This is a genomic window from Actinocorallia aurea (assembly GCF_054783995.1).
Genome location: NZ_BAAGPQ010000028.1, coordinates 230,687 through 286,009, shown reverse-complemented (window position 1 = coordinate 286,009; position 55,323 = coordinate 230,687). Strand labels below are relative to the sequence as shown.

Annotated in this window: 52 protein-coding genes (1 of these 52 running past the window's edge); 27 read left to right on the top strand and 25 right to left on the bottom strand. The window is 72.2% G+C overall.

The genetic code is table 11. The features are described from left to right. Positions 1-642 precede the first annotated feature (642 nt). On the top strand, positions 643-2,538 hold the full coding sequence (locus ACYVOM_RS32185; protein ID WP_460307319.1) for a sulfatase-like hydrolase/transferase: 1,896 nt from the start codon (positions 643-645) through the stop codon (positions 2,536-2,538). A 74-nt stretch (positions 2,539-2,612) separates the two neighbouring features. Here the strand turns inward: ACYVOM_RS32185 and ACYVOM_RS32180 are convergent, their stop codons facing one another. Then, positions 2,613-3,701, bottom strand: a complete 1,089-nt coding sequence (locus ACYVOM_RS32180; protein WP_460307318.1) for a zinc-binding dehydrogenase — start codon at positions 3,699-3,701, stop codon at positions 2,613-2,615. A 270-nt stretch (positions 3,702-3,971) separates the two neighbouring features. On the opposite strand from ACYVOM_RS32180, the gene ACYVOM_RS32175 reads away from it, so the two are divergent. Further along, on the top strand, positions 3,972-4,637 hold the full coding sequence (locus tag ACYVOM_RS32175) for a TetR/AcrR family transcriptional regulator (protein ID WP_460307317.1): 666 nt from the start codon (positions 3,972-3,974) through the stop codon (positions 4,635-4,637). Between the two features lie 129 nt (positions 4,638-4,766). On the opposite strand, the gene ACYVOM_RS32170 is transcribed toward ACYVOM_RS32175, so the two are convergent. From ACYVOM_RS32170 to ACYVOM_RS32140, 7 genes are read right to left on the bottom strand one after another with little or no spacing between them, the layout of a single operon-like run. Further along, positions 4,767-5,684: an ABC transporter substrate-binding protein gene (locus tag ACYVOM_RS32170; RefSeq protein ID WP_460307316.1), complete on the bottom strand. Its 918-nt coding sequence runs from the start codon at positions 5,682-5,684 to the stop codon at positions 4,767-4,769. Then, the gene (locus ACYVOM_RS32165; RefSeq protein ID WP_460307315.1) at positions 5,681-6,784 is read right to left on the bottom strand and encodes an LLM class flavin-dependent oxidoreductase; all 1,104 of its coding nucleotides are present in this window, start codon (positions 6,782-6,784) and stop codon (positions 5,681-5,683) included. The genes ACYVOM_RS32170 and ACYVOM_RS32165 overlap by 4 nt, the downstream gene beginning before the upstream one ends. Further along, positions 6,777-7,655, bottom strand: a complete 879-nt coding sequence (locus ACYVOM_RS32160) for an LLM class flavin-dependent oxidoreductase (protein ID WP_460307314.1) — start codon at positions 7,653-7,655, stop codon at positions 6,777-6,779. Before ACYVOM_RS32160 ends, ACYVOM_RS32165 begins: the two co-directional genes overlap by 8 nt. Then, positions 7,652-8,356: an ABC transporter ATP-binding protein gene (locus tag ACYVOM_RS32155; protein ID WP_460307313.1), complete on the bottom strand. Its 705-nt coding sequence runs from the start codon at positions 8,354-8,356 to the stop codon at positions 7,652-7,654. The genes ACYVOM_RS32160 and ACYVOM_RS32155 overlap by 4 nt, the downstream gene beginning before the upstream one ends. Continuing rightward, positions 8,353-9,174 carry an ABC transporter permease gene (locus tag ACYVOM_RS32150; protein ID WP_460307312.1) on the bottom strand — a complete coding sequence of 274 codons (822 nt, stop codon included), beginning with the start codon at positions 9,172-9,174 and terminating at the stop codon, positions 8,353-8,355. Before ACYVOM_RS32150 ends, ACYVOM_RS32155 begins: the two co-directional genes overlap by 4 nt. After that, positions 9,171-10,151, bottom strand: a complete 981-nt coding sequence (locus ACYVOM_RS32145) for an ABC transporter substrate-binding protein (RefSeq protein WP_460307311.1) — start codon at positions 10,149-10,151, stop codon at positions 9,171-9,173. Before ACYVOM_RS32145 ends, ACYVOM_RS32150 begins: the two co-directional genes overlap by 4 nt. After that, on the bottom strand, positions 10,148-11,164 hold the full coding sequence (locus ACYVOM_RS32140) for an ABC transporter substrate-binding protein (protein ID WP_460307310.1): 1,017 nt from the start codon (positions 11,162-11,164) through the stop codon (positions 10,148-10,150). Before ACYVOM_RS32140 ends, ACYVOM_RS32145 begins: the two co-directional genes overlap by 4 nt. 66 nt (positions 11,165-11,230) lie before the next feature. Between ACYVOM_RS32140 and ACYVOM_RS32135 the strand changes: the two genes are divergently transcribed. Both ACYVOM_RS32135 and ACYVOM_RS32130 read left to right on the top strand, forming a co-directional pair. Then, positions 11,231-11,992 carry an IclR family transcriptional regulator gene (locus ACYVOM_RS32135; protein WP_460307309.1) on the top strand — a complete coding sequence of 254 codons (762 nt, stop codon included), beginning with the start codon at positions 11,231-11,233 and terminating at the stop codon, positions 11,990-11,992. A gap of 137 nt (positions 11,993-12,129) precedes the next feature. Further along, entirely contained in the window at positions 12,130-12,474 is a 345-nt protein-coding gene (locus ACYVOM_RS32130; protein ID WP_460307308.1) for an SCO0607 family lipoprotein, read from the top strand. A gap of 26 nt (positions 12,475-12,500) precedes the next feature. Here the strand turns inward: ACYVOM_RS32130 and ACYVOM_RS32125 are convergent, their stop codons facing one another. Continuing rightward, the gene (locus ACYVOM_RS32125; protein ID WP_460307307.1) at positions 12,501-13,394 is read right to left on the bottom strand and encodes a LysR family transcriptional regulator; all 894 of its coding nucleotides are present in this window, start codon (positions 13,392-13,394) and stop codon (positions 12,501-12,503) included. A gap of 98 nt (positions 13,395-13,492) precedes the next feature. On the opposite strand from ACYVOM_RS32125, the gene ACYVOM_RS32120 reads away from it, so the two are divergent. The 3 genes from ACYVOM_RS32120 (at position 13,493) to katG (ending at position 17,302) form a co-directional block, all read left to right on the top strand. Next, a complete protein-coding gene (locus tag ACYVOM_RS32120; protein ID WP_460307306.1) occupies positions 13,493-14,218 on the top strand; it encodes an SDR family oxidoreductase in 726 nt (241 codons plus the stop codon). Between the two features lie 95 nt (positions 14,219-14,313). Continuing rightward, positions 14,314-14,940, top strand: coding sequence for an IMPACT family protein (locus tag ACYVOM_RS32115; protein ID WP_460307305.1), 627 nt, complete (start codon positions 14,314-14,316; stop codon positions 14,938-14,940). A gap of 40 nt (positions 14,941-14,980) precedes the next feature. Beyond that, positions 14,981-17,302 (top strand): catalase/peroxidase HPI, encoded by a 2,322-nt coding sequence (gene katG / locus ACYVOM_RS32110; protein ID WP_460307304.1) that lies wholly within the window; start codon positions 14,981-14,983, stop codon positions 17,300-17,302. Between the two features lie 274 nt (positions 17,303-17,576). Here the strand turns inward: katG and ACYVOM_RS32105 are convergent, their stop codons facing one another. Further along, on the bottom strand, positions 17,577-18,668 hold the full coding sequence (locus tag ACYVOM_RS32105; RefSeq protein WP_460307303.1) for a hypothetical protein: 1,092 nt from the start codon (positions 18,666-18,668) through the stop codon (positions 17,577-17,579). A gap of 118 nt (positions 18,669-18,786) precedes the next feature. Between ACYVOM_RS32105 and ACYVOM_RS32100 the strand changes: the two genes are divergently transcribed. From ACYVOM_RS32100 to ACYVOM_RS32075, 6 genes are read left to right on the top strand one after another with little or no spacing between them, the layout of a single operon-like run. Next, entirely contained in the window at positions 18,787-19,704 is a 918-nt protein-coding gene (locus ACYVOM_RS32100; protein WP_460307302.1) for a hypothetical protein, read from the top strand. A 5-nt stretch (positions 19,705-19,709) separates the two neighbouring features. After that, a complete protein-coding gene (locus ACYVOM_RS32095; protein WP_460307301.1) occupies positions 19,710-20,966 on the top strand; it encodes a PP2C family protein-serine/threonine phosphatase in 1,257 nt (418 codons plus the stop codon). A 15-nt stretch (positions 20,967-20,981) separates the two neighbouring features. Continuing rightward, positions 20,982-22,376 carry a vWA domain-containing protein gene (locus tag ACYVOM_RS32090; RefSeq protein ID WP_460307300.1) on the top strand — a complete coding sequence of 465 codons (1,395 nt, stop codon included), beginning with the start codon at positions 20,982-20,984 and terminating at the stop codon, positions 22,374-22,376. Beyond that, positions 22,373-23,380 (top strand): FHA domain-containing protein, encoded by a 1,008-nt coding sequence (locus ACYVOM_RS32085; RefSeq protein WP_460307299.1) that lies wholly within the window; start codon positions 22,373-22,375, stop codon positions 23,378-23,380. Before ACYVOM_RS32090 ends, ACYVOM_RS32085 begins: the two co-directional genes overlap by 4 nt. After that, the gene (locus ACYVOM_RS32080; protein WP_460307298.1) at positions 23,380-24,402 is read left to right on the top strand and encodes a protein kinase domain-containing protein; all 1,023 of its coding nucleotides are present in this window, start codon (positions 23,380-23,382) and stop codon (positions 24,400-24,402) included. Before ACYVOM_RS32085 ends, ACYVOM_RS32080 begins: the two co-directional genes overlap by 1 nt. Then, a complete protein-coding gene (locus tag ACYVOM_RS32075; RefSeq protein ID WP_460307297.1) occupies positions 24,399-28,085 on the top strand; it encodes a hypothetical protein in 3,687 nt (1,228 codons plus the stop codon). The genes ACYVOM_RS32080 and ACYVOM_RS32075 overlap by 4 nt, the downstream gene beginning before the upstream one ends. 312 nt (positions 28,086-28,397) lie before the next feature. Here ACYVOM_RS32075 and ACYVOM_RS32070 read toward each other — a convergent pair whose 3' ends face one another. The 5 genes from ACYVOM_RS32070 to ACYVOM_RS32050 are packed head-to-tail and all read right to left on the bottom strand — an operon-like array spanning position 28,398 to position 35,091. Further along, positions 28,398-30,359, bottom strand: a complete 1,962-nt coding sequence (locus ACYVOM_RS32070) for an FAD-dependent oxidoreductase (protein WP_460307296.1) — start codon at positions 30,357-30,359, stop codon at positions 28,398-28,400. Positions 30,360-30,362: 3 nt separating this feature from the next. Continuing rightward, positions 30,363-31,067 (bottom strand): ABC transporter ATP-binding protein, encoded by a 705-nt coding sequence (locus ACYVOM_RS32065; protein ID WP_460307295.1) that lies wholly within the window; start codon positions 31,065-31,067, stop codon positions 30,363-30,365. Further along, positions 31,064-31,825 carry an ABC transporter ATP-binding protein gene (locus ACYVOM_RS32060; protein ID WP_460307294.1) on the bottom strand — a complete coding sequence of 254 codons (762 nt, stop codon included), beginning with the start codon at positions 31,823-31,825 and terminating at the stop codon, positions 31,064-31,066. The genes ACYVOM_RS32065 and ACYVOM_RS32060 overlap by 4 nt, the downstream gene beginning before the upstream one ends. Then, positions 31,815-33,821: an ABC transporter permease gene (locus ACYVOM_RS32055; protein WP_460307293.1), complete on the bottom strand. Its 2,007-nt coding sequence runs from the start codon at positions 33,819-33,821 to the stop codon at positions 31,815-31,817. The genes ACYVOM_RS32060 and ACYVOM_RS32055 overlap by 11 nt, the downstream gene beginning before the upstream one ends. A 16-nt stretch (positions 33,822-33,837) precedes the next feature. Further along, complete coding sequence (locus tag ACYVOM_RS32050; RefSeq protein ID WP_460307292.1) at positions 33,838-35,091, bottom strand: ABC transporter substrate-binding protein; 1,254 nt, start codon at positions 35,089-35,091, stop codon at positions 33,838-33,840. A gap of 209 nt (positions 35,092-35,300) precedes the next feature. Here ACYVOM_RS32050 and ACYVOM_RS32045 point away from each other — a divergent pair, with 209 nt between their 5' ends. After that, on the top strand, positions 35,301-35,960 hold the full coding sequence (locus tag ACYVOM_RS32045; RefSeq protein WP_460307291.1) for a TetR/AcrR family transcriptional regulator: 660 nt from the start codon (positions 35,301-35,303) through the stop codon (positions 35,958-35,960). Positions 35,961-36,101: 141 nt separating this feature from the next. Here ACYVOM_RS32045 and ACYVOM_RS32040 read toward each other — a convergent pair whose 3' ends face one another. Further along, positions 36,102-37,046 (bottom strand): DUF4232 domain-containing protein, encoded by a 945-nt coding sequence (locus ACYVOM_RS32040; protein WP_460307290.1) that lies wholly within the window; start codon positions 37,044-37,046, stop codon positions 36,102-36,104. 241 nt (positions 37,047-37,287) lie between these two features. Here ACYVOM_RS32040 and ACYVOM_RS32035 point away from each other — a divergent pair, with 241 nt between their 5' ends. From ACYVOM_RS32035 to ACYVOM_RS32025, 3 genes are all read left to right on the top strand, one after another. After that, complete coding sequence (locus tag ACYVOM_RS32035; RefSeq protein WP_460307289.1) at positions 37,288-38,088, top strand: methylenetetrahydrofolate reductase; 801 nt, start codon at positions 37,288-37,290, stop codon at positions 38,086-38,088. A 345-nt stretch (positions 38,089-38,433) separates the two neighbouring features. Beyond that, on the top strand, positions 38,434-38,964 hold the full coding sequence (locus ACYVOM_RS32030; protein ID WP_460307288.1) for a hypothetical protein: 531 nt from the start codon (positions 38,434-38,436) through the stop codon (positions 38,962-38,964). Further along, positions 38,961-39,479, top strand: a complete 519-nt coding sequence (locus ACYVOM_RS32025) for an OmpA family protein (RefSeq protein WP_460307287.1) — start codon at positions 38,961-38,963, stop codon at positions 39,477-39,479. The genes ACYVOM_RS32030 and ACYVOM_RS32025 overlap by 4 nt, the downstream gene beginning before the upstream one ends. A gap of 30 nt (positions 39,480-39,509) precedes the next feature. Here the strand turns inward: ACYVOM_RS32025 and ACYVOM_RS32020 are convergent, their stop codons facing one another. After that, positions 39,510-39,644, bottom strand: coding sequence for a hypothetical protein (locus ACYVOM_RS32020; RefSeq protein ID WP_460307286.1), 135 nt, complete (start codon positions 39,642-39,644; stop codon positions 39,510-39,512). Between the two features lie 233 nt (positions 39,645-39,877). Here ACYVOM_RS32020 and ACYVOM_RS32015 point away from each other — a divergent pair, with 233 nt between their 5' ends. The 3 genes from ACYVOM_RS32015 to ACYVOM_RS32005 all read left to right on the top strand — a co-directional run bounded on the left by ACYVOM_RS32015 (position 39,878) and on the right by ACYVOM_RS32005 (position 43,116). Continuing rightward, a complete protein-coding gene (locus ACYVOM_RS32015; protein ID WP_460307285.1) occupies positions 39,878-40,036 on the top strand; it encodes a hypothetical protein in 159 nt (52 codons plus the stop codon). A 163-nt stretch (positions 40,037-40,199) separates the two neighbouring features. Continuing rightward, positions 40,200-40,571, top strand: coding sequence for a hypothetical protein (locus ACYVOM_RS32010; protein WP_460307284.1), 372 nt, complete (start codon positions 40,200-40,202; stop codon positions 40,569-40,571). A gap of 229 nt (positions 40,572-40,800) precedes the next feature. Further along, positions 40,801-43,116 (top strand): molybdopterin-dependent oxidoreductase, encoded by a 2,316-nt coding sequence (locus tag ACYVOM_RS32005; protein WP_460307283.1) that lies wholly within the window; start codon positions 40,801-40,803, stop codon positions 43,114-43,116. A gap of 83 nt (positions 43,117-43,199) precedes the next feature. Here the strand turns inward: ACYVOM_RS32005 and ACYVOM_RS32000 are convergent, their stop codons facing one another. From ACYVOM_RS32000 to ACYVOM_RS31985, 4 genes are all read right to left on the bottom strand, one after another. Further along, positions 43,200-43,751, bottom strand: coding sequence for an EF-hand domain-containing protein (locus ACYVOM_RS32000; protein WP_460307282.1), 552 nt, complete (start codon positions 43,749-43,751; stop codon positions 43,200-43,202). 75 nt (positions 43,752-43,826) lie between these two features. Further along, entirely contained in the window at positions 43,827-44,861 is a 1,035-nt protein-coding gene (locus ACYVOM_RS31995) for a hypothetical protein (RefSeq protein WP_460307281.1), read from the bottom strand. Position 44,862: 1 nt separating this feature from the next. Beyond that, a complete protein-coding gene (locus ACYVOM_RS31990) occupies positions 44,863-45,366 on the bottom strand; it encodes a SigE family RNA polymerase sigma factor (protein WP_460307280.1) in 504 nt (167 codons plus the stop codon). A gap of 197 nt (positions 45,367-45,563) precedes the next feature. Then, the gene (locus ACYVOM_RS31985; protein WP_460307279.1) at positions 45,564-46,028 is read right to left on the bottom strand and encodes a MarR family winged helix-turn-helix transcriptional regulator; all 465 of its coding nucleotides are present in this window, start codon (positions 46,026-46,028) and stop codon (positions 45,564-45,566) included. A gap of 83 nt (positions 46,029-46,111) precedes the next feature. On the opposite strand from ACYVOM_RS31985, the gene ACYVOM_RS31980 reads away from it, so the two are divergent. Next, positions 46,112-46,960 carry an alpha/beta fold hydrolase gene (locus ACYVOM_RS31980; RefSeq protein WP_460307278.1) on the top strand — a complete coding sequence of 283 codons (849 nt, stop codon included), beginning with the start codon at positions 46,112-46,114 and terminating at the stop codon, positions 46,958-46,960. A 152-nt stretch (positions 46,961-47,112) separates the two neighbouring features. On the opposite strand, the gene ACYVOM_RS31975 is transcribed toward ACYVOM_RS31980, so the two are convergent. Further along, a complete protein-coding gene (locus tag ACYVOM_RS31975; RefSeq protein WP_460307277.1) occupies positions 47,113-47,955 on the bottom strand; it encodes an alpha/beta hydrolase family protein in 843 nt (280 codons plus the stop codon). Positions 47,956-48,124: 169 nt separating this feature from the next. After that, the gene (locus ACYVOM_RS31970; protein ID WP_460307276.1) at positions 48,125-48,643 is read right to left on the bottom strand and encodes a response regulator transcription factor; all 519 of its coding nucleotides are present in this window, start codon (positions 48,641-48,643) and stop codon (positions 48,125-48,127) included. Between the two features lie 346 nt (positions 48,644-48,989). Between ACYVOM_RS31970 and ACYVOM_RS31965 the strand changes: the two genes are divergently transcribed. The 4 genes from ACYVOM_RS31965 (at position 48,990) to ACYVOM_RS31950 (ending at position 52,776) form a co-directional block, all read left to right on the top strand. After that, a complete protein-coding gene (locus tag ACYVOM_RS31965; protein ID WP_460307275.1) occupies positions 48,990-49,397 on the top strand; it encodes a four-helix bundle copper-binding protein in 408 nt (135 codons plus the stop codon). Between the two features lie 206 nt (positions 49,398-49,603). Further along, on the top strand, positions 49,604-51,211 hold the full coding sequence (locus tag ACYVOM_RS31960; protein WP_460307274.1) for a class I adenylate-forming enzyme family protein: 1,608 nt from the start codon (positions 49,604-49,606) through the stop codon (positions 51,209-51,211). Next, a complete protein-coding gene (locus ACYVOM_RS31955; protein WP_460307273.1) occupies positions 51,204-52,019 on the top strand; it encodes a crotonase/enoyl-CoA hydratase family protein in 816 nt (271 codons plus the stop codon). Before ACYVOM_RS31960 ends, ACYVOM_RS31955 begins: the two co-directional genes overlap by 8 nt. A 154-nt stretch (positions 52,020-52,173) precedes the next feature. Further along, a complete protein-coding gene (locus ACYVOM_RS31950) occupies positions 52,174-52,776 on the top strand; it encodes a TetR family transcriptional regulator (RefSeq protein WP_460307272.1) in 603 nt (200 codons plus the stop codon). A 212-nt stretch (positions 52,777-52,988) separates the two neighbouring features. Here ACYVOM_RS31950 and ACYVOM_RS31945 read toward each other — a convergent pair whose 3' ends face one another. Further along, on the bottom strand, positions 52,989-53,609 hold the full coding sequence (locus ACYVOM_RS31945; RefSeq protein WP_460307271.1) for a TetR/AcrR family transcriptional regulator: 621 nt from the start codon (positions 53,607-53,609) through the stop codon (positions 52,989-52,991). 55 nt (positions 53,610-53,664) lie between these two features. On the opposite strand from ACYVOM_RS31945, the gene ACYVOM_RS31940 reads away from it, so the two are divergent. Together ACYVOM_RS31940 and ACYVOM_RS31935 are read left to right on the top strand one after the other, a co-directional pair. After that, on the top strand, positions 53,665-54,480 hold the full coding sequence (locus ACYVOM_RS31940; protein WP_460307270.1) for an oxygenase MpaB family protein: 816 nt from the start codon (positions 53,665-53,667) through the stop codon (positions 54,478-54,480). Continuing rightward, positions 54,477-55,214 (top strand): oxygenase MpaB family protein, encoded by a 738-nt coding sequence (locus ACYVOM_RS31935; RefSeq protein ID WP_460307269.1) that lies wholly within the window; start codon positions 54,477-54,479, stop codon positions 55,212-55,214. Before ACYVOM_RS31940 ends, ACYVOM_RS31935 begins: the two co-directional genes overlap by 4 nt. 25 nt (positions 55,215-55,239) lie before the next feature. Here ACYVOM_RS31935 and ACYVOM_RS31930 read toward each other — a convergent pair whose 3' ends face one another. Continuing rightward, positions 55,240-55,323 carry the final stretch of an FAD-dependent oxidoreductase gene (locus tag ACYVOM_RS31930; RefSeq protein WP_460307268.1) on the bottom strand. Its footprint extends 1,041 nt past the window's final position, so only the last 84 of its 1,125 coding nucleotides appear in the window; its start codon lies off the right edge, out of view; its stop codon occupies positions 55,240-55,242.

Genomic DNA, 55,323 nt, shown 5'->3' with positions numbered 1-55,323 from the left:
GCCCGGACTCGCCCGCACGCTCATTTCCCAACGCCTTACAAAATGGAATATGGACGACATTCTAGACAATGCGCTCATCGTCGCCTCAGAACTGCTCGTGAACGCCGTCGAGGCCGCCCCCGGAGCGGAACTCCGCCTCCACCTCCGCCGCATCCAGAACCCGCACGGCGTCCTTTTCCGCGTCTGGGACCCGAGCCCCCGCGCCCCGCTCCTCCGCCCTCACCCTCGCCGCCATCGACGACGCACCCGACGCGGCCTGGGATCACGGCGGAGGCTGGGGCCTGCCCCTTGTCCAGACCCTCAGCACCGCCTGCGGCCACACCCCCACTCCCCCGCAAGGCAAATGGGTCTGGTCCCACATCTCACCGCGCTGATCCGTAGCCCAGGACGGGCCGCCTACCCGGACTCGGCGGGGATGACAGCATCATGCCCGTGGCGGCCGTCCTGGAGGAGGCGGCCTTCGATGGCGATCCCTTCCGGATCGCCGGCGGGCCTCGATAGATGACGCGATTCCATTGCCCGCGCCTACGCACATCGGGCGATTCGCCAATGAACGGCACGAAGCTGGACAAGATCACTCGTCGTCGCTAACCTCGGGATTTCATATAATTTTGGGAGGTTTAAGTGACTATAGGTGATTCGGTGTCGCGGCGGGGTGTGCTGGCGGCGGGCGCGGGCGGGCTGCTCGCGGCGGGTCTGCCCGGCGGAGGAGCCGCGCAGGCGGCGCCGGCCGGGCGGCCGAACATCCTGTGGCTGGTCAGCGAGGACAACAACCCCTACATCGGCGCCTACGGCGACCGGCTGGCGCGGACTCCCGCGATCGACGCCCTCGCCCGGGAGGGGGTGCGGTACGAGAACTCCTTCTCCAGCGCGCCCGTGTGCGCCCCGACGCGCTTCTCGATCATCACCGGCATGCACGCCGAGAGCTGTGGACCCGGCGAGCACATGCGGGCGAACGGTAATATCCCGGACTTCCTGCGCGGCTTCCCCGAGTACCTCCGGGAGACCGGCTACTACTGCACGAACAACAGCAAGACCGACTACAACGCCCCGATCGACATGGCCCGGACCTGGGACGCCTCCAGCGGCTCGGCGCACTGGCGCAACCGGCCCGCGGACGCGCCGTTCTTCGCCGTCTTCAACTTCATGACCACCCACGAGTCGTCGATCTTCAACGCCCCCGCCGGGACGACCGATCCCGCGGCCGTCCGGCTCCCCGCCTACCTGCCCGACCTGCCCGAGCTCCGCGCGGACCGCGCCCGCTACTACGACCTGATGGAGAAGATGGACGCCCAGGTGGCGGCCCGGCTCGCCGAACTGGAGGCCGCCGGGCTCGCCGAGGACACCATCGTCTTCTACTACTCCGACAACGGCGGAGTGCTGCCCCGCAGCAAGCGGTACTGCTACGACAGCGGGCTGCGGACCGGCCTGATCGTGCGGTACCCGAAGAAGTGGGCGCACCTCGCGCCCGCCCGCGCCGGTTCCGTCGTCACGGACCCCGTCAGCTCGATCGATCTCCCGCCCACCGTCCTCACCCTCGCCGGCCTGACGGTGCCGCGGCACCTGCACGGCACGACGCTGACCGCGCCGCCAGGTCATGTTCGCCGTCGACGACATCGACGCCGCCGCCCGGAGTACGCGTTCGGCATGCGCAACCGCATGGACGAGCGGTACGACATGGTCAGGACCGTCCGCGACGAGCGCTTCCGCTACATCCGCAACTACGCGCCGCACCGGATCGTCGGGCAGCACCAGGCCTACGCGTGGCAGCAGCGCGGCTACCAGGTCTGGGAGCAGGCCCACCTGGACGGGTCGCTCACCGAGGTGCAGGAACGCTTCTGGCGCGCCAAGCCCGCCGAGGAGCTCTACGACCTGCACACCGACCCCGACGAGGTGCGGAACCTCGCCGCGGACCCGCGGCACAGGGCACGCCTGCGCCGCCTGTCCAAGGCGCTCGACGAGCACATCGAGCGCGTCAACGACAACGGCTTCATCCCCGAGGGCTCCCCGCTGGAGGGCTACGACGCGAGCCGCGCGCCGGGCGCGTACCCGCTGCGCAGGGTCAAGGAGGTCGCGGATCTGGCGATCACCCGGAAGCGCGCGAACCTCCGCCGCTTCACCGAGCTGCTCGACGACGGCAACGAGGCGGTCCGCTACTGGGCCGCCACAGGTCTGCTCATCCTCGCGGCCGAAGCCGGGCCCGCCCGGCGCGCACTCGGCGAACGGCTGCAGGCGGAGGACTCACCGCAGGTCCGCGTCGTGCTGGCGGAGGCCCTCGCGCACGCCGGAGACCCCGACACCGCCGTCGCGTTCCTCACCCAGACCGTCGCCACGCATCCGGACGTCAGGGTGCGCCTCCAGGCGGTCAACGCCCTCACCTACCTGGGAGACGCGGCCAAGCCCGCCCTCCCCGCGGTGAGAACGGCGGCGGAGAGCACCGACGAGTATCTGTCCAGGTCTGCGCGCTACCTGACCCACCTCCTGGCCGGCACCTACACCCCGACCCTCAACCTCTTCACCGGCCCCGGCACCGCCTGACCGCCTCGCCCGACCCGGTCGGGGGGGCGTGCCCGTCCGGCACGCCCCCGTCCGGGGTGCTTCGAACTCGCGGGTCAGGAGAAGTCGGTGATGACGACGCGGGCGGTGGTGCCGTCCTTGAGCATTTCGTATCCGGCGTTGATGTCGGCGAGGCCGATCTCCTTGGAGACGAGGTCGTCGAGGTTCATGCGGCGCTGGAGGTACAGGGAGGCGTAGTAGGGGATGTCCTTCTTGAGGTTGGAGGAGCCCATGTAGACGCCCTGGACCTTCTGGGAGGAGGACAGGGCGCCGATGCTGCTGACGTCGAGGCCGGCGTCCATGCTGGAGACGCCGATCAGGTAGAGGCCGCCGCCCTTGCCGAGCATGGCGAAGCCCTGCTCGGTGACGGGGCGGGCGCCCACGACGTCGAAGACGTGGTCGGCGCCGTGACCGGTGATGTCGCGGACCGCCGCGACCGGGTCGGCGGTGCGGGAGTTGACGACGTGGGTCGCGCCGAACGCCTTGGCCCGCTCCAGTTTGCCGTCCTCGATGTCGGTGACGATGATCTTCTCCGCACCGGCGATCCGGGCTCCGCTGACCGCGTTCATGCCGACGCCGCCGGCGCCGATGACCACCACGGTGTCGCCCTGCCGCACGTCCGCGCTGTTGAGGACGGCGCCGGCGCCGGTGAGGACGCCGCAGCCGATGAGGGCTGCCGGGGCCCAGGGCATCTCGTCGGGGACGACGGCGAGCTGGTTCTCGTGGACGAGCGCCTCCTGCGCGAAGCCGCCCAGGCCCATGCCCTGGGCGACGGGCGCGCCGTTCCAGCTGATGCGGGAGCCCTGCCCGGCGGCGCGCAGGGTGGCGTCCGGGTTCAGGCAGATGTGGGTGCGGCCGCTCAGGCAGTTGACGCAGGCGCCGCAGTACTGGATGAGGCTGCCGACCACGTGGTCGCCGACCTTGACCTGGGTGACCGCGGGGCCGGTCTCGACGACGATCCCGGCGACCTCGTGCCCGAGGACGACGGGGAACTCCCCGCCGATGAAGGTCGCGACGCTGAGGTCCGAGTGGCACAGGCCCGACGCCTGGACCCTGACGCGCACTTCGTGCCCGATCGGCTCGGCGAGGTCGACCTCCTCGACGACGAAGCCCTGGCCGAGACCCTTGGTGACCGATGCCTTCATGATGCTGCTTCTTTCACATGCGTGGACTGCCGTCGGCGGCCGTGCGGTGGCACCCCGCCTTCGGAGGGCGCGCCCGGAGCCGGTGGGCTCGTCGTACGAGCCGCGGCCGGGGGCGGGCGGAGACGCGGACCGGGAGGGGTCCGGCGGGTCCGTCAACAGACGAGTATGGCACCGCGACGCCCGAAAGAAAAGAGACAGTTGTTGATTAATGCAGGTGGGGGGCCTGTCATCGGCGGGAGCCGCGAGGGGCTGCCGCGATAGCCTGGGGGTGTGCCGACCAGTGATCACCTTCCGGAGGACGGCCCCGCACGGCCGCCGGGACCTGGCGCGACCGGCGCCGGGGAGCCGCTCGACGTCCGGATCGTGCGGACGAGGAACCGCCTTCAGGAGGCCGTGCTGCGCCTCGCCGCGCAGCGGCCGGTCGAGGACATCGCGGTCGCCGACCTCGTGCGCGCCGCCCGCGTGAACCGCACGACCTTCTACAAGCACGCCGCGACCCCCGCCGAGGTCCTCGCCCAGGCGCTCTACGCCGACCTCGACGAGGTCCGCGCCGGCTGGGTCCGCGGCACCGTGGCCGAGCCGGGAGCGCCCGTGGACGTCTGGCGGCGCTCCTCCGAAGCCCTGGCCGACCACCTGGAGCGCCACGACGGCGTCTACACCGTCGGCCTCATGGGCCGCCGCAGCCCCGTCCTCTACCGCATCCTGGTCGATCACTTCCTCGGCTCGGCGCGCGTCCTCCTGCACGAGGACCCCCGCCTGCCCCCCGCCGGAGGCGACCCGGCGGAATGGCGCACGGAGGCCTACAGCCGTTTCATCGCCCACGGCGCGGCCGGCGTGGTCGAAGCCTGGCTCTCCCTCGACGCCCCCCGCGACGAGAACCTCCTCGTCTCCGCCCTGGTGGAACTCCTCGCCCGCTGGCTCATCACCCCGCCCTGAGCCCCGTACCCGGCGGGTCGGCGGAGCAGGCCTGCCCGGCCGGCCTTGGGAACGGGGACGGCCTGTCGGCTCCGGTCCGGGGAGCGGAGCCGACAGGCCGGAAGGTCGTGAGCGCGTTCGGGGAGGGGGTCAGGCGGGGTGGGGGGAGGGGAGGAGGTCGGTGAGGGCGGGGAGGACGGCGTCGGAGACGGTGATGGGGTGGGGGATGAGGGAGCTGGTGTGGAAGAGGTCGGCGGCGTGCTGCTGTTCGGCGACGAAGTCGGGGGTGACGGGCAGGAGGCCCCAGGGGCGGGTGCGCAGGGCGTGCTCCCAGGCGTCGAGGTCGCGGCCGTCGGAGGCGGCGAAGAAGGCGGCGGCCTCGCGCGGGTGGGCGGCCGTCCAGGCGTCGGCCTCCTGGAGGGCGGCGACGATCGCGGCGAGTTCGGCGGGGCGGCCGGTGGCGAAGTCGCGGCGGGTGAACCACAGGGAGCGGTGGCTGAACAGGCCGTCGGTCTCGATGAGGGTGCGCACGCCGGTCCGCGCCTCGACCTCGGTCAGGTACGGGTAGGAGCCGACCCACGCGTCGACCTCGCCGGACAGGAACCGCTGCGCGGCGTCGTCGTAGACATCCACGGGGACGATGTCCTTCCAGCCCAGGCCCGCCTTCTCCAACGCGAGCAGCAGCAGCGTCGTCTGCCAGGAGCCGTGGCCGAGCGCCACCTTGCGGCCGCGAAGATCGGCGACGTCCCTGATGTCGGATTCCTCCTTGACGACGAGGCGGCCGTTCTCGATCCGCGGTCCGGAGATCGCGACGTAGACGATGTCGCGGCCGAGGCTCTGGGCGGTGATCGGCGGGGTCGAGCCGGTGCCGATGAAGTCGTAGCCGCCGTCGAAGAGATGGTCGCTGTGCACCGACGGCAGGCCCCGGGTGGGGTCGACGCGCTCGCCGGAGGGAAGGTCGCGCAGGTTCACCCACTCGACGTCGGGAAGGGCGCGCTCCAGGATGCCGAGGTGGCGCAGCACCCAGAGGGAGTTGTTCTGCGGGAAGTATCCGACGCGGACGGTCATGACAGGGGTCCTTTCAGGAGGGGCAGTACGTGCGCGCCGATCCGGCGGGCTTCTTCCAGATGGGGCATCCCGGCGAGGATGAGGGAGTCGACGCCGAGCGCGAGGAGTTCGTCGATCCGGGCCGCGACCTGGGTGTAGGAGCCGACGAGGCCGAACGCGGGGCCGTCGCGCAGTTCGCTGAAGCCGCCCCACACGTTGGGCTGGACCTCGCGGTCGCGGAAGCCGTCGCCCGCGCCTTCGAGGAAGGACGCGCCGCGCCGGACGCCGACGGAGTCGCCGTGCTCGGTCGCGCGCGCCGGTCGGGCGGCCCAGCCCTGACGGATCTCCTCCCACGCCTCGTCCTCGGTCTCGCGGGCCAGGACGTCGACGCGGACGGCGAGCTTGGGCGGGGTCGCGCTGTGCGCGCGGACCAGCGCGAACTTCTCGGCCAGCGCGTCGAACGGCTCCAGCCACGACAGGTAGTGGTCGGCGTGCCGTCCCGCGGCGGCGATCGCGGCGGGCGAGGAGCCGGAGAAGAAGATCTCCGGGAACGGCTGGCCGCTCAGCCGGTCGGGCAGCCCGGCGTTCTCGACCTGGTAGAAGCGGCCCTTGTGGTCGAACGGGCCGTTCCACACGCCCTTGAGGACGTCCAGGAACTCCGCGGTGCGCTCGTAGCGGTCATCGTGGTCGACCTTGTCGCCCCACCAGAGCTGCGGCGGCCCTCCCCCACCGGAGATGATGTTGAAGACGACCCTGCCGCCGGTGGCTTGCTGGAGCGTCGCGGTCATTCGCGCCGCCTGGACGGGGTGCAGGAACCCGGGCTGGAACGCGATCATGAACCGGTAGGCCGACGTCTCGGCGGCCAGCGACGCGGCGGCGGCCCACGGGTCGTCGGTGTGCGGGAACGACGGCAGCAGGCCTCCGACGAGGCCGGCGTCCTCGGTGGCGAGGGCCACCTCGGCGAGGTAGTCCAGATGGCTGAAGCCGTCGGGCGCTCCGTCGCGGACGCCCGGGGCGATCCGGCCGGGCGCGTCCGGGGCGAAGCCGCCCCGGCTGCTGACGCGGCGGCGCAGCGACGTCTGGTCGCCTTCCATGTGCAGCCGCCAGTAGAGGTCAACCATGGACGGTCTCCTTGTCCTGCCGTGCGAGCCGCGGGAGAAGGGACTCGCCGAGGAGGTAGGCGGCGTCGGGCAGCGGCTCGGCGTCGATGAGGAAGACGCCGACGCCCCGGGCCGCCTGCTCGCGGACCGTGGCGGCGAGGGCGTCGATGTCGCTGAGCCGCAGCCGCAGCCCGAGCGCGACTCCCGGAAGGTCGGGGATCTCCTGGTCGGCGGTGTCGAGGACGTGGACGTCGGCGTGCTCGGCGGACAGCCGGAGCGCCTCCGGCGATGAGCCGGACAGGTACACGCGGGGGAACGGCCCGGGACCCGCGCTCCCCGGCGAAGCCGCATGCTCCGAACTGCCGGATACCGGGCCCGATGGGTACGCCGGGAACCTGAGCCCGCCTGCGCGCACCTGGTGGAACTCTCCGTCGAAGTCGAAGGACGAGGCGGTCCAGACGCCCTTGGCGATCGTCAGGAACTCCGCCGCCCGCCGGTACCGCGCGGGGCCTTCGAGGAAGTCGCCCTGGGCGCGGGCGACACCGCGGTCCAGGTCGACGGCGATCTTCCAGTCGAGCCGTCCGGCGGAGAACCGCTGGAGCGAGGCCGACAGCTTCGCGGCGTAGACGGGCGTGGTGACGGCGGGGTGGAACTCGGCGGCGACCCGGGCGTGCCGGGTCGCGCGCAGCGCCCCGGCGGCCGAGACCAGCGACTCGACGCCTTCCGGGTCGAACGGCACGACGAGCCCGGCGAGTCCCGCCAGGTCGGCGGCCCTCGCGGCCCGCCCGATCGGGTCCCGGCGGGCCGGGCGGACGTCGGTCACGAACCCGGGCAGGGCCGGACGGTCCGCGAAGCGGGTCGGCGCCAGCACGTGGATCTCGACGGGGTTCACAGGGAGACGTCCTTTCGCACGGGCGTCCCGGCGACGCCGAGGTCGGCGAGCAGGTCGGCGCGCATCTCGGCGGAGTCGAACTCGCCGGCGGACCCGACCCGGCGGTCGGTGATCAGCCGTCCGTCGCGCAGGACGAGGATCCGGTCGGCGAGGCGGACCGCCTCGTCGACGTCGTGGGTGACCAGCAGGACGGCGGGCCGGTGCCGCCGGACGAGCGCGCCGATCAGGTCCTGCATCTGCAGGCGGGTCAGCGCGTCGAGCGCGGCGAACGGCTCGTCGAGCAGCAGCAGCCGCGGCTCGCGCACCAACGCCCTGGCGAGCGCGACCCGCTGGGCCTCGCCGCCGGACAGCGTGGCGGGCCACGACCTGGCGTGCCGCTCCAGCCCGACCTCGGCGAGCGCTTCGAGCCCGCGTCCGCGCGCGCCGCGCGGCTGGCCGATGACGACGTTCCCGAGCACCCGCTTGGACGGCACCAGGCGCGGTTCCTGGAACACGACGGTCCGCTCCGGCGGGACCAGGACGGTGCCGCCGTCGGTGCGCTCCAGGCCGGCCAGGATGCGCAGCAGCGTGGTCTTGCCGGTGCCGCTCGCGCCGAGCAGCGCGACGAACTCGCCCTGCGGGACGTCGAGGTCGACGCCGTCCAGGACGGCCCGTCCGTCGAACACCCGCCGGACGCCGCGGACCTCCACCGCCCGGCTCATCGGACCGCCACCTGGCGCCGCCACGGCATGATCAGCCGTTCGACCACGCGGACCAGCAGGTCGGCGCTGAGGCCGAGCGCCGCGTACACGATGATGCAGACCACCAGGATGTCGGTGCGCACGTAGTTGAGCGCCTGGTTCATCAGGTGGCCGACCCCCGCGGTCGCGTTGATCTCCTCGGCCGCGATCAGCGCGATCACGCTGATCGTCAGGGCCAGCCGGGCGCCCGCGAGGATCGAGGAGAGCGCGCCGGGGAGGATCACCTCGAAGACCAGGCGCGGCCCGCTCAGCCCGAAGGTCCGGGCCGCCTCGACGACCTTGCGGTCCACGTTGCGGACGCCGCTGTGCACGTTGACGTAGGTCGGGAACGAGACGGCCACCGCGATCAGCAGGACCTTCGAGGCCTCGGCGATGCCGAACCAGACGATGAACAGCGGCACCAGCGACAGGAACGGCACCGCCCGCAGCATCTGCACGGACGAGTCGACGAGTTCCTCGCCGAGCCGGGTCAGCCCGCTGACCACCCCGAGCACCAGGCCCGCGGAGATGCCGAGGGCGAGGCCGAGGCCGGCGCGCGTCAGCGAGACGCGCAGCGCCTCCTGGAGCTGGCCGTCGCCCCACAGCTCGCCGAACGCCGCGCCGACGTCGCCCGGCGAGGCGAGCACGTCGGGCCGGATCCAGCCGCGTGCGCTGCCGACCCACCAGAGGGTGAACAGGGCGATCGGCCCGAGGGTCCGCAGCGCCAGGGACAGGCCGGGAGGGCGGGTGCGCGCCTTCGGCGGTTCGGGGGCGACCAGGCCCGCGGTCGCGGTCGTCATGACAGCCCGACCAGCGTGTACGCGCCCACGTCCACCGGCTGCTTGATGACCTTCTGGTCGGTGAAGAACCGGGAGACCGTCTCGAACCGGGCGACGTCTTCGGCGGTGACCGGCCGAACCGGCTCGGTGCCCTTGAGGAAGCCGAGCGTGACGTCCTTCAGCTTCCCGGTGACGGCCTGCGGCCCTGCCTCGGTGTTGACGTTCACGAACGGGGCGGGGTCGGCCTGCTGCTTGACGCTGCCGTCGTGCAGGTAGGTCGTCAGAGCCTTGACCACTTCGGGGTGCTTGCTGTGGAAGGCGTCGGCGACCACGTAGATCGTGTAGTTGTCGGAGTCGATCGCGGCGCCGTCGACCAGCAGTTTGCCGCCGGCGTTGGCGATCGCGGGCGCCGTGAAGCTGTTCCAGGTCGCCCAGGCGTCGACCTGGCCGGAGTTGAACGCGGCCGGGGAGTCGGCGGGCGGCAGGTAGACGCGCTTGACCTTGTCGACGGGCACGTTGTTCTTCTGCAGCGCCTTGAGCAGCAGGTACTCGCCCGTGCCGCCCTGGTTGACGGCGACGGAGCGCCCGGCGAGGTCCGCGACCGAGGTGATCGGGGAGTCCTCCTTCACGAGGATGCCCTCGCCGGCGGCGGGCGGCTGCACCGCGAAGATCTTGAAGCTCGGCTTGACGGCCAGCGCCCCGATCCCGGAGGTGATCGAGCCCGTCGCGATGTCCAGCGACCCCGCGTTGATGGCCTGCGCGGCCGGCGCGAAGGGGCCGAACTCGCCCGCCCACTCCACCTCGGCGTTCACCTTCGCCAGCGCGGCGGCGAGCGTGCCGTCCTTCTTGCCGACGGCCAGCGGACCCGTGTTGCCCGGGTCGGGGATGCGGATCGTGATGGTCCCCGACGACCGCGCGCCGTCGTCGGCACCGCCGCCGCACGCGGTGAGGCCGAGCAGGGCGGTGAGTCCGGCCGCCAGCAGGGCGAGGGGCTTCATGGGGTCTCCTTGCGATTCGGTTCGTGGCGATTCAGTTCGTGGCGATTCAGTTCGTGGCGGATCAGTGCGTGCGCGGCGGTCAGGGGCGCGGGGTCGGCCCAGGCGCGGACGTCGACGGCGTCGTCGAGGAAGCCGTGCGCCCGCAGGAAGCGTTCCTGTTCGGCGAGCAGATCGAGCCGCTCGTCCGAGAGATCGGGGTGCAGGGGCTGGTGGACGTAGGCGCGGGCGACGGCGTCGCCGCCCGCGCCCGTCTCGGCGGACAGGATGCGCCGGAGCCCGGCGGGTTCCCTCTCGGCCCAGTCGGCGGCGCGCAACAGCACCGCGAGGAACCGGACGACGAGTTCGGGCCGCTCGTCCAGCAGGGTCTGGTGGACGGTGATCGGCCGCGGGGTGCCGTTGTTGATCCGGGTGCGGCGGTCGGGCAGCGCGTCGAGGTCGATGGCCACCTCGGCGTCGAACCGGTGCGCCGCCTCGACGGCCAGCGCCCCCTTGACGTAGACCGCGTCGACCTCGCCCTTCGCCAGGGCCGCCAGTTCTGCCTCCCACTGGGGCGCGTCCACGGCGGCCTCGACCTCGACGAGCGCGGCGCCGGTGAGGTCGCGGCCTTCGGCGCGGAGGGCTCCGGCGAAGCCGTGCAGCGCCATCGCCCGCCAGAAGTCGATCGGGATGTCGCGGCGGGGCACGGCAAGGCGCAGTCCGTCCAGGGACGTGGCGGGCTCGCCGCGCCGAGTCAGGATCGCCTGGCGTTCCTCGATCCAGGTGAGCCCGAGCAGCCGGGTGCGCTCGCCGCGCGCCCTGGCCCAGAGGGCGGGAACGTTGCCGCCCTCGCGGAAGAGCCCCGTGAGAGCGTGCGTGAAGTGGGTTTCGGCCTCTTCGGGGGTCACCCCGTCCTGGAGGGACCGGACGGTGATCCCGTCGGGGGCGAACTCGTCGGAGAGCCACCCCAGGTCAGCGGCGATTCCGGTCGCGGTGGGGACCGGACAACGGGTGAACCAGAGGGTCGGTGGAGCCATGCGGGAGAGCTAATCACTACTATTCTGGTAGGACAAGTCTAGTCCCGCGATACGGGAAGGAGCACGATGACGCAGCGAACACAGTCCGTCGACCGGGCCCTGGCGGTGCTGCGCGCGTTCCGCGACGGCGGGCCGACGCTCGGCGTCTCGGACCTCGCGCGGCGCCTGGAGCTGACGACCTCGACCGCGCACCGGCTCGCCAGATCACTGACCACGGCGGGCTTCCTCGAGCAGGACGCCGCGGGCGCCCGCTACCGGCTCGGCCCGACCGTGGCGGAACTGGGCCAGCTGAGCTTCCACCAGCGCGGACTGCATCGCGCCGGTCCGGAGCTCGCGGCCCTCGGCCGGGCCACCTCGGCCACGGTCGACCTCGCCCTGCACTCCGAGCGGGAGGTGCTGATCCTCGTCGGCGACTCCGTCCGCCCGGACACCGGTCTCGGACTGCGCCGGCCCCTGCACTCGACGGCGCTGGGCAAGGTCCTGCTGGCCTGGTCCCCGCCGAGCGACCTCGCGGAACTGGGCCCGCTGCCGGCCCTGACCGACCGCACCATCGTCGACCCCGCCGAACTGCGCGAGGAACTGGCCCAGGTCCGCGAGGACGGCTACGCCGTCAACGACGGCGAATCACAGGCCGGAGTCCGCACCCTCGCCGTCCCCGTCCTCGACCGCGCCGGCCACGCCCGCTACGCCCTCGCCGTCCGCGCCACCCCCTCCGTCATCACCACCGCCCGCCTCGCCTGGTTCGTCGACCGCGCCCACGCCTGCGCCCGCGCCCTGGAGATCGTCCTGCTCCCTCCGGACGAACGCTGGACCGGCCACCCGGACTGACCCTGCGCGTCCCGGCTGTCGACCCGGTCCCGGCACCGCGCATGAGTATCCGCACGCGCGATCTTGAGTATCCGCGCTCAGGGCGGGGCGGCCTCCCGACCGCGAGACTCGGGGTAGTCGAGCAACTGAAGAGAACCATGCGTCCGCACCGCGGCACCGAGCGAACCGCCACCACCTCCCGCCGCGCGAAGGCCCGCGTCGGCGGCGCCGCCCTCGCGGGCGCCGCCGCCCTGGCGACACTGACCGGGTGCTCAGGGTTCGAATACCGGGAGGACATCTGCAACACCGCCGAATACCCCGCCCTGTCCGTGGGCGGCACAGGTTCCGCCTGCTTCCCGGACGGGGCGGAGCCCGCCGCGGGGTACGCGCGCTACCCCGAAGGCAAGGTGCCCCAGCAGGTCGGCGACAAGTGGGACCTCTACTGGGACACCCGCACCCTCGATGAGAACGGCGACATCATCGCCGCCCCCGACCAGAACTGACCCCCCAACGGCTCCACCCCGAACGGCTACAGGTGAGCAGCGGCGAAAGGCCCGCTGCGCAAAGACCTCGGCCTGCCCGAAGAGAGCAGGGTGGCGGTGCGGATCAGGCCGGCCAGGGCCAGGGAACGGCTGTGGGGCGGCCAGGCGATGACCGTGGTGACGGTCGGGGCGTCGGAGACGCGCACCGCGACCACATCGTGGCCGAGGTGGGCGCGTGCGGACTCGGGAAGGACCGCCGAGGCCCGGCCCAGCGCGACCAGCTGGTAGAGCTGCGCGTGCTCGTGCACCTCTGGCCCTGGTCCTTGCGGGTAGGAACCGTCGGGGCGGGGCCAGCGAGGCAGCGGCAAGTCGGGGACTGCTTCGATCTCGGCCATCCGCAGCTCGGACCGGGCGGCCAGCGGATGCCTGGCCGGAAGGACGGCGACCTGGCCCTCGGAGTGCAGCTCCTCGGCGTCGAGCCCCGTGATCGAATCGAAGGGGAGGTGCAGGAGCGCGGCGTCGGCCCTGCCGGTGCGCAGCAGCCGCTCCTGCTCGCCGATCCCGCACAGCAGCACCTCGACCTCGACCGCTCCGGGCTCGGCGGCGTAGGCGTCGAGGAGATCGGCCAGCAGTCTGCCGGCCGCCCCCGCCTTCGTGACCAGGACCAGCCCCGGATCGCCGGTCGCCGCGCGGCGGGTCCGGCGGGTCGCGGCCTCGACCGCGTCGAGGGCAGCCCGCCCCTCGGCCAGGAGCACCTCACCTGCCCCGGTCAGCGCGACGGAGCGGCTGTCGCGATCCAGCAGCGTCACCCCGAGTCGGCGTTCGAGCTGCTGGATCGCCCGCGACAGCGGCGGCTGAGCGATGCCGAGCCGCTGGGCGGCCCTGCCGAAGTGCAGTTCCTCGGCGACCGCGACGAAGTAGCGCAGCTCCCGTGTCTCCATGGCCCCTACGGTATCCGGCCAGCGCCGATACCGTAGGGGTATTGCCGTTTACTCGAACGGTGTTGGAGTTCCACCGCCGCCGGGCGCACGATCGAATCATGAACGAACAGACTGTCGCGCTGGTCACCGGCGCCAACAAGGGAATCGGGTTCGAGATCGCGGCGGGCCTCGGCGCCCTCGGCTGGAGCGTCGGTGTCGGAGCCCGCGACACCGACCGCAGGGACGCCGCGGTGCAGAAGCTGCGCGCCGAGGGCTTCGACGCCTTCGGCGTGCCCCTCGACGTGACCGACGACGCGAGCACCGCTGAGGCGGTCAGGCTGCTGGACGAGCGCTTCGGCCGCCTGGACGTCCTGGTCAACAACGCCGGGGTGACCGGAGGGATGGCGCAGGAGCCGACCAAGGCCGACCTGGCGACCGTCCGGACCGCCGTCGAGGTCAACGTGATCGGCGTCATCCGGGTCACCGACGCGATGCTGCCGCTGCTACGCCGCTCGGCCGCGCCGAGGATCGTGAACGTCTCCAGCACCGTCGGCTCGCTGACCCGGCAGAGCGCCTCGGACGGCTCGACGGGCCCGCTGGCGATCGCCTACGCCCCGTCCAAGACGTTCCTGAACGCCGTGACCCTCCAGTACGCCAAGGCGCTGGCCGACACGAACATCCTCATCAACGCGGGCTGCCCCGGCTTCACCGCCACCGACCTCAACGGCTTCCGCGGCACCCGCACCCCCGAGCAGGGCGCGGCGATCATGCTCAAGCTCGCGACCCTGCCCGACGACGGCCCCACCGGCGGCTTCTTCGACGACGACGGCCCGATCCCCTGGTGACCGCTGCCGAGTCTTCGATCCGCAGCGGACCTCCCGGCGAGCACCACCGCGCACGGGAACGCCCGTAGGCCTCCGGCCGTAGACTCGATGGCACGATGCGCATGATCGGGAGAGCGGGGTCCCACGAGCTGGTGATCCGCAAGTCGCGGTTCGTCTGCACGCTGGCCCGGGTGCGGACCGAGGCCGAGGTGGCGGAGTTCCTGAGCGGTCACCGGCGTGCCCATCGCGACGCTTCTCATAACTGCACCGCCTATGTGCTCGGTGAACGAGGCGAGATCACCAGGAGCAGCGACGACGGAGAGCCTGCCGGGACCGCGGGGATCCCGATGCTCGAAGTGCTGGTGCGCAGGGGGCTGACCGACACTGCCGCGGTGGTGACGCGGTACTTCGGCGGCGTGAAGTTGGGCGCGGGCGGTCTCGTGCGCGCCTACAGGGAAGCCGTCGCGGCGGCGGTGGACGTGGTCGGGATGGTGGAGCTGCGTCCTGTGGTGACGGTCACGGTGCGGGTGGAGCACGCGCTGGCGGGCCGTTTCCTCGGAGATCTGCACGGGCGGGGCCGTCATCCGAGCGCCGTGCGCTACGGCGCCGGCGTGGAGGCCGACGTGGCGGTCCCGGCCGAGGGCCTGGAGGAGTTCGAGGCGTGGGTCGCCGAGGCCGTGGCGGGCAGGGCGTCGGTGGAACGCGGGGCCACGGGCTACGTGGAGATCCCCGTCACCGACTGAGGCAGGAGGCTCGGCGGTTTCACCGAGTGCTCCCCTGGCGATGCTCTCTGTGACAAGCGATCATGCGGACTCCGGCGCGGGACCTCACCGGCGTCGCGGCGGCATCGGCAGGGCGACCACCTCAGGGGTGAGCGCTCGGCAGCAGGAAACACCGAGCGAAAGAAGGGCTGACGTGTCCCGCAGCGAGAGCGAGAACCCGGTGATCCCCTCCCCAGAAGTCACGCCGACGCGGCCCAGGGGGAACCGGGACTGGTGGCCGGACCAGCTTGACCTCCAGGTCCTGCGTCAGCACGATCAGCGGTCCACTCCGCTGGGCGAGGACTTCGACTACGCCGAGGAATTCGCCACGCTCGACCTCGACGCGCTGAAACAGGACGTCCTCGATCTGATGACGGCCTCGCAGGACTGGTGGCCCGCCGACTACGGCCACTACGGGCCGCTCTTCATCCGGATGAGCTGGCATGCCGCGGGGACCTACCGCATCGACGACGGCCGGGGCGGCGGCGGCGCGGGCGCCCAGCGCTTCGCCCCCCTCAACAGCTGGCCCGACAACGCGAGCCTCGACAAGGCACGGCGCCTGCTCTGGCCGGTCAAACAGAAGTACGGCCGGAAGCTCTCCTGGGCCGACCTTCTGATCTTCACCGGCAACTGCGCCCTGGAATCGATGGGGTTCAAGACCTTCGGGTTCGGCTTCGGGCGCCAGGACATCTGGGAACCCGAGGAGATCTTCTGGGGGCCCGAGGACACCTGGCTCGGAGACGAGCGCTACAGCGGCGACAGGGAACTCAGCGGGAGTCTGGCCGCCGTGCAGATGGGACTGATCTACGTCAATCCGGAAGGGCCCAACGGTGAGCCGGATCCGCTGGCCTCCGCCAGGGACATTCGCGAGACGTTCGGCCGGATGGCGATGAACGATGAGGAGACCGTCGCGCTCATCGTCGGCGGCCACACGTTCGGCAAGTGCCATGGCGCGGTCGATCCCCAGTACCTCGGCCCGGAGCCCGAGGCCTGCCCGCTGGAGCAGCAGGGCCTCGGCTGGAAGAACACGTACGGCAGCGGCAAGGGCGGCGACACGCTCACCAGCGGGCTCGAGGGCGCGTGGACCACCCAGCCGACGAAGTGGGACAACGAGTACCTGGACAACCTGTTCGGCTACGACTGGGAGCTGACCACGAGCCCCGCCGGCGCCAAGCAGTGGACGCCCACCGATCCGGCGGCCAAGAGCACCGTGCCCGACGCCCACGATCCGGCGAAGCGGCACGCTCCCATCATGCTGACCTCGGACCTCGCGCTGAAGCTCGATCCGGTCTACGCGCCGATCGCGAAACGCTTCCACGAGAACCCGGACGAGCTCGCGGAGGCGTTCGGCAAGGCCTGGTACAAGCTGCTGCACCGCGACATGGGCCCCCTCTCGCGCTACCTCGGCCCGTGGGTCGCCGAGCCCCAGCTGTGGCAGGACCCGGTCCCGGCCGTCGATCACGAACTCGTCGAGGACGGGGACATCACCGCCCTCAAGGCCAAGATCCTCGCCTCGGGACGGTCCATCTCCCAGCTGGTCACCACGGCCTGGGCGGCGGCGGCGAGCTTCCGCGGCACCGACAAGCGCGGCGGGGCCAACGGGGCGAGGATCCGGCTGGAGCCGCAACGAGGCTGGGAGATCAACGACCTGCCCGAGGTGACCGAGGTGGTGCGGACCCTTGAGCAGATCCAGCAGGACTTCAACGCCTCCCAGTCCGGCGGAACGCGGATCTCGCTCGCTGACCTGATCGTCCTTGGCGGATGCGCGGCCGTCGAGCAGGCCGCGAAGAACGCCGGGCACGACATCACGGTCCCGTTCGCGCCGGGGCGCACCGACGCCTCGCAGGAGCAGACCGATGTGGAGTCGTTCGCGGTGCTCGAACCCAGGGCGGACGGGTTCCGCAACTACGTCCGCGCGGGAGAGAAGCTGTCGCCCGAGACCCTCCTGCTGGACCGCGCCAGCCTGCTGACGCTCACCGCCGCCGAGATGACGGTCCTGGTCGGCGGCATGCGCGCCCTGAACACCGGCTTCCGGCAGTCCGCCCACGGTGTCCTCACCCGCCGGCCGGAGACCCTGACCAACGACTTCTTCGTCAACCTGCTCGACATGGGCACCGAGTGGAAGCCGTCCGCCGCCGAGGACGACGTGTTCGACGGCCGCGACCGCGCCACGGGCGAACCCAGATGGACCGCCACCGCCGTCGACCTCGTCTTCGGCTCCCACTCCCAACTCCGGGCCATCGCCGAGGTCTACGCCTCCCACGACGCCCAGGAGAAGTTCGTGCACGACTTCGTCGCAGCCTGGACCAAGGTGATGAACCTCGACCGCTTCGACCTCACCTAACCCCGAATGCCCGGTCCTCGCCTTCCGGGAGGACCAGGCACCCCCTCACCCGCCCCGCCCCTGAAACACGGCGCGGCCCATCCGAACTCACCCTTCCGAATTACCGCACCCTGTCATGACCGTCGGGATGCCCTTCCGACACAGTGCGACAGTTCGTCGAACACGACACAAAGGCGTTGACTGCAATTCGGTTGAATCCGCACAAAAACCACCTAACATCTCCCTTCGCGTTTCATGCCCCGTGGAGAAGTTCGGCGAGGGCGGTCGTCGGAGGTCAGTAGGAGACCGTGGGTTCGGGTGGCGGCTCGGCGGCGGTGGCCACGGCGCGGTCGAGCTGGAGTTCGGAGGGATAGCGTCGGCCGCTGCGGATCAGTTCGAGTCCCGGCGCGAGCTCGATCCGGCTCTTGTAGCCGAACGGCGCGGAGGCCCGGTGGACCCTGCGGCGGACTCCGCCGGCGTTGACGACCATGGTTCCGTTCCGGCTGGAGTCGGTGAAGACCAGTCGGTCACCGGCCAGCTCCAGGACCAGGTGCTCGCGGCTGATCTTGAGCTTGGTGTCCGCGCTCAGCCAGGGCGTCAGCACGAACCCGCCTGCGGCGCGGCCGACCGGGACCCGCTGCCCGGCGCGGACGGAGAAGCGCGCGACCTCCGCGCCGTTGGAGATCACCTTGACCTGGGCGGTCTCGGGGCGCGGCCCGAGGTCGACGACGTCGCGACCGTGCAGCTCGCAGTAGAGCCGGTCGCCGTTCCAGCGCGGGACGAACAGCAGGCCCGTCCGCAACGGGTCGTGCCACGGGCACCGGGGTTCCGGGCAGCCCCAGATGCGGGTCAGGAGGTCCTGGCGGGCCCGCACCCCCTTGTGCTTGAGGAGATCGCCCTCCGCCGCCCGCGAGACCTCGTACTCAAGGACCGGCTGGACCACCACATGGCACAGGAGGACCTCGCCTCGGGCGCCGGCGCGCGGTTCGAGGATGCTGTCGTCGCTGCCGTCCAGCCAGGGGAAGTCCTCGCGGTGGTTGCGGAACCTGTCCTTGGTGATGATGGGCAGGCCGGTCCGGTCGGCCAGTTCGAGCAGGACCGGGTCGGCGTCCTCGGCGACGTGGACGACCTGCTCGGCCCGCCATCTCTTCAGGGTGCGGAACTGCCGCTCGTCGGCATAGTGCTTGCGCCGGAGGAGGCTCTCGTCGGCGACGGCGTACATCCTCGTTTCGGACGTTCCGTAAAGCGCCGAAAGTGCTTGACCGACCCGCTCCAGCCTCAGCAGGTCGCCCGCTCCGGAACCGCCGAGACTCCGTTCCAGAACGACGTTCGAAAGGTCGATCAGCGCGTCGGCGCGATCGATATCGGAGGTAAGGAAATCGCTCATCTCTGCGGCCCAGCCCTCTCAGATCGGCAAGATGCACTACATTGACGACAGATCCGCATTTAGCCTAGTATCCACACTCCAAAATCAGTTATTTGTCGTCAACGACGGGGGTTTCTGCATGCCGGGATGGGACCTCCTCGACGACGACGACCCGCCGCGCCCTGCCGCCCGGCCCGCCGGTTCCTCCCAGTGGTCGTCGCTGGACGACGACGAGCCCGCCCCCGCGCCCACCTCGGGCTGGGCCTCCCTCGACGACGACGCGACGGCCACCGCGCCCTCCCCCTCCTTCGAGCCGACCAGGCCCGCCACGGAACTCCCGCCCGCCGAGCTGACCGCGGCCCAGCTCACCGACGGCGAAGTCGTGTGGGCGAACGTCTCCGGCAGCACGGTCGCCCTCGGCTCGGGACAGCACCTGTACGTTCCCGCGGGTGTTCCCGACGGGATCGGCGGCTGGCGCAGGGCTCGGATCACCGATGCCGCCACGCTCCGCGCCGAGATCATCGAGGTCCCGGTCGCCCGGCCGGCCCGGAACATCGGGCACGAGCCGACGCTCCTCTTCCCCGCGCTGCCGAACCAGCCGCCCCCGCGCCGTCCACCGGGATTCCCCGTCGGTGAGGGCGGTGACCTGGGTGCGGCCTTCGAGGCGCGCACCGTCCGCGCCCGCGAGGACTACGAGCGCCGCGCCGCCCTCGCCGAACGCGACGCCAGGCTGCGCGCCGACCAGGCCGAGCGCAAGGCCGAGGTCGAAGGCCGGCTTGCCGTCGAGCGGGCCGACCTGCGGCTCCAGCAGGAGTCGGCCCGCCTCAAGGCAGAGGCCGACGGCGCCATCGCCCGCATGCGGGCCGACGCCGACGCCAAGATCAAGCAGGCGCACGAGTACGCCAACGCGCAGTACCAGCAGCTCCGGTCCGCCGCCGACGAGCACGAGCGCGCCGAACGCGACCGGGACGCCGCCAGGCGCGCGCGCGACCTGCTGATGGCCGTGGCCGCGGTCGGCTGGCTCGGCCTCGTCCTCGTGCTCTTCATCGGAGGCTGAACCCGTTGCCCGAAACCGAAGAACCCGCGTCGGCCAACCCCGATCCGGCCGGCACCGCGGTTCTCGCACTCGAGAACGCGGCGTCGCACGGGCCGTTGCTGCGCGCGGAGGTCAGCGTCGCCTGGCCGTCGGAGCCGCTGCCCGAGCTGGCTCTGCCCGCGGCCCAGCTCATCGAGCAGCTCGGCGCGCTGTGGCCGCTGCTCGCCGATTCCGAGACCGCCCACGGGCCCGGGTGCCTGTGGGGGCTGCGCTGGGACGAGCACGAGCACTGGCAGCTGCTGATCGTCCCTCCGCACGGAGCCGAGCTGCCCGTGCCCGCGACGCCCGGGGCCCGAGAGCACGACGCCTGGGTGGTGGCCTCGGCCCTGATCGAGATCGCCGTCGGCCGCGCCCCGCGCGACCAGGCGGACGCCTTCGACCTGCTCGATCTGCACGCCGGCGTGGTGCACGGGCTCGACGCGATCGTCCACACCCTGCTCACGGGCGGCAACCCCGCCCAGGTCCACCACCTGCTGCGGCCCCCGCCTCCCGGCAGGGTGCAGGCCCTCGCGGCGGCCGAGACCGCGGTCGGCTCCGGCAAGGCCCGCTACAACCCCGAGTTCGACAACGAGGACTCCCACCTGGTGCTCCCGCTGCCCGACGGCGCGCTCGCGCTCGCGGTCTGCGACGGCGTCACAGGACCGGGCGACGGCTCGGGCGCCCTCGCCTCCCGCGCGGCGGTCCGGGAACTGCGCACGGTCCTGGCCGGCGACGGCGACATCCGGCTGGCGCTGACCACCGCCGACCGGGCCGTGCAGAAGGAGACCACCGGTGCCAGCACCGCGCTGGTCGCGACCATCACCCGGGACGGCGTCGCCGACCTCTACTCCATCGGCGACAGTCCCGCCTGGCTGGTGCGGCGGCGCAAGCGCGGCGGCAGGGTCGCCTTCCGCCTCACCCCCGAGCAGACGCTGCTCGCCGAGACCAGACGGATCGACCCCGACGCGGTGGCGGGCGGCTCCCAGCTGGTCCAGAGCCTCGGCGGAGACGCCGACCAGCCGTACCGCAGCACGGTCCGGGTGGTGCCCGGCGATCTGCTGGTCCTGCTGAGCGACGGCGCCTCGGTGCGCGACCAGGTCTGGTTCGGCTTCGAGCTGGCCGCCCTGGCAGACGCCTTCCCCAAGGCCCCCGCGCTGGCCGCCGCGCTGATGGCCAGGGCCGAGCGGCTCGGGGGCCACGACAACGCCACGGCGGTCATCGCAGAGATCCACCCGACCCCCTGACAGACGGGAGCAGCCATGCCCGCAGCCGAGATCTCCCTCGACCGCGACCCCCTGGGCGCCGGTGGGGAGTTCGCCGTGGCCGTCCGGACCACCCGGTCCGGCGGCGGTCCTGTCCGCCGGACCCACCGGGCCTCCTACGCGATCGTGCTGGACGCCAGCCAGTCGATGAGCTGGGAGGCCGAGCCGAGCGGCGGCATCAGCCGGTGGGCGCTCGCGCTCCAGGCCGTCGAGGAGCTGCTGAGGCTCCTGCCCGACGGCGACGAGCTCCACGTGGTCGCGTTCAACAACGTGGCGCGGGCCATCGTCCGGGACACGACCGTCGCGGAGCTGCGGGCCTCGGGAAGGGTGGCCAGGGAACCCGCGCCCGAATACGGCACCACCAATATCGAGGCGGGGCTGTCGCTCGCCTACGACCTGCTGGGCCGCTCGACGGCGCCGGCCAGGCGCGCGATCCTGCTGAGCGACGGTGAGCCCAACGACGGCGCGACCTCGCCGCAGGTGCTGGCGGCGCTGGCCGGTCGGGCCGCCGACCGCGACATCTACACCGACACGATCGGCATGGGCGCGGGCGCGGACATCGACCTGCTGATGGGCATCAGCGCGCGGGGCTCGAACGGGCACGTGCCTTCGGCGGAGGGCGCCCGGCGGGTCATCGCCGAGACCGTGGGGCGGCTGGCACGCCAGGGCCAGAACCTGGCGGCCTCCGGCGGCGAGGTGAATCTGGAGATCCATCCGCTGTTCCCGGTGGAGGCCGTCTACGAGCTGACTCCGGTGCGGCGGCGCCTTGAGACGGGAACGGGCTCCGGTCCCGACGGGGCGCAGACCGTCCGGATCCCGCTCGGCGCGGTCGGCACCGGCGACCAGGAGCCGGTGTACGCGCTGCGGCTCAGGGCGCCGAACAAGATCGTGAACAAGAGCCTGGAGATCGTCAAAGCGTCGGGATCGCTGCGGACCGAGGCCGGCGTGGTCGCCCTCGCTCCGTCGACGGCGGCGATCCGGGGCATCGCGGAGAAGCCCGAGATCCAGCTCGACCGGGTCATGGTCCAGATCAAGTCGATCGACCTCGAAGCCGTGATCGCCAGACGGCTGAAGGAGAACGCGCCCGGCGCCCATCCGGACATCTACCGGGCCGCGATCGAGCGCGCGCTGTCGGAGGGTCTCGACGAACTCGCCGAGACCTACCAGCTCGCGCTGCGCGGCCTGGAGTCCGGGCTGGACGCCAACGACGTCCGCAACGAGCAGCGGTCGCGGTCCAGCACCAATGCGGGCGGCGCCAACGAGACCCTGCGCAAGCGGCCGATCCTCGACCCGCGCATCGGTCCCGCCCGCGCCGAGGGTCCCCGCGTCATCGACCGGACCCGGTCGGACCACCCCACTTCCGGCACGGAGGAGCGGACGGAGGGATGGTGAGCGCTCGCGTGGAGACGGTCGTCCTCGACGCCGCCAACCTCGCCGCCCACAATCCGAGGGGGAAGAAGGCGGACTGGCGCTTCACCTACGTCGACCAGGTGAAGACCGCCTGCGAACGGCGGTGGGACGGGGTGCTCGTGCGGGCGTGGATGGACGCGTCGGCCGAGGGAAGGCTCGCCGACCGCGACAGGCTGCGCTCGGCCCGCCAGGCGGGCTGGCTGGAGATCGCGCCGGGCGACGCCGACGACCTGATCCTGGAGTTCGCCGGCGACCACCGGGCCGCCGTCGTCAGCCGCGACAAGTTCAAGGACGCCCGCCGGACCCACCCGTGGCTGGAGGACCCCGACCGGGTGTGGAACTGGACCTGGGAGAAGGGCGAGGTCACCCTGGCGCCCCGCCGCCTGCGTCCGGTGACCGACGAGGAGGTCGCGGCGGCCCGCCGCAAGAAGGCGTTGAAGGCGGGCGTCATGGGCCTGTCCGACGGCCAGATCTGGATCTGCAGGGCTCCGGCGGGCCGCTGCAAGCAGGCGGGCCTGCCGACCACCCCGAAGCGGACCCTGAACAAGTACTACTGCGCGCGGTGCAGTTACGCGGCGGAGGAACAGGTCTACGCGACCGTCCCGCCGGCTCCCCCCACCCTGACGCTCGTCGTCGACGGCGTGCACCGCGCTCGCCTCGACCTGGCCGCGGACGGCGTCGTGCTGGGCAGGGGCGGTCCGACCAGGCCGGACGTCGCCGACGTCACCGCGTTCCTCGACGGCGGCGCCAAGAACGACATCGGCCGCCGGCATCTGCGGATCGACCTCGACGACGAGGGCCGGCCCGTCGTCGTGCACCAGAGCGAGGCGGGCAGCAGCTTCCTCAATCCCCGCTTCGGCCCGGACGGCCTGCCCGCCGACCACCGGCTGGAACCCGGCACCCGCTACCCCCTGGACGATGACGACGAGCTGGTGCTCGGCGCCGGACGGGTCAGGCTGCTGATCTCCTTCGAGGAAGGCAACTGATGGAGCAGATCCAGGCCAAGGACTCGACCTCGGTCGCCTACCAGGCCGAGCGGTACGGCGAGCGGTACAAGGTCATCAGATGCCTGGCGGTCGCCGGCCAAGGGTACGCGCTGCTGGTCGAGGACTCCTGGTGCAAGGGCAAGGCCGTGCTCAAGGGCCTGTGGTTCAAGCGCGGCGAGCTCAACAGCGGGCTGTGGGAGAGCGGGCTCGATCTCAACAAGGCCCGCCAGCAGGAGGGGCTGAAGGCCGTCTACCAGGCGATGCAGCTCACCCAGCAGGCTCCGGCCGTCATCGACGTGATCGCCGAACCGTCGCCGACGCTGATCGCGGAGCAGATCGAGCCCGTCGCCGACGAGTACTTCGTGGTGATGGAGTTCGTCGGCGTCGAGGGCCGCCCGGTGCTGACCCTGCTGGACGAGATCAAGGAGCGCAGGCGCGAGGGCAGGCCGTTCACCGAGGACGAGCTGATCGAGCTCGCCGAGCAGCTGTGCGGCGCCCTCGGCGCCCTGCACACCCGCCGCAAGGCCTCCGGCGCCGTGGGCAAGAAGGAGGAGTACTGGATCCACGCCGACCTGAAGCCGGAGAACGTGCTCGTCCTCGGCCCGCCGGCCCAGTACGTCCTGATCGACTACGACGCGGCGGTGGTCGACGGCGCGCCGATCTCGACCACCACCGACGCCTACGCGCCGCCCGCGCCGCCCGGAGCCCGCCGCAGCGAGGAATGCCACCGCGCGACGGAGAAGTTCGACATCTACATGCTGGGCGCGACCTTGGCCGAGGCGCTGACCCTGGAGCAGCTCGACGAGGACACCAAACGCAGCTTCTACGGGACACTGCGCGAACACGGCCTGGCCAAGCAGAAGCTCGCCGGCCACGGGGGCGGCCCGATCCTGACCACGCTGATCAGCAGCTGCCTCGCCGAGCCGGAGTTCCGGACCACGAACGTGCAGTCGATCCTCTCCGACCTGGCCAGGGCCAGGGACGGCGCGGCGCTCTACGCGGCCCTGCTGGACGCCCGATGATCGGCCGGTCGCTGCGCGAGTGGACCGTCCAGCGCTCCCAGGTCCGCACCGGGCACCTACGCCCGCACGACGGCGCCAGACCGCACCAGGTCGACCTTGTGGCGGGCGGCAGCACCTACGGGGCGCTGCGCCGCTTCGCCGGCCGCGACGAGCGGGCGCACGCCCTCACCTTCCTCGGGATCGCCGGGCACATCGCCCCCGTGCTGCTCGACATCGTCGACGCCGCGGAGTCGCCGTACTCGATCGTCACCGCCTGGGCCCCCGGGCAGTCCAAGGTCCCGCTGTCGGAACTGATCGAGGCGGACGACCTGCTGGCCAGGATCGAGGAGGGCCATCGCTGGAAACCCGCCGAGGCGCTGCGGCTGCTGATCCCGCTGGGCCGCGCGCTGGACCGCCTGGCCGCCCGCGGTTTCGTGCCCGTCGAGCTGTCGCCCGACCATCTGATCGAGAACGGCGGCGGGATCAGGCTCGTCGGGCTCGGCCGCCATCTCTACCTGCCCGCGCAGGGCAGGCTGCCCAACCCCTACGGGATGTCGCTGCCGACCAGCCAGCTGCTCTGCGGCGAGCTGCCGGGACCGTCGGCGACGATGGCGGAGTGGCGCGACTTCCAGGTCGCTCTGCTGCTGCGGCTGGCCGGCTGGATGTGCGGCGGGCTGCCGCCCGGCTCCTGGGGGCAGGTCGGCAGGGCCGATGGGCAGGCCGCCTACCTTCGCGCGTCGGGGTTCGCCAGCCATCCGGCCCTGCAGCCGGGACGGCTGGCCGAGACGCTCGCCGACGCGGCCGTCGCGGAGCGGGCGAGCGAGGCGCGGCAGCGGGTCGAGCGGGCCGCGTGCGTGCTCTTCTTCGACGAGGCGGCGGGCAAGGGCTCCACCGGGACCCGGGAGGAGTGGCAGGAAAGCCTGCTGGGCAAGCAGTTGGACGCACGCGTCATCGAGGTCGAGCCGCACAAGGTGCGCATCCAGTTCGACGGCCGCGGCGAACGCTGGCCGGTGAACGTCCTGCGGCGTCAGACACCGGAGGGCAAGAACCAGAAGGGGCACCTCGACCTCACCCGGCTGTACCGCGTCGGGCAGCAGGTCACCGCGGTCGTCTCACAGATCAAGCCGCCCATCGCGGAGATCGTCCACGGGTACGGAGAGGAGCCGCGGGCTCGTGCGAAGGCCCGGGCGGTGAGCGTCAACGCCGAATCGGTGCGGCTCGGCCTGCTGGAGGAGCACGGGCCCGAGGTCGTGGCCGTCGCGGCGGTCGCCCCCGATCGGCGGTCCTCGCCGGGGGCGGCGCTGCTGTCGGGCGCGGGCTGGGTGATGGTCTCCGAGGAGGAGTTCACGGCGATCGCGCGAACCGTCGCGCGGCGCGCTCCGTCGGCGCGGATCGTCGTCGCCGGACGGGCGGGGCGGATCCTGGCGGCGGCGCTCCCCGCCGGGTACGAGGAGGTCCTGCCCACCGCGGCGGCCGGTCCCTCGATCGGCGGGCGGAGCGCGTCCGCGCTGCCGTTCATCGCCGATCCCGACCTCAGTGCGTTCTCCACCGAGCTGCTGCACAAAGAGGGCGGCGCCTCGCTGCGCCGCCGGACCTTCGCAGCCGGATGGGCGCTGCGGCTGAGCGCTGATGCCTTCCGGCAGAAGCAGGCCGAAGCCGCCCGCGACAAGGGCCGGCAGCTGCGCAACGAACTCGCCGAGCTGAGCTCCCTGTACGGGGCGCGCACCGAACTCCTGCTGCGCGTCGTGGACCTCTGGGGCAGGCCCGCCCTGCGCGCCGAGCGCTGGAACCGGATGCGCGAACGGCTGCGGCTGGCCGCGCCCGTGCTCTCCGGCATGCCCGCGACCGGCACGCTGCGCAACGACCTGATGCACGCTCTGCTCAGCCGCACCACCGACACGCTGTACAAGGACGTCACGCGGCGGCTCCTGCCCGTCGCGCCCCGGCTGGCGGAGGTGTACGCCCCGGAACTGCGGCTCGGCGGCACCCCACTGAACGACCTTCTCTACACCATCGAGGGCATCCGCAGGCTCGGACTCCTGGGTCGGCTCGCGACCGCGCTGCCCTCCCACGACGTCGGCTCGCTGCTCGACTCGGTGGCCGCGCTGACGCAGGCCCAGGTCGACGCGCTGCTGGACGTTCCCGCGCCCAGCCTGCAGTTCCTGGTCGGCAAACTCGGCTCAGCGCGGCTGCTGGAGGTGCTGGAGCCGTTCATCGAGGGGCCCGACCTCGACCTGCTCGGCCGGTTCCCGCCGCGCGCCTGGAGCCTGCTCCTGGACGGACTGCGCCAGCCCGAGCACCTCAGCGCGTTGGGACTGGGCTGGGCGCTGCTCGTGGACCGCGACGCCGAGGGGAAGGTCGACGCCAGGTCGCTGCTGGAGATCGCCCGGCTCTCGGGGAAGGAGGCGCGCTACGCCGTCCGCGCCCTGCTCGAGGTGCCTCCGGCCGAGTGGCCGGTGGTGCTCGGCGCGCCGGAGGCGTCGGCGGCGTGGCTGTCGGAGTTCGGGCGGCTCGACCTCGCGCCGGTGCTCGCCGCGTTCCCGAACGCGGTCTTCCTGCTGCGGGCGTTCTCGCCCGCGGCGCTGCGGGCGGCGGCCTCGGTCGACCTCACCGAGGACCTGCTCGGCCACCTGTCGGCGTATGCGGCCGAGGCCGGAGCCGATCCGGCCGACGTCCTGATGGCCTACCTCGACCTCGGGGCATCGGCCGAGGACATCGACGCGTTCCGGACCCCGGCCGCCGGCGCGTGGACCACCGCCCGACTGGCCGACGGCGCCTCCCTGGCCGACACGATGGCCGATCTGATCGAGAACCCGGGCCTGATGCGCTCCTGGCTGGTCACCGGGGACCGGCTGCCGCGCCGGGTGCTGACGGGCGTCCTCGGAGCGGAGACGGACGCGCTGGCGATCCCGCCCGAGGAGGGGCGGGCGCTGGTCGAACTGCTGGAGGCCCAGCCCGGGCTGCTCGCCCTGGCCCGATCGCTCGTCTTCCCCGGTCAGCGGCTGGCCCTGCTGCGCCTGGCGCTCGCCGACCCCGGCCGCTCGCTGGTCGTGCAGCCGGTCGTCGAGGCGCTGCCGGGGCTGCTCGACCATCCCTCGGCCGCCGCGATCGTCCGCCTGATGCTCGACGAGGACCTGACCGCGGCCCAGGCCGGCGAGGCGCTCGCGCGCGGGCTCAGCCCCGAGGACCGCGCCCTGGCGCGGCTGCTCGGCCCGCTGCCGATCACCGACGACCTGCTGGCGATCTCTCGCGAGCACGGCCCCGCCGCGGCCCGCGACACCGCCATCCTCGCGCAGACCCGTCCCGACGCCCCGGCGGCCGTCCGGGGCTGGGGTCCGCACTGGATCCCGGTCCTCGCCTCGGCCGACGGCGTGCAGATCGCCCGGCTGCTCGCCGACGGCCGTGCCGCCCCTTCCGCGGAGTCGAGCCACTGGCTCCTGGCCACCGGCGAGGACGGCCTCCGCGCCTTCGCCCGCTTCGGCCACGCGCTGCTCACCCTCGCCGCCGAGGCCCAGGCGGCGCCCGAAGACGTCCGCATCCTCACCGCCCTGCTCGCCCTCGGCGGCGACGCGGCCGCCCACCGCCTCATCACCTCCCACGGCCTCCCGCCGGCCACCTGGCCGACCGTCGCCGCCCACTCCCATCTCCCTCCCGAAGACCTCCTCCTCGACCTGTGGAGCACCGACCATTGGATCGCCACTTAGCATTCGCCGCACGGCTCGTCGCCATCGCCCGGCACCCGGTCCCCGCTGCTGCGCTTGCCTGCTTCAGGTCCTGCACGTGGAGTCCAGGCGGTCGAAGCTCGCGTCCCGGAACCGCTCGAACCCGCCGGTCCACGCGTGGACCGGTCGCAGTCCACGCGCGTCAAAGCGGTGCAGGCGCTGTTCGCCCGCTTGCGGTCCTGCGCCTGCCCGGCCTCCCGCGGCACCCGCAGGCGCCCTGTCGACGAACATGGCCGTACCGCCGTCGATCATGCGGTGATGGCCATGTGCGCGGCGTCGGCCAGGACGGGTGGGTCAGGTGGTGGTGCGGAGGCGGGCGGCGAGGCGGGTGGCGTTCATGTGGGCGATGGCCTCGATGGAGATCATGGGGTTGACGCCGGAGGAGGTCGGGAAGCAGGAGGCGTCCGCGACGACGATGTTGGGGACCTCCCAGGTGGCTCCGTCGGGGTCGGTGGCGCTGGTGGCGCGGTCGCCGCCCATGCGGGCGGTGCCCATGATGTGGAGGGCGGCGATCGCGCAGCGGCCGGGCTCCAGGCCGGCGGAGTGGCAGGCGGCGACGAACTCGTCGTAGGTGCCGCGCCGTCCCGGCTCGTAGGAAGGGCCCGCCTGGTGGGCGGAGGAGATCCGGCGGGCGCCGGCGGCCTCCAGGATGCGGGTCGCGCCCTCGATGCCCTTGCGCAGGTGCGCGGCGTCGTAGTCCGACAGGCGGTAGTGCGGGACGGGCTCGCCGTCGCGGGCCACCTTGACCTCGCCGTGGTCGCGGTCCCGGGTGATGACCCCGATCCCGCCCGTGTGGGCCAGGTCCTTCATCGCGGCCAGGTGGGCGGCGCCGCCGCGCCAGTTCATGAAGCCCTGGAGCGAGCCGGGGTTGCCCGGACCCGTCTCGTAGATGACGCCGTAGCCGTTGCCGTCGAGGTCGCTGTCCTGGCTGGAGTACCGGGTCTGCATCCCGCCCTCCCACGGGCGGATCTCCTCGTCGAACACGCCCCACACGGCCGTCGCCGGGTGCAGCCGCAGGTAGCGGCCGATGGTGGGATCGGTGAGCCCGGAGCGGCGCAGCAGCGCCGGAGTCTGGATGGCGCCCGCGGCCACGACGACGGCACGGGCCCGCACGGTCACCGTGTGGCCCGCGGTGGTGACGCCGCGCACGCCGACGGCCCGGCCCTGCTTCACCTCGATGGCCCGGACGTCGGTGTCGATGACCAGCCGCGCCCCGGCGGCCTCGGCGTCGGCGAGCCACGTCTTGGCGACCGACTGCTTGGCCCCGAGCCGGCAGCCGTAGCCGCACCGCCCGCAGTCGGTGCCCATGTCGCAGCCCACCACGTTGCGGGGCATCGCGTCGACGTGCCAGCCGAGGGCGCGCAGGCCGCGCTCCAGCACTTGGTCGCGGGCCGAGGGCTTGCTGTGGTCGGTGTTCACCGAGAGCCGGGCCAGCACCGCGTCGGTGGCGCGGGTGAACTCCTCCTGCGCGAACTGCTCGGCGCCCAGCGCGGCCCACTCGGCGCGGACGCCGTCGGGGGTGGGGAAGGAGGTCGTCCAGTTGACGACGGTGCCGCCGCCCAGGCACGAGCCCGCGACGAGCGCGACCTGGCCCTCGGCGGTGGAGGCGGGCCCGGCGGCGTAGAGCCGACCGAGGCCGCCGAGTTCCTGACCGTCGAAGTCGGCGTCGTCGTAGTAGCCGCCGCGCTCCAGGACGACCACGTCGAGGCCCGCGGCGGCCAGGACACCGGCCGCGGTGCCGCCCCCGGCGCCGGATCCGACGATGACGACATCGCAGTCGAGCGCGGTGTCGGCGGACGGCGACACCGGGTTGAGCTTCGGGCGCGGGGCGGACTCCAGCGTCCCCAGCGGCCCGGGGTACCCGATGGCGTCCCAGACCGGCGAGGTCCCGGTCGGGCCCGGGGCGAGCAGGTAGGAGGAGGCTGCCAGGCCGCGCAGGGACTGGAACAGCACCCGCTTGAACTCCGAGGGCGAGTCGCCCAGCCCCAGCAGCACGCGTTCGCGGTCGGCGGCCGGCAGCCGCGAGAACCGGCGTCCGCCCGTGCCGAGGACCAGCCCCATCGCCCGCGTGTCCCACAGGGACAGCAGCGTCCCCAACTGCTTGCGGTCCTTGGCACGGGGCTGGCCGCCGGCCAGCGCCTCGGCGATGTCCACGGCGCCCAGCGCGCCGGCGGACGGGACCGCCGCGCCGTCGCCGGGGGCGAAGGTGTCGCAGATCGCGGTGAGCGCGGCCCGCTGGCGGGTGTCGAGTGTCATGGTCTAGCTGTCCTTGTCTCCGAAATAAGCCCGCTGGATCTGGTCCCGGTCGTCCCGGAGGTCGACCGCGGCGCCGGTGAGCACCACCCGGCCGTGGTGGAGCACGACCGCCTCGTCCGCCACGCTGAGCGCCTGGTCGATGTGCTGCTCCACGAGCACGATCGCGGTGCCGTCCTCGTCGGCGAGCCGCCGCAGCTCGGGCAGGATCTGCTGCACCGCGACCGGGGACAGCCCCATGCTCAGCTCGTCGATGAGCAGGACCTTCGGTCGCAGCAGCAGGGTCTTGGCGATCGCGAGGAGCTGCTGCTCGCCGCCCGAGAGCAGGCCGCAGCGCCGGTTCAGCAGCGGCCGCAGTCGCGGGAACCTGTCGAGTGCCGGGCCGTAGCCGCCCTTGGCCTTCGCCAGCCTGAGGTTCTCGGCGACGGTGAGGCGGTGGAAGACGCCCCGGTTGTCCGGGATCAGACAGAGCCCTGCCCGGGTGGCGCGCTCGACGCTTCCGGTGATGGGGGTGCCGACGGCGGTCACCGTCCCGGTGAGCGCGGGGAGCAGACCGGTGGCCGCGCGGAGCGTGGTGCTCTTGCCCGCGCCGTTGGGGCCCAGCAGCGCCAGGATCGAGCCTGCCGCGACCCGCAGGTCGATGTCGCGGATGGCGGGCATCCCGCGGTAGCCGGCGCTGAGGCCGCGGATGTCCAGTGCGTCGGTCGTCACGGGGTCACCGGGCTTCCCAGGTAGGCGGCGATCACCTGGTCGTCGCCGCTGACGTCGTTCGGTGTGCCGAAGGCGATGATCTTGCCGAAGTCCATGACGTAGACGCGGTCGCAGACCTCCATGACCAGCGTCATGTCGTGGTCGATCAGAAGCACGCCCGGGCCGGAGTCGGCGATCCTGCGCAGTTCGCGCCCGAACTCGGCGCTCTCCTCGGTGTCGAGGCCCGCGGCGGGCTCGTCCAGCAGCAGCACGCGGGTGGCGCCGACCAGGGCCCGCGCCACGCCGGCCAGCTTCTGCTGGCCCAGGGAGAGTTCGTCGGGTCGGCGGTCGGCCATCTCCCCCAGGCCCACCAGGCTCAGCGCCTGCCGGATCTCCTCGTCGGCCCGGTGCCGGCGCCTGCCGAGGTCGGCGAGCACGCCGCGCAGGCCGGTCGGGTCGACCGAGACGGCGAGGTTCTCCGCCAAGGTCAGGTCGGTGAACAGTTCCCCGGACTGCCACGTGCGGGCGAGTCCGAGGCGGCGGCGCCGGTGCGCGGGCGCCGAGTCGAGCCGGACGCCGTCGAGCTCGATCGTGCCGGTGCAGGGCGCGAAGCCGGTGACGGCGTCGACGAAGGTCGTCTTCCCCGCGCCGTTGGGCCCGATCAGGCCGACGATCTCCGCGGGCCGGACCTCGATGCCGACCTGGTCGTTGGCCCGGACGCCTCCGTACTGCACGGAGATGTCGCTGGTGTGGAACAGCGGGCTCAGGTCATCGGACATCGGCGGACTCCGTTGCGTGGGCGACGGCCGGCGGCTGCGCGGGAGCCCGCCGGGCACGGCGGATGAGCAGCCATTCGGGGACGGCGCTGCGGTGGGGTGCGAAGACGACCACGCGCAGCAGCATCGCGGCCGCCACGACGAGCGTGTAGTAGTGGCCCAGGTCGATCGTCTGGGTGAACACCAGGTACAGCAGCCCCAGCGGTCCGGCGACGCCCGCGAGGACCGCGCCGGACAGGCGGGTGATGTCGCCGACGTAGGTGGTCGCCAGGACGGCCAGGCCGACGAGCACCGTGAACGAGGCCGACGACAACTGGCCGTGGCTGTAGCCGATCAGGCAGCCGCCGACGCCGGCCAGGAACGACGCCAGAGCGAAGCCGAGCAGTTTGACCGCCGGGACGTTCACGCCCGCCGCCGCCGCGGCCCGCTCGTTGGACCGCACGGCGAGGAACGCCCGCCCGGTGGCCCCGGACAGCAGCCGCGCCACCGCGATCAGCAGCGCCGCCACGACCGCGAGGACCATGAACGAGAACTGGAGAGTGATGAGGTCGGTGCCCTGGCGCACGGCGAGGGAGAACCCGAACAGGGACGGTTCGGCGATCAGGTTGCCCGTGTAGGGCGTCAGGGCCGGATTGTTGAAGACGAAGCTCTGGATCGCGAGCGCCGCCGCGATGGTCGCGACCGCGAGCTGCGCGCCTCTGATGCGCAGCGCCGGCACGCCGACCACGATCCCGAGGGCCGTCGCGGTCAGCGCCGCCAGCGGCACCGCCAACGGGAACGGCAGGTGCAGGTTCGTCGTCAGCTTCGACAGCGCGAACCCGGCCGCGCCCGCGAAGGCCATCGTGGTCAGCGAGATCTGGCCCAGATAGCCGGTCAGCAGCACCACCGACGCGGCGATCAGCGTCAGGATGATCGACATCACCAGGCTGAAGCGCCACTGGCCGGTGGTGAGGACGATGGCGAGCGCCGTGGCGGCGATCAGCGCGGCGATCCCGAGCGGCCGGAACCGCGGCACCCGCACCGGCTGCTGCGCCCCGGTGTCGCGGGCGCCCCGCTCCGGGATGCCGCGGCCGAGCAGGAACAGCGCCACCACGACGATGACGAACGGGATCGCGTCGCCGACGCCGGCCTGCGCCCACGACGGCCACCAGGTCTTGGCCGTCAGGAACAGCAGGATCTGCTGGACCGAACCGAGGGCCAGACCGGCGCCGCAGGCGACGCCGATCGACGTCAGCCGGCCCACGAGCGCGACGGCGAGGGCCGGGACGACGTAGAGCATGTAGCTGGTCGGGTCGAGGCCGCCGATCGCCGGCGCCGCGAGGATCACGATCAGCCCGGACGCGAAGCCCGTCGCCCCCCACATGAACGCGGCGAGCCTGTCGGGCGAGTAGCCCATCAGGCGCAGCGCCTGCTCGTCCTCGGCGCCCGCCCTGGTGGCGATGCCCATCCTGGTGAACCTGAAGTAGCCGGCCAGCGCGAGCGCCACCGCGATCGCGGCCGCGGCAAGGATCAGGTTGCTCACCGCGATCGTGGTCCCGCCGAAGGTGACGACCTTGGCCGTCAGCGCCGGGAGCGGAATGAGGCTGCTCGGGTCCGCGCCGAGGGTCTCGGTGTCGAACCGCAGCGGGACCAGGGCCTGGATGAACAGCATCACGCCGACCGACGCGACGACCTGGCCGAGCTCGGGGGCCCGGCGCAGCGGCCGGAACACCAGGAGGTGGGCCAGCAGGCTCCACAGGAGCCCGCTGGCCGCGCCGATGAGCACCGCCGGCCACACGTCCATCGGGCCGGAGCCCAGCTGGACGCTGCCGATCGGCAGGACGAGCACGCCGTTCGTGCGCAGCCCGGCGGTCTGCCACACCGCCCACAGCGCCACCGACCCCTGGGCGAAGTTGATGACGCCGGTGGCGACGTAGAGGCTGACGAGGGACACGCCGAGCACCGCGTAGACGGCTCCGGTGGAGAAGCCGATGACGGCGAACTGCAGAAGATCGTTCATGGGGGGTTCAGTCGCTTCAGCTCGCGCCGGGGATGTTCGCCATGATCGCCGGGAGCGGGGTGATCCAGTCGCCGGTGACGGGCTTGAGCGTCAGATCGTCCTGCACCGTGAACAGGAGCATCTGCGTGGTGCAGTTCGGCGTGGTGGCCTTACCGCAGGTGATCTTGGGGCCGAGGAAGGTGTCGAAGTCCTTGAGGCCTTGGAGCGTGGACAGCACGGTCGCGCCGGTGAGGTCGTCCAGGGAAGGCGCGGCGGCCAGGGCGCGGGCGAAGTCCACGACCGTGGCGAACTGGGCGTAGGCGTAGAAGTCGGGCGGTCCGCTGGTCTTCGACACGTACTCGGTCGCCGTCTTGAGGTTGTCGACCGCCGCCTTGGGGGCGTACTTCTCCGTGCCGGGCAGCCACACCGACGAGTACAGGGTCGCGCCGGGCGCCGCCGCCGGGTCCGACTGGACGAAGGCCGTGCACGCGGCGACGAAGACGGAGCCCGTGTAGCCGACCGACCTCAGGTTCTTGATCAGCTGGGTGCAGATCGAGGCGTTCGGGGAGGCGATCAGGCCCGCGACGTCGGGCTTGGTGGAGGCGATGGTGGCCGCCAGGGCGCTGAAGTTCGGGTTCGTGGGCGAGAAGTACAGGCCGGTCGCCTTGATCCCGATGGCCTGGGCCAGCGGCTTCAGCTGAGTCTCGACGGTCTTGTGGGACGAGGGGGTGTCCACCAGCGTGAGCGTCGCCGATGTCTTGCCCTCGGCCTTGAACCCCTGGAGAGCACCGACGAGGAACGACGCCTGCGGCGAGCCGAGGAAGACCCGTCCGGACGCGGCGCTCCCGGTGGTCTGGTCGAACGGGATCTGGCCGACCAGCGGGATCTTGGCGGCCTCGAGGATGCCGATGCCGGCGCTGGAGCTGAGGTTGAAGCCGTCGAAGGCCGCGACGACGCCTTCCTGGACGAACTTGTTGGCGCAGCCGATGGTGGACTCCGGCGTGCCGTCGACCGAGCAGGCCTCGACCTCGATCGGACGTCCGTCGACGCCCTTCATCTCCTTGGCGATGTAGCTCACCGCCGCGTCCATGCCGGACTTCACCGAGGGGACCGACACCGCGCCCTTGTCCGGGTTGAACAGGCCGACCTTGATCGGCGCTCCCGTCAGGGTCGGCTCGTCGGAGGGCTGGTCCGAGCCGCCGCAGGCGGCGGCGGCCGTCAGCAGCAGGCCCATCCCGGCGCTCAGCAGGACTCGCGACAGGGCCGAGCCCCTGTGCGTGGTCGGTTTCATCGAATGCCCTCGCATTTCTGGTTCGCGTGCGCCTGCTCGGGGAGACCTGGCAGGCCCGCGGCCCAGGGGGGTGTGAGCCGTGTCACGCGGGCATGAACCTAATTTAAGAGTGAGACTGACGTCAATCTCTACTTTTGCGGGCGCCCTGCCGCGCGGAGGCGGCTGGTAGTGTCGTCGTTCCCCGTGATCATCGAGACGAGGTGTCGGCCATGCCCGAACCCGCCGCCGAGACCGACGGCGCGCGCCGGGCGCGCACCCGTGTCGACCGGCGCCGCGAGACCACGCCGCAGCGGCTGCGCGACGCGGCGCGGGTCGTCTTCGAGCGGGACGGCTTCCACAACGCCCGACTCGCCGACATCAGCGCCGAGGCGAAGGTCGGGGCGGGGACGCTCTACAACTACTACCGGTCCAAGCACGATCTGCTGTTCGAGCTGATGAAGGAAGTGTCAGCCGATCTGACCGGAATCGCGGCGGATCATGTCAGCGCCCAGCAGGACCCCGTCCGCCGCATCGAGGAGGTCAACCGGGTCTACATCGAGGCGTTCCGGCGCAACGCCCGCGTACTGCAGGCCGTCTACCAGGCACGCGACGAGGACGAGCGGCTCCAGGCCCAGTGGGCCGAGGTCGCCGACCATTTCCAGAGCAGGGTCACCCGCGCGATCGCCGAGTGGCAGAAGGCCGGCGTGGCCTACCCGGACCTGGACCCGCGCCACACCGCCCACGCCCTGACCCTGATGGTCGAGCGCGTGGTCATGGCCTGGTCCTACGAGGGCGTCGAGTACGACGCCCAGACCCTGATCGACACCATCAACAAGATCTGGATCCGCTCCCTGGGCCTCTCCGGCAACGCCGCACGCACCCTGGCCTAGCAGGGCTCGACCAGCCGGCCAGAAGGCACATAACGGCGGCCGCTGGTGAGCCGATGAGATGGCGAACTCGTGATGGTCAGGGAACTCGGGTACGACGCCCGAGACCTCTTCGAGCAGGTCCGCCGCAGCGTTGGACGGCGCTCAATGCGGCGGTGGTCCGGTGGGGGGACGGCATCCGCCCTCATTGAGGATGGACGAGACGGTGACGCCGACGCCCTGCGAGGTCGCGTTGCCGTAGAGGCAGGCGCCGCCGCCGGTGAACGCGTCGAAGGCGAGGCCGTCGGGCCCGTCGGCGTGGAGGTAGGCCTGGGGCAGAGGGTCGTAGACGGTCTTTCCCTCGAAGTTGAACCCCGCCGAGCGCATCGCCTCGGTCGCCGCCTCCGGCGTCAGGGTCCGCGCCTTGATCAGTCGGCGCATGATCGTGCGGATCGTGCCCGCGGCCTGTTCGGCCCGCAGGTGGTCGGGGAGAGAGACGTCGAGTCGCTGCTTCCAGGCGTGGTTGTCCTGATAGTGCGGCGCTCCGTCCCCGGGCTCGGCGCCGTTCCGCTCTCTGACCTTCCGCCACGGGGACAAGCCGACGAGCCGGACGGTGCGCGCGTCGATCGGGGCATCGTCGAGCCTTGCCGCCGGGGCTCCGCCGCCCGACACGTCCAGCGTCGACAGGGGCTGCGGGGAGGGCGCCGACTTCTGCCGCCAGGCGAGGCCGAAGCCGGCCACTTCGCCGGGTTCCAGCACGACTTCCACCACCGGGTCGTCGAACCCGGGAAGCCCTCCCACCTGCCCTGATCCGTGCGTCACCTTGACGTCCGCCGGCCTTGCCGACGCGTCGAGCACCGTGATCCGCGGGTAGCCCTTCAGCCGGGCCACCCGCTGACCGCAGTTGTAGAGCTCGATGTTCAGGGTCGAGATTCCCGAGTCGTCGCCGGATGCGCCCAACCACTGCGTCAGGCCGGACTCCGGGCATTCGGGTGGCGCCGCCGTCGCAACGGTCCTGACCGGACCGGCCACGCCGGGTGCGGGTTCGTCACCGCATCCGGCTGCCAGGAAAAGGAACACCGCGGCGGCCAGAAGCCGGGGAGATCTCATGAGCCCCATCATCTCGTGAAGAGCCGGCCGGTGATCTCGATAGATCGGCGCTGGCGATGCTCGTCGGCATCCGTAGCCGACGCCCGCGAAGCCCCGTCCGACACCACGGGCGTCCGCGCGACGCCCGTCTTCGCGAGTGCCGCGGGCCGACGCGGTATCGGGCGGCCGGGCGTCGGCCGCGACGGCGCTGAGATCGAGCATGTCTCTAGGGGGCCGGTGTCCGGCCGTCTAGGGTGAGGGTATGACACGTGGGTTCGAGGTGGTGTGTGAGATCGAGCCGCCGACCCGGCCGGATCTCCGGCGGGTGCGGCACCAGATCGGGGTACTGGACGCCGTCGCGGACGCGTTCTTGATCCCCGACAACCACATCGGGCGGGCGACGGTGTCGAGCGTGGCGGTCGCGCACGAGGTGCAGGCGATGGGAGCGACCGGCATCGCCTGCCTGAACGCCCGCGACCGCAACCTGCTCGGCTTCCAACGGGACCTGCTGACCGCCGCCGCCTACGGCGTCCAGCGGTTCCTGTTCGTCTACGGCGACAAACCCGCCTCCGGCGACCGCACCGGCGAACTCACCGTCCGGTCCATGCTCGACCACGCCCGCGGCGCGACCTCCGACCCCGTCTTCGCCGGGCATCCGCACTTCCAGATCGGCGTCGCCTCCGGCATGCGGCCCCTGCCCGCCTGGAAGCAGCAGGCCGATTTCGTCTTCGCCCAGGTCAGCTACAGCCTCGACGACCTGCTGCGCTGGCGTGAGACCGTCACCATCGACGCACCCGTCTACGCCGGGGTGATGGTCCTGGCCAGCGCGACGATGGCGCGCAACCTCGCCGCCACCATCCCCGACATCACCATCCCGGACGCACTCGTCCAAGCAGTCGAGCACGACCCCGAAGCCGGCGTCGCCGCCGCCTGCGAACACGTCCTGGCCATCCGCGACAGCGGCGCCTTCGACGGCGTCCACCTCGTCCCCGTCAGCCGATACCGCCAGACCGCCGCCCGCCTCGAACCCCTCCTCCAGACCCGTCCCAAACATCCCCACTGAACATCAGGCGGAGAAACACCCCTCCGCGAAGCCGTTCGTGACCGCGCGATCCCCGGCGTGTCGGGGGCTTGACGAACATCGGCATGGGAAGGCGTCGACCCGGGCGCCGCGGCGTTCACTGAGCGAGACGCGCGCGCCAGGCCCGGGGTAGGGATGCGCGACGACCTCGCCGGAGCGGGAGACGCGCGGGATCTCGTCCCACGTCAGGTCCGCGCCCTCGGAGGCGACGGACCAGAAGGCCCCGGACCGGTCCCGGCTCAGGGGGCCGCACTCGGCGGGTCGAGTTTCGGTCAGTCATTGCATATGTGTGGAACTTGCGCTGAATGTCTGGCATATCTAGATCACATGAGATCTCTGAGGCTCGCGGGTGCGGTGGTGCTGGTGCTGGCGACGGGATGCAGCGGCATCAAGGGAGACCCGGCCCCGGACACGAAGGCGGAGCCCGGGGAGGCCGCCTCGCAGCAGACGGCCTCGGTCGCCGATCCGGGCAAGGTGATCCAGCAGGCCTCGTTCGACGGGCCCAAGGGCAAGTTCGAGCTCGGCGTCGTCGGGCTGACCGCGCGGGGCAAGCTGGCCGACCTCACGCTGACGCTGACGCCGCACTATCCCGGGCTGCCGCAGCCCTCGGTCCTGGCCGTCGGCTACTTCACCGGCGTCTACCCCGAGGTCACCCTGGTCGACCCGGTGAACCTCAAGCGCTACCTCGTGGTCAAGGACTCCTCCGGCAAGATGCTCGGAGCCGGCAACGAGGCCTACAACATCGACCAGCCCAACACCCTGAGCTACACCTTCGCGGCGCCGCCCGAGGACGTCACGACCCTCGACGTCTACTTCGCCGGCTTCCCGCCCTTCCGCACCATCCCGGTCAGCCGATGAGGCGCGCGGCCACCGCCTTCGTGCTCGCGCTGCTCCTTCCCGGCTCCGCCGCGGCCGAGCCGTCCGTGCCCGACCCGGCCGCCTCGATCGAGACCCTCGCGCCCGAAGTCCTCGACCTGCTGCTCGAGGAGTCGGTGATCCCGCTGGAGCACGAGGAGCAGACCGGCGCGTCGACCACCCTGCGGATCAGCTCGGACGTGCTCTTCGAGTTCGACTCCGCCACGCTCACGCCGCAGGCGAAGACCCACCTCGCCCGGATCGCCGCACGGCTGACGGGCGGCGGCACCCGCGTCGCGGGCTACACCGACTCCCTGGGCGCCCCCGCCTACAACCTCGCGCTCTCCCGGCGACGCGCCAACGCCGTCAAGGACGCACTCGCCGCCCTCGGCGTCCAGGGCCTCACCGCCCGCGGCCTCGGCGAAGCCGACCCGATCGCGCCCAACACCATCGGCGGCAAGGACAACCCGTCAGGACGCGCCGAGAACCGCCGCGTCGAAATAGTCTTCGCCACCTGACCGGTAGGCCGCCACCCGAACCCGCCCGGGTCAAGGCCTTCGACGCCCTAAGGCCCGGTGAGAGCGCTCCTGGGATCTGACCCAGGCGGTGAAGGCCTCGATGGCGTCGACGAGGGCTTCGAAGCGGAAGGAGTGGTAGTAGCCGCCGCCGTGCAGGTGGATCATGACGGGCGCGCCCTGCGGACGTGAGCGGCGGTGGTAGACGTCGAGGAGGTTGCGGCGGCCGGCGGAGATCGGCCACGCGCCGGAAGACGGGGAAGAACAGGATGCGGACCAGCGGGGGCCGGCGCCGCAGCCCGGCGGCGAGATCGGCGTCGAGTTCGGCGCGCCAACCGGCCCCCAGCCCCTCGTCGAGGGCGCGGCCGATCCGCGCCCGGTCCCCGATCCCGCGGCGGGCGATGACCCCCAGTCCGGGCACGGTCACCGCGGCCAGGGCGACGACCGCCCACCCGCCCGCCGAGTCGATGTCGCCTTGGGCGAACGCGAGCAGGGTCGGGAGCAGCAGCAGCCAGAAGAGCGCGGCGAACGGCAGCTCGTTGGCGGCCGGCCCGGTGTAGTAGCTCGGACGCCCGAAAGGCCCTTCGAACGGCAGCGGCCGCAGCGCGAAGAACGTGCCGACGGCGACGAGCGCCACAGGGATCAGGTGAGGACGATCCGTCCGAGGAGGCGGGCTGTTCGGCCAGGCACGCAGCGCTCGCGCACGACAACAGCGAACTCGCCGTGCGTGCCGAGCGGCCGCGCCGCCGCAACGCGGTGCCGACCCTGGTGGACGCGGGCGCCATCGCCGACGGGGAGACCCTGTGCTTCCAGACGTCGGGCCCCCGGGAGGCCGCGGCGCTCAACCCGTGGCTCGTCGGGCACCCCGAGCGCTCGCGTGCGCGGTGGGTCAACCACCGCACGCGGCCACAGGTCTGGGAGTACGACAGTAGGCAGTACTCGCCGTCCGGGCTGGTGTCGACGATCTGGCGGCACGCGGGTTGGGAGGACCATCCGGTCGCCGTCCAGGGGCCCGGCCGGTGGGCGCCCGGCGACCGGGGCACTCTGTGGGAACTGGCCAAGGCGCTCCAGGACCAGGACGAGGGCCTCTTTTGACGGTCCCGCGGGCGTCGACGTGCTCTTGCAGCGCATCCGGTGGGCCGGGGGTCGGCTCGTCGCCCATGGCGCTGACGGCAGCGTGCGCCACGGCGGAGTGACACTTCGATCACCTTGTGCGATTGCTCTTTCGCCGGGCGTGGTCGGAGGGTTCTCTTGTGGTGTGCCGATACCGAGGTAACCCGTGTGGTCGCGTCGTCGCGGGAATGAGGATCTGAGGAGTCGATGTATGGCGGAACAGCGCAGGTCGGTTGCGACGCACTGGGGTAGTTATGTCGCCGTGGTCGATTCCGGGCGGTTGGTGCGGATCGAGCCGGAGCCGGGTGACCCCGCGCCGTCGCCGATCGGCCCTGGGATGGTGGTGGCTGCCGATGACGGTGCTCGTGTGCTGCGGCCGGCGGTGCGCAAGGGCTGGTTGGACGGCGAGCCGCGAGCGCACGGCAGGGCCAGGGGCGAGGACGTCTTCGTGGAGGTGAGCTGGGAACGGGCGATCACCCTGGTGAGCGATGAGCTCCGGCGCGTGCGTGCAGAGCACGGGGACGGCGCGGTGTTCGGCGGCTCTTACGGCTGGGCGAGTGCGGGCAGGTTTCACCACGCGCAGGGTCAACTGCACCGGTTCCTGGCGCTGGGCGGCGGATTCACCGATTCACGCAACACCTACAGCACCGCGGCTTTGGAGGTCATCCTCCCCCACGTGATCGGCGGCCATCCGTGGAGCTACCAGTCCCGGATGCCGATGTGGGACGAGATAGCGGAGAACTGTGAGCTCGTGGTGGCGTTCGGAGGGCTCGCCCTGAAGAACAGCCAGATCAACCCCGGTGGGCTGGCCAGGCACCAGACGCGGGACCTGCAACGACGGTGCCGTGAGGCAGGGGTGCGGTTCGTGAACGTCAGCCCCCTCCGCAGCGACACCGCCGGCTTCCTCGACGCCGAGTGGCTGCCCGTCGTCCCGAACACCGACACCGCCGCGATGCTCGGCATCGCGCACACGATGCTGGTGAACGGGTGGCACGATGCGGACTTCCTTCGCCGGTGCTGCGTCGGGTTCGACCGTTTCGCCGCCTACCTGGTCGGCGAGGTCGACGGCATCCCGAAGGACGCCGCCTGGGCGGAGACGATCACGGGCATCGGTCGTGACGTGCTCACCGACCTCGCTCGCCGCCTCACCACCCGGCGTTCTCTCATCATGGTCAACTACGCGGTGCAGCGGGCGGACCACGGCGAACAGCCGATCTGGATGTCCGTCGTGCTGGCCGCCATGGCGGGCTCGATGGGCCGGCCCGGCGGCGGTTGGGGCTCGGGCTACGCGACGATGGACGCGACGGGCGTCGCCCCTGACCGCCCCTTCGTGGCGACCGTCCCGGCGGCTGCGAACCCCGTCGCGGACTTCATCCCGGTCGCGAGGATCGCCGATGCCCTGCTGCATCCCGGGAAGGTCATCGACTACGACGGCGGACGCGTCACGCTGCCCGAGCTCCGCCTGGTCTACTGGTGCGGGGGCAATCCGTTCCACCACCACCAGGACCTCCATCGGTTGGCCCGCGCGTGGCAGGCCCCGGACACGGTCGTGGTCCACGAAGCCTGGTGGAACACCTCGGCCAAGTTCGCGGACATCGTCCTTCCCGTCGCCACCAGCCTGGAGCGCGACGACTTCGCCGCCGGATTCTCCGACCCCCACCTCGTCGCGATGCCGAAAGTCCGCGAGCCCGCCGGCGAGTCGCGCACCGATCATCAGATCTTCGCGGCCGTGGCCTCCCGCCTCGGGTACGGGGAAGAGTTCACGCAGGCGCGCTCGGAGAGCGAATGGGTCCGGCACCTGTACGAGCAGACGAGGGCCGAGCTCGGCGGTGATGCCGCCTTGCCGGGCTTCGAGGAGTTCTGGCGCGTCTCCACCGCTGCGCTGCCGCCGTCCACCGGGCCGTTTCCCGGCGGCTTCGCGGACCTCCGCGCAGATCCACACCGTTTCCCGCTGCCGACGCCGTCGGGCCGGATCGAGATCTTCTCCGAGACGATCGACGCGTTCGGCTACGACGACTGCGCCGGGCATCCGAGGTGGTACGAGCCGGCGGAATGGCTCCGGGCCGACCTGGCGGGCCGGTACCCGCTCCACCTGATCTCGAACCAGCCGGCCTCGCGCCTGCACAGCCAATACGACAACGGGGGCCACAGCCTCGGTGCGAAGATCCGTGGCCGTGAGCCCGCGACGATGCACCCGCTGGACGCCGCCGCGCGCGGCATCCAGGACGGCATGATCGTGCGCGTCCACAACGACCGGGGCAGCTGCCTGGCGGCCGCGGTCCTCTCCGACGACGTCATGCCAGGGGTGGTGCAACTGTCCACGGGAGCCTGGTGGGATCCGGTCCGGCCCGGCCGGAGCGGAACCCTGGACCGCCACAGCAATCCGAACGTCCTCACGGCGGACCGGCCGTGCTCGAAACTGTCCCAGGGACCGAGTGCGCTCAGCGCGCTGGTCGACGTCGAGCGCTACGACGGCCCCCTTCCCGAAGTGCTCGCCTTCTCACCACCGGGCCTTGATGGGCGATAGCGGCATCCGGTCGCGGCGGCACTGACGCGCCGGTACAGACGCTCCTCCCCGCGGGGAGGAGCGTCCGGCCGGGCGGGGCTCCGTCAGCCGATGAGCCTGCCGAACAGGTGGTTGGCGGGGGCGTCGGGGTCGTCGCCGTAGAAGAACTCCGCGAGCGCCCGGTGGAACTCGGCGCGGTCCAGGGTGCCCGAGCCGTCCAGGTCCAGCGCGTCGAAGACCTCGGCGCAATCCTCGAAAGGGATGTCACCGGCCAGGCCGAAGATCTGCTGGAACTCCTCCTGGTCGATCTTCTCGTTGCCGTCGAGATCGATGAGGTCGAAGTAGCAGTCGGCCACCGCCTGGATCTGCTGCGGGTACAGGGCGGGGTCGGTCAGGGCCTGGCGGAACCCTTCGGTCATCTCCCGCAGATCGATCCTCCCGTCGCCGTCCTGGTCCATCGGCGCGATCACGTGGGTCCAGAACGCGTCGAGTCCCTGGGTGAGCCGTTGAGCGGTCTCGGACTCCGGCCCGGCGGCGCGAGCGGCGATGTAACGCTCGCCCATCCGCAGGACGTCCTGCCGGGTGATGACCCCGTCGCCGTCGGTATCGGCGCCCCTGAACCACTGCTGGTATTTGCGATCTCTGAGTACGGTCACAAATACTTAAAGTAGCGAATACGCTGCTCTAGGTAAAGGGTCTCGACGGTCACGGCAATCCCAGAGCGGGCCGGCTCACTCGTAGACCTTGAGGGTCCATGCGCCCATCGGGTCGGGGCTCTTCATGAGCCGGGCGATCTCGGCCCGGTCCGCGGTCGGGCTCGTCGAGGCAGGGAAGACCGCGATCTCCAGCCTTCCGGGTTTCGCCGACCAGTGGACGCCGGACGACTCGGCGGCCTCGCACGGGATCGGCTGGGAGATCTTGCCGTCGAGCCAGGTGACGGCCCAGGCGGCGCCTTCGGTGCAGACCAGGTGGAGGTCGACGCGGTGGCCGTTCGTCCGGACGGGTGTGCGCTTGGAGTCGGCGATGCCGGTGCTCGTCGCGATCGGGTTCCGGCCCGCGGTGGGATCCTCGTGCTCCTGCGGTCCGGGGTGCTCTCCGCGCTCCTCACGGGCCTGGCAGTGCGGGCTGGTGCAGATCCCGCTGTAGACCGCCACGGTCCAGCCGCCGCGCTCCCGCACGGCCTCCGACAGGTAGCGACCGGCGGAGGCGGCGTCCAAGATGTCCGTCCTGACGCCCTCGCCCGTGGCGAACAGATCGACCGAGACGGGCACTCCTGCCGTGGTCTCGCGGTAGGAGGAGCCGCCGTTCGGCTCGGTCGGGGGCGTGTCGGGCGTCGGAGGGGAGCCGCACTCCGCCGCGCTGCGGCCCAGTTGGTAGGTGGTGCCCGGCTGTTCGCAGCGGAAGACGATCAGCGACGTCGGGCCGGTCGGGGTGAAGGTCAGGCGCGCGGCCTGGTTGAGCGTGTCGTACCTGACGGCGGTCACCAGGCTCATGCCCTCCTGGCTCGCGGGGAGACCCGTGACGGGGCGGCCGGTCAGCAACGGTGCCGCGGCAGGCCGGACGAGCTGCGGCGCCGTCCCCCCCGAGGGGGCCAACACGAGCACGGCACCGGTGCCGAGGGCGACGGCGCCGGCCCCTGCGGCCAGGCGGCGACGGCGGCTGCGCCTGACCCTGCGCCGGATCTGGTCGAGACGGTCGGCGGGATGGTCGATCCCGGGGCGGGCGGCCTCCATGGCCGCGCGGAGATCCCGCATGCTGGGTGACATCTCAAAAACTCCTGTCCGCGAGGGTCTCAACGATCTCCGGGTCGATCCGGAGCTTGGCCAGGGCCTTGCTGGCCTGGCTCTTCACGGTCCCGGCCGAGCAGCCGAGGATGCCCGCGACCTGTGTCTCGGGCAGATCCTCGAAGAAGCGGAGCACCAGCACGGCCCGCTGGCCCCGGGGCAGCCGTCCGAGCGCGTCCCACAGGAACGCCCGGTCGTCGAGGTCGCCCGTCGTGTCCGGTGACTGTGCGAGTGGAAGCGGCTCACTCACGGGGATCTCGCCCCGCCAGCGCCGCCGCGTCCAGGAACTGTAGGTGTTGACCATGATCCGGTAGACGTACGGATCGGGGTCCTCCTCGATCCGCCGCCAGGCCGTCCAGGCCTTCGCCAGGGCCGTCTGGAGCAGATCCTCGGCCAGTGCCCGGTCCCGGCAGATCAGGTACGCGGTGTGCAGCAGCCGGGGCGAGCGCTCCCGCACATAGGTCGCATATTCGGGGGGTTCCCGCATCTGTCAGCCGCCTTCCTCAGGACTTCGCGACTAAGACCACCGAGCACCGGAAAAAGGTTGCCCGGCCCGCCGGAATCACCGGTTCGCGGCGGGATGAGCGCGAGCAGCAGGACCAGCGGGCTCTGGCGGGCCGGCTGGTCGGGCGGCATCGGGCTCCCTCGGCCGCTCCGGCGCCCGCACTGGTGGCGGCCGCGAGGTCAGCGGGAAGGGCCCTGCTCTGGACGGCGGGCGACGATGTCGGCGGCGGTGGCGAGGAAGCGTTCGATCGCGGCGCGGTCGCTCGCGGAGAAAGCGCGGAGCGCGGTGACCATCTCGGTGATGAGGGGGCCGAAGAAGGCCCAGCCGAGGGCCGCCGCCTCGTCGGACACCTCAAGGAGGACGCGTCGGCGGTCGTCGGGATCTCGTGCCCGCCGGACGTGGCCGAGACGTTCCAGCCGGTCGATCAGCGCGGTCGTGCCGGCCGAGTTGAGGCCGAGCCCGCGACCGAGGCTTCCCGGTGTGGCGGGCTCCCCGGCCCGCGCGGCGTCCAGGAGCAGGATGAGGGCGCGCAGATCGGTCGGGTGGAGGCCCTGGCGCTGGGCGAAGGCGCCCGCGAGCAGGTCGAGCTTGACGGTGAGGGCGCGCAGCCCGTGCACCAGGCGCATTCCTTGCTCGTCGTCCATCTCCGGTTCCTTCCGCACGCGTCTCCCGGCGCATAGTATCTCGCTCAACGAGATACTTGCTCGCCGAGATGATGGAGACCGCCGTGTCCGGTGACCTCGCCCCCTTTTTCGCCGCGTACGACGCCGTGCTCGACCGCTGGCCCGTGGCTCACGAGGTGTTCGATCTGGAGTCGGAGTTCGGGACGACCCGGGTCATCGCGTGCGGTCCCGCGGACGGGGAGCCGCTCGTCCTCCTGCACGGCGGGGGCACGACGTCGGCGGTGTGGTTCGCCAACGTGGCGGAGCTGAGCAGCGCGCGGCGCGTCTATGCCGTCGACAGGATCGGGGAGCCGGGGCGCAGCCTTCGGGGCGAGCGGCCCCCGCGGTCGGTCGACGATCTCCTCGCCTGGCTCGACGGCGTCCTGACGGACCTCGGCGTGGAGCGCGCCGACCTGTGCGGGCACTCCTATGGCGCGTGGATCGCCCTGACGTACGCCCTGCGCGCTCCGCACCGGACCCGCAGGCTCGTCCTCCTCGACCCGACCCAGTGCTTCGCCGGGTTCGCCCCCTCCTACCTGCTGCGCGCCCTGCCGGTGCTGCTGCGCCCGTCCGCCCGGCGAGCCCGGGCCTTCCTGGCCTGGGAGACGCGAGGGGCTCCGGTCGATCCGGAGTGGCTGCGCCTCTACTGCCTCGCCGCGGAGTTCCCTGGCGTCAAGGTGATCACCGGCGGCCGTCCCGATCCCGCGATCCTGCGTGCTTCTCCCGTCCCGGTGCTCGTTCTTCTCGCCGGGAACAGCCGCGCCCATCGCGTCGGCCGCGTGGAGACCGCGGCCCGGCGCGCCCTGCCCCGCGCCCGCGTCGAGGTCCTCCCCGGGCTCTCGCACCACGGCATGCCGTTCCACGGCGCCGCCGCGACCGACCGCGCGATCCTGCGCTTCCTCGCGGCCCCCTGAGCCCCCGGTACCGCCGGAGGCCGCCGAGGATCGAGCAGGCCGCGATCGCCGGTGGGACAGGAGAGGACGCGCTTGAGCTCGGCGGCGCACGCCGGGCGGCTCGGGGCCGACGGGCGTCGCGCTCGCGGCCTCGCCACGTCGTCCGAGCCGGCCTAGGGGTTCGGGGTGCGGAGGGGGGCGAGGAAGGCGATCACGGTGCGGGTGAGGGACACGCGGTGGTCGGAGAGGGCGTGGTCGGTCTCGAAGACGTGGTGTTCGAGGGCGGGGCCGGGACGCGCGGTGTAGGCGGCCACGAGCGGGTGATGGTGGAAGGCCGCGGGGGTGACCTCGTCGCGCGTACCGCTGCCGACCAGCAGCACGGGGCGGCCCGTGAGCTCCGGAGCCAGCCGGGCCAGCCTCCAGGCGTCGCCGGCCGCCTCCATCTCGGCCACCAGCGCTTCGGCGGAGGTGCCGCGGAGCGGCAGCAACTCGCCGGCGAACGCGGCGGCCAGGGCGCCGCGTGCCGCGGGGTCGCTCCGGGTCGCCGCAGCGGCCGCGCCGAGGTCGAAGCCCGCGATGGAGGCCACCGCGCACACCCGCTCGTCGGCGGCGGCGGTCATCAGCGCCGCGAACCCGCCCAGGCTGTGCCCGACGAGCGCGACCCGCCCGGGGTCGAGCCGGTGCTCGGCGGCGAAGGCCGGCTCCCGGACGGCGGCGGTGACGGCCGCCGCGTCCTCCAGCACGTGCGTCCACGAGTACTCGCCCGGCACTCCCCACGAGCCTCGGTAGTGGAACACCACCGCCGCGTACCCCGCCCGCCGCAGCGCCTGCGCCAGATCGAAGTTCCGCTCGTTGCCCGGAAACCCGTGCAGCAGCACCACCGTGGGATGCGGCCCGGGCCCGGCCGGCAGATGCAGCACCCCCAGCAGCAGCTCGCCTCCGCTGGCGAACGCGACCGCCAGCGTCCCGGCGGGCGGTCCTGCGTCCAGCGGCGGATCCTCCAGGAGAAAGTCCACGGCCATCCCGCCTTACACATGAGAACGATCGGTTCGATCATGAACCTAGCAGCAAATAGAACCGATCGGTACCATTATGGCCGCCGGAGCGGGTGCGCGGTTCAGGACGTGCCGTCCTCGGCCATGGCGGCCCCGAGGTCCTTGGGAGGCAACGGATGCGGGGGACGGCTCAGCGGGAGCCGACGAGCCCCGACTCGTAGGCGATGATCACGAGCTGGGCGCGGTCGCGGGCGTCGAGTTTGGTGAGCAGGCGGCCCACGTAGGTCTTGACGGTGGCCAGGCTCAGGTGCAGGTGCGCGGCCATCTCGGTGTTGGACAGGCCGCGGGCGATGAGCGTCAGGACCTCGACTTCGCGCTCGGTCACGCCGTGCAGGGTGCGGCGCAGCGGCCGGCCGGGTTCCGCCGGGCGTGCGGCGAACTCCTCGATGAGGCGGCGGGTCACCCGCACGTCCGCGGTGCCGGGGTCGCGCAGGATGCGGCGAGTGGCCTCGACGCCGTCCACGTGCGGCATCCGCACATCCATCAGGACGACATCGGGCGCCAGGGCGCGGGTGAGTTCGACGGCCTCGGCCCCGGTGGCGGCCTCGCCCACGACGGCGAGATCGGGGGCGGTCTCGATGAGGGCTCGGAAGCTGCCGCGCAGCAACGCCTGGTCGTCGGCCACCAGCACCCGGATCGGCGCGTTCAACGGCCGCTGCCGCGTTCAACGGCCGCTGCCATGAGCGCGCGAGAGCGTGGCCTCGACGGCGAAACCGCCTTCAGGACGGGGCCCGGCGCGGAAGGACCCGCCGTGTGTTCGCGGGGAGTCCACGGCCGCGGCATCGGATCGCCGGGCCGCCGCGTTCCTGCTGTCGATGGCGCTGATGGAGATCCGCCACCTTTCCGGATCCGTCCGGCGCGGAAGCGAGGATGCCGCACCGGGCGAGGATCTCGTCGGCCGGGCACTGTCGAGGAAGCCCGTCTACGAGAGTTTCAGAAGTGATGAAAGGGGCACGGGCTCAATAGACGGACGTTCCACGCGAACGGAGATCGTCATGCCCGTCCTAGAAATGATCAGGACCTACCCGGCCGACATCAACCTCGACCGTGACCTCATCGCCGACACCGTGAGCGTGCTCATCGACTGCGCGCAGGCCTGCACCGCGTGCGCCGACGCGTGCCTCAGCGAGCCCGACCTGGCGATGCTGGGCAAGTGCGTGCGCACCAACCTGGACTGCGCCGACATCTGCGCGACGACGGCCAAGATCCTCTCGCGCCACACCGGCTACGACGCCCGCATCAGCGTGGCCCAGCTGAAATCCTGCATGGTCGCCTGCGACACCTGCGCCGACGAGTGCGCCGTGCACGCCGGGCACCACGCCCACTGCCGGGTCTGCGCCGAGTCGTGCCGCGCCTGCTCGGCCGCCTGCGAACGCCTCATGGACGCGATGATCACGACCTGAGGCCCGCGGCCTCCAAGTAGCCCGCCGACCGCGGGCGGGGGCCTCGCGCACCCTCGGCCGCGCCGAACGCGAAGACCCGCTCGCCCTGCACGGCCATCGCGCGGAGCGGCGCTGCGGCCTTTCGATCGTCGGTGCCAGAGTATTGATCACACCATGATTACGGTGTTATTTTTCCTGCGCACCCGGGGCGACGGAGGGAGATCCGCATGGACGAAGCGCAGGCCACCGCCTTGCAGTTCGCAGGCCAGGACATCCCCTGGCTGCTGCGGAGCTGGGCCGAACGGCAGCCGGACAAGGCTCTCCTCATCTGGGAACCCCGCCACGGCGAGGGCGCGACGTGGACCTACGCCCGGTTCTGGGCCGATGTGCGCAGCCTGGCGGCCGGACTCGCCGGGCGCGGCGTGGGCAAGGGCGACAAGGTCCTCCTGCACTCCGACAACTGCCCCGAGATGGTGCTCGCCTGGTACGCCTGTGCCACCCTGGGCGCCGTCGCGGTCACCACGAACACCCGCAGCGCCGCGAGCGAGGTCGACTTCTTCGTGCGCAAGACCGGCTGCGTCGGGGCCGTCACCCAGCCCCGGTACGCCGCCGTGGTGCGGGAGGCGGCTCCCGGCCTGCCCTGGATCGCCGTCACTCGGGACAACGGCGGCGAGGAGCCGACGGCGCGGGAGGCCGACCACGGTCTCGATTCCTTCGCCTCCCTCTACGGCGACGGCGACGCGCTCCCCGACCGCGAGCCGGAGCCCATGGCCCCGGCGGGCATCCTGTTCACCTCGGGCACCACCTCGCGGCCCAAGGCCGTGGTGCACACCCACGCCAACGCCCTGTGGGCCGGCCGCGTCGGGCCCACCAATATCGGGATGACGGCCGACGACACGTACCTGGTCTACCTCCCGTTCTTCCACGTCAACTCCCAGAGCTGGGCGCTGTGGACGACCCTGGGCGTCGGCGGGACCGTGGTGCTGCAGCCCAAGTTCTCCTCCTCGCGCTTCTGGGAGGTGGTCACCGGCCACGGGGTCACCCACATCTCGCTGCTCCCGTTCGTCATCAACGCGGTCCTCGGCGGGCCCGTCCCCGAGCACGCGCTCAAGGTGGGCGTGTTCGGGCTGATCGTGCCGGAACTCGAAGCCGCCCTGGGCTTCCGCGTCGTCCCCGCCTACGGCATGACCGAGACGGTGGTCCACGCGACGACGGCCGGCCCCGGCGTCCCGCCCGTCACCCGGTCCATGGGCCGGCCCACCCCCGGCTACGAGATGCTCGTCGTGGACCGGGAGACCGGCGAGCCGTGCGCCAAGGACCAGCCCGGCGAGCTGTGGGTGCGGGGTACCCGCGGCATCCAGCTCTTCCTCGAGTACCACGACAACCCCGAGGCCATGGCCAAGAGCTTCACCGCCGACGGCTGGTTCAAGACGGGCGACATCGTCCGCTGGTCCGACGGCGGCAGCCTCGTCTACAGCGAGCGGGACGCCGACCTGCTGAAGGTCGGCGGCGAGAACGTCTCGGCCCGAGAGGTCGAGGACGTCTGCCGTCAGGTGCCCGGCGTCGCCGACATCGCCGTCGTGGGCCGGTCGCACCCGATGCTGGACGAAGTGCCTGTGGCCTTCGTCGTGCGGGGTCCCGCGGCGGAGGGCGACGACGCCGCGTTCGGCGCCGCCCTCATCGGGCGCTGCGCGGCGACCCTCGCCGACTTCAAGGTGCCCAGGGCCGTGCATGTCGTGGCCGACTTCCCGCGCGCCACCCTGGAGAAGGTGGCCAAGAACAAGCTCCGCGACCTGGCCGAAGAACTCGCCAAGGAGGCCGACGCCCATGTCTGAACCCACCCCCGCCCCGCTCGTCCTCGTCGAGGCCGACGGCCCCGTGCTGACCGTCACCATCAACCGGCCCGAGAAGCGGAACGCCACCAACGCCGAAGTGCTCTGCCGCCTCTACGACGCCTGGGTGCGGCTCGACCGGGACGACTCCCTGCGGGTCGCCATCCTCACCGGCAAGGGCAGCACCTTCTGCGCCGGCATGGACCTGCGCGAGATCCTCCGTCTGCGCGAGGGTGTGCGGGACAACGAGTGGATCATCCGGTTGCAGGACGAGCCCGGCATCTCGCTGCACGCTTACCTCAAGACCTACCGGCCCACCAAGCCCGTCATCCTGGCCGCCGAGGGATTCTGCCGCGCCGGGGGCACCGAGATCCTCCAGGGCACCGACATCCGCGTCGCCGGGGAGAGCGCCGTGTTCGGCGTCACCGAGGTGCAGCGCGGCCTGTTCCCGATGGCCGGCTCCGCGGTGCGCCTGCGCCGTCAGATGGGCTACGCCGTGGCGGCCGAGATGCTGCTGGCCGGAGAGGACCTGACGGCCCGCCGCGCCCACGAGCTCGGTCTGATCAACCACGTGGTGCCCGACGGCCAGGCCCTCGCCAAGGCCCGGGAGATCGCCGACCGCATCGCGCGCAACGGGCCGCTCGCCGTACAGGCGATCCTCGCCACGCTGCGGCAGACGGAGAGCCTGTCCGAGGAGGACGCCTTCGCGATCGAGATGCCCCTGGGCGGTGCCGTCATGCAGTCCAAGGACGCCGTGGAGGGCCCGCGGGCGTTCCTGGAGAAGCGCGAGCCGGTCTTCACCGGAGAGTAGCCCGGCGGTCCCGGCCCCGTCGGTGAACTACCGTGGTCACCGGCGGGGCCGAACGCGGCAGGGTGCGAAGGCGTGCCGCCGAAGGGAGACGAGGCAGACCGATGGCCCTGGAACGCACCGGCGCCACCGCCCCGCACGGGGAGGGGTCCTGACCGTGGCCGGACGTCCCGCGTTCGACCTGGACGCCGACGAGATCGTCCGGGCCGCGGTGGAGATCCTCGGCGAGCAGGGGCTGGACGCCGTCAGCATGCGGACCGTCGCGGCCCGCCTCGGGGTCTCTCCGGTGCCGCTGTACAGCCGGGTCGGCAACAAGGAGTCCCTTCTGGACGCCATGTCGTGCCACCTCCTCGCCGGCTCCGTCCCCGGACAGGAGCCGGACGAGCCTTGGCAGGACTACGCGCTCCGCTGGGCGACGGCGCTGCGCGACCGCCTCCTGGCCACCACCGATCTGCTCCGCCTCCTGGGACACCGCAGCTCCCCCTACGTCGAGGTCTCCCGGCCGCTGCACGCGGCGCTGCGCGCGGCGGGGTTCCCCCCGGACGCCGCCACCCGCGCCTGCCGCCTGGTCGTGTGGACGGCCGTCGCCGGCACCCTGGTCGAACCCGCCCGCTTCGAAGGCCGCGGCGGTACCGCCCGCAGCCGCGCCGCCGCGCCTCCCGCGATGTCCCGAGCCGAGTCCGACCACCTCTTCCGGCTCCACCTCCGCTACCTCGTCGAGGGCATCGAACGAGACGCCGCCCACCCCGAAGAGCCCTGACCGTTCCTGCGTCCGGGACCCGGCCATGCGCGCGCACGGCCTCCTGTTTCCGTTCGCTTCGCCTCGGTACTCGCTGCGGGAACGCTGCGCCCACGGTCTCGGCCGTGAGGTTCAGCCGACGGGTGACGGCCGCGAAGTTGTCGGCGACATACCCGCCGAAGTAGGCGGGGTCGTCGGAGTTGATCGTGGCCAGGACCGAACCCTGGCTTCGGCTACCTGGCCTCGGTGGGGAAGAAGAGGGCGTCGGTGAAGCGGTGGATTTCGGGGGCGGGGTCGGGGAGGGCACCGGTGAGGTGCTGGACGACCAGTTCGGCGAGGCCGCCGAGGTAGGCGGTGACGAGGAGGTCGGTCGGCGGGCGGTCGAGGAGGTCGGCGACGAGCGCGGCCAACCGGCGGAAGGAGGCGTTGCGGCGGGCCAGGATGACGGGGCCGCCGCCCACCGCCTCCATGGCGAGCATCCTCGTCAGGTGGGGCGCCGCGGCGAGCATCTCCAGGGCCGCGTCCAGGGCCGCGTGCAGCCGGACGCGCGGCTCGTCTCCGGTGCCGGTCCCCTGCCCGGCCGTCGGCTGCGCGGTCTCGATGAGGACGTCGAGGTCGTCGTAGACGGCGAGGAAGGCCGCCTCCTTGCCGTCGAAGAGCTCGTAGAAGGTCTTGGTAGAGACCCCGGCCCGGCGGGTGATCTCGGTGACCGTGGCCTTGCCGTATCCGCGGGCGGCGACGGTCTCGGCCGCCGCGTTGAGGATGCGCGCACGCTGCGCGGACCCCACCTCGGCGCGGGCGAGGCCGTGCCGATGCCGGGGAAGGGTCACGTAAGTGAACACTTGCAGCACCATGCCCTCCAGGTTATCGTCCTAAGAGAAACGTAATCTTTTCTCTTAGGGGAACGGCATGCGAACCGGACTGTTCGAGGACACGGCAACCATCCGGCGGATCACCGCGGAACCGCAGACGGTTCTCGGCGGAGCCTCCGCGCTGCTGCTCCAGCTGGCGCACCCGAACGTCGCGCGAGGGGTCGCCGAGCACAGCGACTTCAAGGACAATCCGCGCGTACGCCTCTACTCCACCCTCGACTACCTCGGCATGGTCGTCTTCGGCACGAAGGAGGAGGCGCACAGGATCGCCTGGCACGCGATGCGCGCGCACGACCGCGTCCAGGGCCCCGGCTACTCCGCGCACGACGCCGAACTGCTCACCTGGGTCTTCGCGACCCTCTACCACCAGGCACGGGACTTCCACGAGCGCCTGCACGGCCCCCTCGACCCCGCCACCGCCGAACGCCTCTACCAGGAGTCCGTCTCGCTCGCGACGCTGCTGGGCGCGCCCCGCGAGGCGGTGCCCGAGGACGCCGAGGCCTTCGCGCGCTACTGGGCCGAGCAGATCGCCTCGCTCCAGGTGGGCGACGTCGCCCGCGGGGAAGCCCAGGCCGTCCTCTACCCCCGGCAGTGGTCGCTGCGGCCGGCCGCCCCGCTCAACCGGCTGATCACCGCGGGGCTCCTGCCCGAGCCCATCCGGCGCCAGTACGGGCTGCGCTGGAGCCCCGCGCACGCGCTGGCCTTCCGCCTGCTCGTGTCCGCTCTGGGGGCCGTTCTGCGCCTGGTGCCGGAGCAGGTGCGGCACCTGCCGGTCCGCGGGCTCGTCCGCGTCGCCCGCAGGACGCGCTGGCAGCGGTACCAGGGGCGGCGGCCCGTCGCGTCCGCCGCGTGAGCGAGGAGTTCGGGCCGCGCTCAGTGCTGCGGCGCTACGCCGGGGACCGCCGCTACGGGCTCGTCATGCCGCGGGCGGCGGCCCTGCAACTGCTGCACCCCGCGATCGCGGCGGCCGCCGTCGAGCACCACCGCTACGCCGGATCCCTGTGGCGGCAGCAGGCGCGCGCCGTGCCGCGGGCGGTCGCCGTCGTCTACCGGGCCGACGCGGCGGCCCGGGTCCGCCGGGCGCACCGGCGGGTCGCGGGGCAGGACCACGCAGGCCGCCGCTACGACGCCCTGGCCCCGGACGTCTTCTTCTGGGAGCACGCCACCTACGTCGACGCGCTGATGACGATGATCGACCTCTTCGACCGGCCGCTCACGCCGGACGGACGCGAACGCCTCTACCAGGAGTGCCGCGTGTGGTACCGGCGCTACGGCGTCAGCGAGCGCGGCGTCCCCCCGGACCACGCGTCCTTCACCCGCTACTTCGCCGAGGTGTGCGCCGACGTCCTGGAGGCGAGCCCGGCCCTGGAGGAGTACCGCGAGCAGCTCCTCCACCCGGACGTCTGGCTGCCCCGGCTGCTGCCCGAGGGGCTCGTACCGGCGCTCCTGCCCGAGCGCGCCCGCGACCTCCTCGACCTCACCGTCACCCCGTCGGACGAGCGAAGGCTGCGGGCCTACGCCCGCACCGTCGGCACCGCCTGGCCGCTTCTCCCCCGTTCCGTCCGCCGCTGGCCGGCCGCGCGCTGAGCCCGGCCGGCCCCCGCGATGCGGGTCATCCGGCCGGAACGCCGGCCAGCCTGTTGCTGGTGGCCCTGATGAGGGCGGGCAGGGCCGCCTTGGTGACGGCCGACGGGGC

Bases quoted from the DNA above. Each gene is read 5' to 3' on its own strand.
- ACYVOM_RS32145 (WP_460307311.1), bottom strand. From the start codon at position 10,151: ATGAAGCCCCTCGCCCTGCTGGCGGCCGGACTCACCGCCCTGCTCGGC.
- ACYVOM_RS32100 (WP_460307302.1), top strand. From the start codon at position 18,787: ATGCCGGGATGGGACCTCCTCGACGACGACGACCCGCCGCGCCCTGCC.
- ACYVOM_RS32045 (WP_460307291.1), top strand. From the start codon at position 35,301: ATGCCCGAACCCGCCGCCGAGACCGACGGCGCGCGCCGGGCGCGCACC.
- ACYVOM_RS31945 (WP_460307271.1), bottom strand. From the start codon at position 53,609: ATGGTGCTGCAAGTGTTCACTTACGTGACCCTTCCCCGGCATCGGCAC.
- ACYVOM_RS32050 (WP_460307292.1), bottom strand. From the start codon at position 35,091: ATGAAACCGACCACGCACAGGGGCTCGGCCCTGTCGCGAGTCCTGCTG.
- ACYVOM_RS32170 (WP_460307316.1), bottom strand. From the start codon at position 5,684: ATGACCGTCCGCGTCGGATACTTCCCGCAGAACAACTCCCTCTGGGTG.
- ACYVOM_RS31965 (WP_460307275.1), top strand. From the start codon at position 48,990: ATGCCCGTCCTAGAAATGATCAGGACCTACCCGGCCGACATCAACCTC.
- ACYVOM_RS32055 (WP_460307293.1), bottom strand. From the start codon at position 33,821: ATGAACGATCTTCTGCAGTTCGCCGTCATCGGCTTCTCCACCGGAGCC.
- ACYVOM_RS32020 (WP_460307286.1), bottom strand. From the start codon at position 39,644: ATGATCCACCTGCACGGCGGCGGCTACTACCACTCCTTCCGCTTCGAA.
- ACYVOM_RS32180 (WP_460307318.1), bottom strand. From the start codon at position 3,701: ATGAAGGCATCGGTCACCAAGGGTCTCGGCCAGGGCTTCGTCGTCGAG.
- ACYVOM_RS32150 (WP_460307312.1), bottom strand. From the start codon at position 9,174: ATGACGACCGCGACCGCGGGCCTGGTCGCCCCCGAACCGCCGAAGGCG.
- ACYVOM_RS31955 (WP_460307273.1), top strand. From the start codon at position 51,204: ATGTCTGAACCCACCCCCGCCCCGCTCGTCCTCGTCGAGGCCGACGGC.
- ACYVOM_RS31940 (WP_460307270.1), top strand. From the start codon at position 53,665: ATGCGAACCGGACTGTTCGAGGACACGGCAACCATCCGGCGGATCACC.
- ACYVOM_RS31960 (WP_460307274.1), top strand. From the start codon at position 49,604: ATGGACGAAGCGCAGGCCACCGCCTTGCAGTTCGCAGGCCAGGACATC.
- ACYVOM_RS32115 (WP_460307305.1), top strand. From the start codon at position 14,314: ATGCGCATGATCGGGAGAGCGGGGTCCCACGAGCTGGTGATCCGCAAG.
- ACYVOM_RS32035 (WP_460307289.1), top strand. From the start codon at position 37,288: ATGACACGTGGGTTCGAGGTGGTGTGTGAGATCGAGCCGCCGACCCGG.
- ACYVOM_RS32155 (WP_460307313.1), bottom strand. From the start codon at position 8,356: ATGAGCCGGGCGGTGGAGGTCCGCGGCGTCCGGCGGGTGTTCGACGGA.
- ACYVOM_RS32105 (WP_460307303.1), bottom strand. From the start codon at position 18,668: ATGAGCGATTTCCTTACCTCCGATATCGATCGCGCCGACGCGCTGATC.
- ACYVOM_RS31990 (WP_460307280.1), bottom strand. From the start codon at position 45,366: ATGCGGGAACCCCCCGAATATGCGACCTATGTGCGGGAGCGCTCGCCC.
- ACYVOM_RS32075 (WP_460307297.1), top strand. From the start codon at position 24,399: ATGATCGGCCGGTCGCTGCGCGAGTGGACCGTCCAGCGCTCCCAGGTC.
- ACYVOM_RS32090 (WP_460307300.1), top strand. From the start codon at position 20,982: ATGCCCGCAGCCGAGATCTCCCTCGACCGCGACCCCCTGGGCGCCGGT.
- ACYVOM_RS32030 (WP_460307288.1), top strand. From the start codon at position 38,434: ATGAGATCTCTGAGGCTCGCGGGTGCGGTGGTGCTGGTGCTGGCGACG.
- ACYVOM_RS32040 (WP_460307290.1), bottom strand. From the start codon at position 37,046: ATGAGATCTCCCCGGCTTCTGGCCGCCGCGGTGTTCCTTTTCCTGGCA.
- ACYVOM_RS32080 (WP_460307298.1), top strand. From the start codon at position 23,380: ATGGAGCAGATCCAGGCCAAGGACTCGACCTCGGTCGCCTACCAGGCC.
- ACYVOM_RS32120 (WP_460307306.1), top strand. From the start codon at position 13,493: ATGAACGAACAGACTGTCGCGCTGGTCACCGGCGCCAACAAGGGAATC.
- ACYVOM_RS32025 (WP_460307287.1), top strand. From the start codon at position 38,961: ATGAGGCGCGCGGCCACCGCCTTCGTGCTCGCGCTGCTCCTTCCCGGC.
- katG (WP_460307304.1), top strand. From the start codon at position 14,981: ATGCTCTCTGTGACAAGCGATCATGCGGACTCCGGCGCGGGACCTCAC.
- ACYVOM_RS31985 (WP_460307279.1), bottom strand. From the start codon at position 46,028: ATGGACGACGAGCAAGGAATGCGCCTGGTGCACGGGCTGCGCGCCCTC.
- ACYVOM_RS32140 (WP_460307310.1), bottom strand. From the start codon at position 11,164: ATGGCTCCACCGACCCTCTGGTTCACCCGTTGTCCGGTCCCCACCGCG.
- ACYVOM_RS32130 (WP_460307308.1), top strand. From the start codon at position 12,130: ATGCGTCCGCACCGCGGCACCGAGCGAACCGCCACCACCTCCCGCCGC.
- ACYVOM_RS32135 (WP_460307309.1), top strand. From the start codon at position 11,231: ATGACGCAGCGAACACAGTCCGTCGACCGGGCCCTGGCGGTGCTGCGC.
- ACYVOM_RS32165 (WP_460307315.1), bottom strand. From the start codon at position 6,784: ATGGTTGACCTCTACTGGCGGCTGCACATGGAAGGCGACCAGACGTCG.
- ACYVOM_RS32005 (WP_460307283.1), top strand. From the start codon at position 40,801: ATGGCGGAACAGCGCAGGTCGGTTGCGACGCACTGGGGTAGTTATGTC.
- ACYVOM_RS32060 (WP_460307294.1), bottom strand. From the start codon at position 31,825: ATGTCCGATGACCTGAGCCCGCTGTTCCACACCAGCGACATCTCCGTG.
- ACYVOM_RS32070 (WP_460307296.1), bottom strand. From the start codon at position 30,359: ATGACACTCGACACCCGCCAGCGGGCCGCGCTCACCGCGATCTGCGAC.
- ACYVOM_RS31995 (WP_460307281.1), bottom strand. From the start codon at position 44,861: ATGTCACCCAGCATGCGGGATCTCCGCGCGGCCATGGAGGCCGCCCGC.
- ACYVOM_RS32125 (WP_460307307.1), bottom strand. From the start codon at position 13,394: ATGGAGACACGGGAGCTGCGCTACTTCGTCGCGGTCGCCGAGGAACTG.
- ACYVOM_RS32015 (WP_460307285.1), top strand. From the start codon at position 39,878: ATGACCCCCAGTCCGGGCACGGTCACCGCGGCCAGGGCGACGACCGCC.